The organism is Sterolibacterium denitrificans (genome assembly GCF_900174485.1).
In the GTDB taxonomy this organism is placed as follows: Bacteria; Pseudomonadota; Gammaproteobacteria; order Burkholderiales; family Rhodocyclaceae; genus Sterolibacterium; species Sterolibacterium denitrificans.
Genome location: NZ_LT837803.1, coordinates 1,557,558 through 1,613,972 on the forward strand (window position 1 = coordinate 1,557,558; position 56,415 = coordinate 1,613,972).

A 56,415-nucleotide genomic window follows, 5' to 3' on the forward strand; every position below is an offset into this window, starting at 1 on the left:
TGTGAGCCAGGTGACGGAGAACGGTGAAACCTACCCACGGTTATCGATCAGCGGTCCGGACGGCACGATCCAGGTTAACCGCTGGCAGGCTGGAGATTTGGGGATCGTGCTGGAGGGTGCGGGAGCGCCCCCGGCCAAGTCTGGCCCCAAAGAGACGTACGAGGGAAAACAAGGCACCTTGTTCGTGGGCGATGCTTCTGGCAATCAACTGGTTGGCGGTGCGAAGAGCGATCTGCTGGCCGGCGGGCGAGGTGAGGATCGTTTGCTCGGAGGAGAGGGTAACGATTTCCTGTTGGGTGACCACGAAGAATTGCCGCTTGCGGCTGGCGAGAAACAGATCGTCAATATTCCTGCCAATCAAGGATTTTGGAGGATGGCAGCATGAGGAAATTTCTGGCGTTTTTTGTATTTGCCGGTTTGGCGCTCGTATCGCTGACAGGCTGTGAAAAATACCAACTTGATGCAGAGGCTCGGCGGTTGTGTGCCATTGATGGCGGCATCAAGGTTTATGAAACCGTGGAGTTGCCACCCGAAAAATTCAACGAATGGGGGCAGCCGAATTTCTATAGGCCAGATCAGGGAGAAAATGCGCTCGGGGTAGATTACGTATTCAAGAAAAAAGTTATCTACTACCGACAGGGTAACCCTGAAATGTGGAAGACGCATATACAGGTAATTCGCCGAATCGACGAAAAAACTCTCGGTGTATCGACCAGCTATTCTCGCCGAGGTGGAGATCTTCCAGGGCCGGCACATGATTCATCTTTTGGCTGCCCTGAAGATCGTGGTGACGTTCCTCTATTAATGCGAATTTTTCAACAGACATCTGACAGGAAATGAACATGACAAATATTGCAAAATATCTCCGTTCTGCCGAATTGGCCCTCGCGGCATATGCTTCACTCTCTCAAGGCAACTCGAATACGGAGCATCTCAAAGAAGCAGGACTATCTGACAAGCAAGCCGAACTATTCGCCAGTAACTATACTGTTCTCACCCAATACACCGATAGCGGCACGAGTTTCAGCGCGACGGTATTCAAGGATGCTGGTGGAAATCTGACTCGGATGGCTGCAAATGGTGCATGGAGGGTGTCGGCATGACAAAAACCATGCGACTGCGGCGCCGATTTCACTGCGCCGCCCAATCTGGTGCGATCAAACCATGGATACTGATTGTTTTGCTCCTTGTTCTTGCTCCGCTATTGACACTGGGTTTCTATGAAGGACGCAAGGCGTATTGGGATGCGAAGGTCAGGGAAATGTGTGCGAAAGATGGCGGTATCAAGGTTTATGAAACCATGAAGTTGCCGCCAGAGAAGTTCAACGAATGGGGGCAGCCGAATTTCTACAGGCCAACCCAAGGGGAAAACGCTTTAGGGGCAGATTACGTTTTTGTCTCAGATATTTTTTATTACCGCAAGGGCAACCCCCAGATGGCGCGATATCACATTAAGGTTATTCGTCGCTTAGATGGAAAATTAATTGGCGAAAGTATTTCATATGGCCGTGGTGGTGGTGATTTACCCAGTCCATCGCATGGCACAAGTTTCCACTGCCCAAAAGATTACGGCGATATTCCTCTTCTAATGCAAGTATTTATTCGCTCAAACAAGGAGTGATCCATGAACTATATTCAAAAATATTTTACACAAGCTGAATTGGCCTTGGCCTCCTATGCCAATTTGCTTCCTGGAATTCCAAACTCCACCGTGTTACAGGATGATGGAAGAGGATTGTCCTCCACCCAAGCCACCCAATTTGCCCAAACCTATGCCGTCGTTACCCAATACAACGATAGCGGCACGAGTTTCAGCGCGACGGTATTCAAGGATGCTGGCGGCAATCTGACCTTGGCAATCCGTGGCACGGCGGAATTGACGGGAACGTCGAACGATCTGAGCACCGACAGCGATATTGCAGTGTATGGAGCAGGCTACGATCAGATCGTCGCGATGGTGAACTGGTGGCAACGAGCCACGACGCCGACGAACGAAACTGCAATTCAATACAAGATCGTCCCCGGGCCTCTCGACCCTCACGATGGATTTCAGTTTGGCATTCTGTGGCTGAAGATCGAAGCGCCGGTTGCTGGCACAGGGGAACTGGTGAGCGCCTTGGCGGGTGATCCCGACCACAGGCTCGATGTTACCGGTCACAGCCTGGGCGGCCATCTGGCCATGGCCTTCAGCACCTTGTTTCCGAGCGACGCTGGCTCGGTCACCGTTTTCAATGCTCCCGGCTTCATCGATAAAGCCACCAATCGCGCCTTCTTTGCAGCCCTGGGCGGTTCGGTGCCCACTGGCGGTGACATCACCAACGTCATTGCTGATGAAGCAGCCATCGGCAGCCCGCCGTGGAATGCCATCGCCAAACTGCACAGCCGGCCGGGGACGCCGGTGGATGTTGCCATCGAAAAGCAATTCAATTCTGACGAACCCACTTTCCAGGCTGCCTTCAACCACAGCCAGCAGACCCTCACCGACAGTCTCGCCGTCTATGCGCTGCTGGCCGTTCTCGATCCTGCGCTTTCCACCAATGCCTACAAGAGCATCCTCAATGCCGCGGTGAGTGGCACCGCCGCCAGCCTGGAGGGGATTGTCGATGCCATCGAACGGGTGCTCGGTCTCGGCGACTCCCCTCTGCCCATCGGCAACGACAACCGGGATGCACTCTATCAAGCCATTGCTGCGATCAACGCAACAACCGAGCAACGCAATCTGGCTGGCACGCTGAAAATCATTCCCATCGCCGGTATGGCCGCTACGCTTGCCGCTGCCGCAACCACCAATCCCGACGCCTTGGCTACCCGCTACGCGCTCAAGGAGCTCAACCCCTTCGCCGTTCTCGGACTCGACTACAGCCAGCACAATCAAGCCGGTGAGCTTGACCTCTACGACCCGGTGACCGGCAGCGGGCAGCTCACCGAATCATGGCTTGCCGATCGTGCCGCGCTGCTCGTTGCGTTCAACCAGGCGAGGACGGCGGATCTGGTTGCCACGGGCGGGGTTTTCCAGGTCGATTCGACGGGCAACGACGGCGTGCGCTACACCGATGTTGGTAGTGGCCTTGCCGTGAAGGTTGGTCAGACCACGCTCGACCCGCAGCGCATCGTTTTCGGGGGCGAAGGCAGCGACACCATTACGGGCGGTAGCCAAGGCGACCATTTGTATGGCGGTGCCGGCAACGACACGCTGAACGGTGGTGATGGGCGTGATTACCTGGAAGGCGGCTTTGGCGATGACACCTTGGAGGGTGGCAAGGGCAACGACATTCTGAAAGGCGGCGCGGGCAATGACATTTATGTTTTCAACAGTGGCGATGGTGTGGACATCATTGAGGATTCGGCAGGCCAGGATCGCATTTTCTACGCCGGAATCCAGTTGACAGGGGGCGGAGCGATTGTTGAATCCGGGTCGGTCTGGCAGCAGAAATCGGGCGAAATGATCTTTACCTACACTGTGAGCCAGGTTACGGAGAACGGTGAAACCTACCAATGTTTATTGATCAGTTGTCCGGACGGCACGATACAGGTTAACCGCTGGCAGTCTGGGCATTTGGGGATCACGCTGGAGGGGGCGGAAGCGCCCCCGGCCAAGTCTGGCCCCAAAGAGACGTACGAGAGTGAACAAGGCACCTTGTTCGTGGGCGATGATTTTGATAACCAACTGGTTGGTGGTGCGAAAAACGACTTGCTGGCCGGTGGGCGCGGCGAGGATCGTTTGCTCGGAGGAGAGGGTAACGATTTCCTGTTGGGGGGCTACGAGGAATTGCCGCTTGTGGCTGGCGAGAAACAGATCGTCAATCTGAGCGATAAATCCATTGTGATTTCCGCCAATCAGGAATTTTGGAGGATGGCGGCATGAGGAAATTTCTAGCTTCTTTTGTATTTTCAGGTTTGGCACTTGTGTCGCTGACCGGTTGTGAAAAATACCGCCTTGATGCAGAGGTGCGGGAACTATGTGCTAAGGATGGAGGCATTAAAGTTTATGAAAAAGTGACGTTGCCTCCTGAGAAATTTGATCAGTACGGGAACATAAGAATTCCGACAAAGAAAGATGCGAAACCATCCGACGAGTATTACTACGATGACGAGGATACCTATTTCAGAAAAGGCGATCCGTACGACGGCCCAAATATGTGGCGGAGCCATACCAAGGTGGTTCGCCGCAGTGACGGAAAAGTATTGGGGGAATCAATCAGATATACGAGGGTTGGCGGCGATATTCCTGGTCCTTGGCATCCTTCTCATTTTTCGTGTTATGACATGGATATCCCTATGGATTTGGAAAAATCGATTTTTACAGAAAGGAGTGAAAAGTGACTGCAATCAGCGATTTTGCTAATCAGGCCGATTTGGCTCTTGCTGCATATGCAAGCCTCACAAGCGGAATATCAGGCAAGGTTTACACTGATGCTCTTCAAGTTATTGGGATGTCCTCCACGCAAGCAACCGAGTTCTCGCAACGTTGGGTTGTCATTGACAGCATTGAATTTTCAAACGGAGCGGCGGCGACGGTATTTGAAGAAATCGGGAAGCCGGGCATTCGCTATCTGGCTGTGAGGGGTACAGAACTGGGGGCAGCCGATATTTTGGCGGATGCCATACTTGCGTCGGGTTTTCCTTCATTTGTCAATCCGCAGTTTGTTGCGCTGCAAAGTCAGATTCAGACGTGGCTGGATTCGGGAACGCTGTCCGCGAATTTTACGGTCGCAGGACACAGCCTGGGCGGCTATCTGGCGGCGGCGATCGGTTCATGGTTTCGCAACGGCTCGGTCTATATGTACAACGCACCGGGTGTCGGCGGTGCCGTTGGCAATGCTTTCGATGCGCTTAAAACGGCGCTGGGGCTGGAGCACGTGGCCTTGGTCAGCGACATCCACAATTTCCGTAGCAGCGAGGGGTTTTCCCTCATCACGGGACTCGGTGCGCAATTGGCACCGCCGAAGATGATCCACATCGAGGCCGCGCCCGGCGGTGTAGTGGGGCCAGGGAACCACAGCGTTGTCAGGCTGGCCGATGCTTTTGCGGTGTATGCCCTTTATTCCAGCCTGAATCCGGCACTTGGTCTGGATCAGATTTCCGGCTTGCTCACCGCGGCAAGCAATCAGAGCGATCTCACACTGGAAAGCGCGCTTGACGCGTTGCGCCTGATTTTGCTGGGTCAGGGTGCGCCCCGCACCCCCGAGGGTGATCGAGACAAGCTCTACGGCAATCTTCGCGATTTGCAGGCCAGCAATGCCTACCAATCCCTCGTTGGTCAATCCGGAGTCGTACCCTTCACTGCCTTGGCACCTGAAAGCCTTATTGCTCTGGCAAAGAGTAGCCCGGACGCGCTCGCCTACCGCTACGCCCTGAAATTCGGCAATCCCTTCGTCTTTCTTGGTGCCGACTACAGCCAGCACAACCAGGCCGGTGAACTTGACCTCTACGACCCCGCCACTGGCGGCGGCCAGATCACCGACGAATGGCTTGCCGACCGCGCCCGTTTCCTGTCCTGGGTAATGAAAGCCAATACTCAGGACACGACGGCCATTTCGGATGCAGGGGGCGAGCAGTGGGTTGCCGAGGACAGGACGCTCAGGGGCGCGACCGGATTTCTCCCTTACTCACTGGACATCAACAGCGGCCTGTTCGGTCTGACGGGCGATGCCCGCAAAATGATCTTCGGCAAGGAAACGGACGATGGCGTGCTGCTGGGTGGCGACAAGGGAGATCGAATCTATGGCGGAGGCGGCAAAGACACACTGCGCGGTCTTGGCGGTAACGATTATCTGGAAGGCGGCTTTGGCGATGACACCTTGGAGGGTGGCAAGGGCAACGACATTCTGAAAGGCGGCGCGGGCAATGACATTTATGTTTTCAACAGTGGCGATGGTGTGGACATCATTGAGGATTCGGCAGGCCAGGATCGCATTTTCTACGCCGGAATCCAGTTGACGGGGGGTGGAGCGGTTGTTGAATCCGGGTCGGTCTGGCAACAGAAATCGGGCGAAATGATCTTTACCTACACTGTGAGCCAGGTTACGGAGAACGGTGAAACCTACCAATGTTTATTGATCAGTTGTCCGGACGGCACGATACAGGTTAACCGCTGGCAGTCTGGGCATTTGGGGATCACGCTGGAGGGGGCGGAAGCGCCTCCGGTCAAGTCGGACCCCAAGGTAACGTACGAGGGAAAACAAGGCACCTTGTTTGTGGGCGATGGTTCCGATAATCAACTGACCGGCGGCGCGAAGAGCGATCTGCTGGCTGGCGGGCGAGGCAAGGATCGTTTGTTCGGGGGAGAGGGCAACGATTTCCTGTTTGGTGACTTGACGGTGACCTGGGTAAAAGAGTGGGATGAGTCCGAGCCGGATCGCCCGAGTTGGTGGCTGAATGGCCCCTACTACACGGCACAAGGCGAAATATATTATTCGGGCAATTTCAACTACAACACGACAGATGGTGTTGTCATTGTTAATAGGGGAATTGGGCCGGATGGGTCTGATTTATATGACTGGGGGGCGGGGAAAGCAGGAGGAAACGATTATCTCGATGGCGGGGCCGGGCAAGACATTCTTTGGGGGAATGGGGGGAATGACACCTTGCTGGGTGGCGCTGGTGCTGATCTCCTGCGTGGCGGTTATGGTGACGATGTGCTGTTCGGTGGCGATGGCCGGGATGACGAGGGTGACGAAGCGGACATTCTTTTTGGTGGTGCAGGCAACGATGTCCTGTTCGGCGGCCGAGGCAACGATACCCTGGATGGGGATGATGATGACGTGACAAGTACGCCGTTGAGGGATCACGGCAACGATGTGCTCTATGGGGGCAGTGGCAATGATGTGCTCTACGGCGGGGGTGGCCATGACGAATTGCACGGCGGAGACGACGATGATGTGCTCTTCGGTGATCACTTCGTGGATATTCTCGGCGGGCAGTACCACGGCAAGGACACGCTGTATGGTGGTGCCGGCAATGACACTCTGATGGGCCAGGGGAATGATGATGTGCTGTACGGCGGGAGCGGCGACGACCTGCTGTATGGCGATGCGGGTACGGCGATCTCACTCAACAAGGCTTTCCACGGCGACGATGAACTTTATGGCGGGGACGGCGATGATTTCCTCTGGGGGAATGGTGGCGACGACTTTCTGGACGGTGGTTCCGGCAATGATCATCTGGAAGGTGGCGAAGGACGAGACACGCTCTATGGCGGTACGGGTGAAGATGAACTGTTGGGTGAAGAAGGGGATGATCTGCTGGATGGTGGTTCCGGCAACGACAAGTTAGCGGGCGGAGAGGGGAATGATGTCCTTTACGGCGGCGAAGGTAGCGACAACTTGTGGGGCGATGGCGGCGATGATGTTCTGGTCGGTGGGGCGGGAACGGATTACTTGAATGGCGGGGCGGGCAACGACACCTACATCATCCATGCCGACGAAGCACCGGTCACGAACCATCTGGAAGCGATTGATGACAACCTGGGGACGAATCGACTGGTGCTTTCGGTGTCGGTTGGTGAGATTGGTCTGATAAAGCGTGGCAATGAGTTGATTTTGTCTTGGAACCAGGAAACGCAGGCCGTCAGCGTGGCTCATGGCATGTTGGGAGGGATCAGCACTTACCAGTTTGCCGACCAGACACTGAGCTGGTCGGATTTGATCAACCGGTATCTCAAGACACCCAGCGGGCAGATGAGTACGACGCCGGGCAGCCAGTTGGTCGGTGGGGCGGGGAACGACCATTTAATCGGTCTGGGCGGCGGTAGCTGGTTTGCGGGCGGGCTGGGCGATGACACGCTAGCCGGTGACGGCGGTGGCAACACCTATGTTTACCGGCGCGGTGATGGTCATGACCGGATTGTTGAACAAAGCGCTCAAACCAGTCATGGCGGAGCGTTGCCCAGCAGCCTTGAATTTGGGGCTGGCATTACGCTCGATATGCTGACGCTGACGTACGACAAAGACAGCAAAACGCTGCGCCTTCAGATCAGTGAGGACGAAAGCGTCGAGATTGCGGGAGTGAATCTGACGTCAACACAACCCAGTTTGCCGATTGAACGCTTCGTGTTTGCCGACGGCAGCGTGGTGGATTTCAAGGCCTTGCTGGCCAGTCGGCCAGTTGCCGGATTGGGTGGTTCGGAGGCCGGCAGCCCATCGGCGGATGGCGGGCTCTCGCTGCACGGCAAAGGGGTGGAAATCAAAGGGAAGACCGGCTTCAACCAGCCGGGACAAGCCCTGGCGCTTGATGCGAGCATTACACCGCAGGACGTTACTGTGCGTATGACGGTACTTGGCGATCTGCTTATTGGTCTGAGCGGTGGGGATTACTTTGTCGTTCGGGGCCAAATGCTAAATTACTGGTCAGGGATTGATGCACTGCACTTTGCCAATGGCACGGTCTGGGATCGCGCTGAACTGGCCCAACGCACTTATACAGGTAGTGCGGGGGATGATGTGATCGTTGGTTGGTTCAACGGTGTGATTGATGGCGGGGCCGGCAACGACTACATCAAAATGATGCCTCAGAGTACTTACCGTTTTGGTGTCGGCGATGGTCACGACACGATTGATCTCGGAGATGCATCCGGTGCTCGCTTTCAGTTCAAGGCAGGGGTGACGCAGAACGGTGTCCGGTTCGCTCGTGAAGGGAATGATCTGGTCGTCAAGCTCATTGCGTCCGGCGATACGGTTCGCCTGAAGAATTGGGTTGATGCCCAGTGGCGACTCGAGCCTTTTGAGTTTGCCGATGGCTCGACGTTGTCTGCTGGTGCGGTTTGGAATCAGGTGATGGGTATCGAGGCCGGGCGCGAAGATGAAATTTATTACACGACACTGGGCGATGGGAACGATCTCTGGAAAAGTACCAAGAGAACAAGCCAGGCCTTGAGTCATGGCGGCAATGACACCCTGATCGGCAATGCGGGTGAAGATTTACTGCACGGTGGGGGCGGGAATGATGTGCTCTATGGCGGCGCGGGCAACGATCGACTGTATGGTGAGTACGGTTATGTCATCGTAAATGGCAAGCCGTTTCAGTGGGCGTTGCAAGGGGTGGCTGGTAATGATTATCTGGATGGTGGTGACGGAAATGATCTTCTGGATGGTGGTGCAGGCAATGACTACCTGAATGGAGGGGCGGGAGATGACTGGCTGGTCAGTGGTGGTGGCAGGGATACACTGATTGGTGGTGATGGAAATGATTTGTTGTTTGGTGGCGTGGGCGGCGACGTCATATTTGGTTGGGTAAGCGGCCAGATTCAGGCTGATGACGGTGACCTGCTGATGATTGGAGGTGCTGGCGACGATTATCTTTATGGCTCTGCTGGTAACGATACACTTGATGGTGGCCAGGGAGATGATGAGTTATTCGGCGGCGGTGGGAGAAATACCTTTCATTTCGAGCGGGGTTCGGGCGTTGACAGGATCGTCATTTTGAACCGAAGCGATGCCGAGGATACGGTGGTTTTTGGCGCCGGGATTCGGCCAGAAGACATCACCGTACAGTTGGGCACCCCTGCCGAAGGGTATGAACTTCTCGCGATCGGTACAGGCCATGGCGATGCGTTGATCGTGACTGTCAACGGACGATATCTTTCCTTGGAGAAGTGGGATAGAGACTTGGACTGGACCTGGAGCGATCTCTATCAAGGCTCTCTTCAGCATTTCCGGTTTGCCGATGGTACGGTCTGGACGCTGGACGATCTTCTGGCGCGAGCGGATGCCGGCAAACTGGGCCATCAGACCCGCTTGACAGGCCCGGCAATGACCTGGCTCGGCAGCGAGATTGGCGAAGGGTTCCATGATTACACTTGTATGCCAATAAACGTGCAGGCACGCGGTGGTCAGGATGAAATTTGGCTTGCTGCGGGTGATGACCTCGTGGCGGGGGGATGGGGTGACGACGGGATTTCTACGGGTGCCGGTGACGACACGATCGCTTTCAACTATGGCGAAGGCAATGACACGCTGAACGCGGGCGAAGGCCTGGACACCCTGTCTTTTGGAAGCTCGATCCGACCGGAGATGTTGAGCGTCGTTCTTAGTCGAAGCGACATCACTCTGCTGGTTGACGGTGGGAAGGGCGGTTCCGTCCGGCTGGAGGGAGAATATGAGGATGGGTTGTCGATCGATCTGGAACGTCTCCAGTTCATCGATAGTGATGGCCGGGTCAGGGTGTTCGATTTTATTGGTTGGCTAGAGGCGCATCGCATGCCGCTTTTGACCAACCTTCTGCAGACGCCGCTTGTCTTTGATGGCACAGGTTTCGAGCTGACCGGCAAGGCCACCCCGGCGGGGGGATTGGAGGCCATTGCTTATGCGCAGTCGGGCGATGTTTTTGCGGTGCCGAATCTGGCTCACAATGCGCCGACCAGTGGCGATGACGTGCTCTATGGCACGGCGGCGGGCGATATGCTGGATGCTGGCGCGGGTAACGACATCGTGCTGGGTCTAGGGGGTGATGACGCCATTTTCGGCAGTGACGGTAACGACCTAATCGATGGCGGCGAGGGTGATGATGTGCTCGACGGCGGCACGGGTGATGACGTCATCTACGGCGGTTGGGGGGCGGATACCCTGATGGGTGGCACGGGGCAGGATGCGCTTTATGGCAAACAGGGCGGAGACACCTATGTTTATCAGGCGGGTGACGGCGTGACCATCATCGACGATGATCACCTCATGCTGAGCCGCCCAGGGGAAGTAGGGGAGGATGCTGGATATGGTGGCTGGGGCGGCGATGGAGGCGGTGGTTATTACGTTCTTGACGATGCGCCCAACGCTCTGAACTTCGGGCCGGGCATCCGTCCCGAAGATTTGCGCTATTCGGAAGAAAACGGCGATCTGGTAATCAAGTTTGCCAACCGTCCGGGCGACAAGGTCATCCTGCGCGGTTACATGCCGGGGCGTGCCACGAAAACCCGTTCGGTGGATGTCATTCGCTTTACCGACGGCACTGAAATCGTGGCGGGTACCATCGAGCCGACCGGCAAGACCGAAACGGTGGGTGATGAAGGTGGTTGGCTGCATGGCACGCCGTTCGCCGATACTTTGATCGGCGGCGCGGGTGACGACGTGATTTACGGTGAGGGCGGTTCGGATTTCCTGGCGGGTGGCCTTGGTTCGGATACCTACAGCATCCACAAGGAGTGGGGATCGGGGCCGGCTCAGACGACTATCGTCGAAACCTGGCGGGCGCAGGACGTCAACCGCCTTGAATTGACGGGGGAGATCAATCCCGATGCCCTGTATCTGGCCTTCGATGGCCGCGATCTGGTGCTGCATCTGAATGAAGAGGGCGATTCGATCCGCTTTGCCGGCTTCGATCCGCGCGCACCGGGCATGCAGGCGCCGGTTGCAGAAATCAGCCTGCCTTGGGAAGACATCACGCTGTCCTTCGATGAGTTGCTGGCACGCGGCGTGCGCTACGGCGATCATGCGCAAAATATTTACGTCGTCAACATCGGGGATGGCGAGATTTTTATCGACGATATTGCCGTGCCCGATGCCGGCAACGTCCTGCGCTTCGGCCCCGGCATCGATCCCAACGCGATGCGCAACAACCTGCGCTTCGAGGCAGATGGCAACGGTGGCCACATGCTGCTCATCCCCTACGGCGATGCGGGCGACGTCGTGCGGCTGACCGGATTCGATCCGCGGGATGTGCTGGGCAATCACGCCATCGAGCACTTCGAGTTCGCCGATGGCACGGTGGTGGATTACGCCACCCTGGTGTCCTGGACTTTTGTGGTCGAGGGCGACAACGCGGGTAACGTGCTGGCAGGCACCAACGTCGGCGACCGTCTCTACGGCTACGACGGCGACGATGTCATGGAGTCCGGCGACGGCGAAGACGTGCTTACCGGCGGCTTGGGCAACGATGTGTTGCGCGGCGGCGCCCAGCGTGACGCCTACGTGGTCAATCTGGGCGATGGCGAGGACGTCATCGAGGATGACCTCGATGCGGGTATCGGCAACATGCTCACCTTCGGCGCGGGCATCGCCCGCGAGGACGTGCAAGTGGCGTTGGACGGTGACGATTTGCTCGTTCGCTACGGTGCCGATGGCGACATGGTGCGCGTGAGGAACTACGCTCCGGATGGCGCGAGCGCTGGCACGGTGATCGACACCTTCGAGTTCGCCGACGGCACCGCCGTCACACTGCGCGAGTTCATGAACCGCGCGCCGGAAGTGGCCAATCCCATCGACGATCAGGTTGCCCTGGAAGACGCGGCCTTCAGTCTGCGTTTGCCCGACGACCTGTTCATCGATGCCAATGGCGACGACATCCTGACCCGGGTGACGGTATCGGGTTACGAGACGCAGCCGGACTGGCTGCAGTACGAGGCCGCCACGCGTACCCTGTTTGGCACGCCGGACAACGACGACGTGGGCGAGTTCGACGTCATCGTGCAAGGCATGGACACGCTGGGCGCATCGAGCCTGCACAGCTTCCACGTCACGGTGCAGAACACCAACGACACCCCGGAAACCGGCACGCTCATTGCCGCCCAGCAAGCGACCGAAGACACGCCGTTTGCCTTCACCGTGCCGCAGGATGCTTTCCACGATGTCGATGCAGGCGACGTGTTAACCCTCTCGGCCACCCAGGCCGACGGCTTGGCGCTGCCGTCGTGGCTCCAGTTCGATGCGGCGATGCGCAGCTTCAGCGGCACCCCGGCCAATGGCGACGTGGGCAGCGTCTCCGTGCGCTTGACGGCCGCTGACGTGGCCGGCGCACAGGCGAGCCAGACTTTCGCCATCGGCGTGGCCAACGTCAACGATGCTCCCGAAGTCGGCACGCCGCTGGCGAACCAGAGCGGACGTGCGGGCACGGCGCTGAGCTGGCAACTGCCCGGTACGGCTTTCGTCGATGTCGATGCGGGGGACGTGCTGGCCTACTCGGCCACCCTGTCCGACGGCAGCACGCTGCCCGGTTGGCTCGCCTTCGACGCAGCCACCGGCACCTTCAGCGGCACCCCGTCCTCGGCAGGCAACCATGTCCTGCGGGTTACCGCCACCGACCTGGCGGGCGCGCAGGCCAGCCAGACCTTTACCCTGGCCGTCGAATCCGGCGGCGGCAACCAGGCGCCGATCACCACCACGGATACCGCCAGCCTGATCGAGGACCGCAAGCTGCTGACCTGGGGCAATGTGCTCGACAACGACCGCGACCCGGAAGGCGGGCATCTGCATGTGGCCGACCCCGGCATCCGCTGTGGCGAATACGGCCTGCTGACCTTGCTGCCCAACGGCGCCTACGCCTATGTGCTCGACAACTTCTCCGCCAAGGTGCAGGGGCTGGGCGCAGGCGAGACGCTCACGGAAACCTTCGGCTACCTGGCCAGCGACGGCAGCCAGCGCAGCAACGGCGCATTGACGGTGACCGTGCAGGGCACGAACGATGCGCCCGAACTGGCGCGCTGCCTCGCCGACGTACAACTCGCCAGGGGCAAAGCCTTCTCGTGGCAGATGCCCGCGGGCAGCTTCAAGGACGCCGACCGCAACGACACGCTGAGCTACACGGCAACGCTATCCAACGGCAAGGCGCTGCCGGCCTGGCTCAAGTTCGACGCCGCGACGCAGACCTTCAGCGGCACCGCCCCGGCCATTACCTTGGGCAGCATCGACGTGCGCATCACCGCCAGCGATGGTCAGGGTGCGCAATCAAATGCCTCGGATGTATTCAAGATCAGCTTTGGCAGCAAGACCGTGGTGCCGGCCGCCGCCCAGGGCAACGAAAGCGTGGACAACGGCAACGTTGTCGATGCGCTACTCGCCGGCGTGGGCAGCTTGCTGGGGCAGCTTGGCCAACCGAACCAACCGAACCTCAAGCAAGGATCGGAACGTGACGATGATCCATTGGCGCGATTCCTCGACAGCTTCAAGCGCGATGACCTGTCCGCCCAGTCGATTCGTTCGGCCCTGCCTGTGCTCGATCCCCGCTGGATCGAGGAATGGAGCGGGCAATGGGATGAGCAAACCGGTCATGGCCAGGCCATCGACGATGTGGCAGGCCAGTGGGCCGCGCTGACCCAGGCCTTGAACCGCCTCGATGCCGAACGCCAGGACGCGCCGGCCTGGGAGCACGTCAACCAAGGGGCGCCGACCTCTCCGGTCTGGCGGGCTGGATGCAAAGCAGCCTCCAGAGCGCGCGCGGCGGCATCGATGCCGTCTCGCTGAGCGGCGGCGCAGGTACCCTTCTCAAGGGCCTCAGCGGCATCAAGGAAGGGCTGAGCAAGCTGTCATGGTAAGCCGTCAGGCCCATGGGATGCGCAAGTATCGATGATGCGCATCCCATGGGCAGGCAGCGGATGCGGTGCCTGCGGCTGGAAGACAAGACTGATCCCGGCCGATATTGGCTTGGGATTGAAGGGGCCGATCTTCGCCATGCAGATTGTTCTGCATCTCGTAGAAACGAATATTTTCGAGAAAATTACGTTGGATCAATGCAAATGCCGCGCCGAACAAAGAAAATCAGTCCGTCGGCAACCAATTGATCCTGTTATGAAATCCAGCGGACGGTAGCGCTTGGTCACTTGACAGATTCTTCAGGGCTGGATCAATATCCAGCCCTGCCGTATCTCACGATCCAAACCCTGACTCGGCCTGTTGATGTGTGCGAATGCGATTCGCACTTGGGGAGAAATGCATGAAAAGCGATTCAGGATGGTGGGGCAATCTGGGCATGCAGGCGAAGTTTCTGATCCTGATCCAGGTATTCCTGTTTGTACTGCTTGGGATATCCCTGGCGTGGGTTTCCATGCAGATGGAGAAGCTTGCCACCGATACCGCCGAAGAGCGCGCACGGGTGATCGCGGATGGAGCCATCAATGGCTTGAATACATTGATGGTGACGAAGATTGGCAAGGAGGACGTCATCAGCGACCGACAGGCGCGCGGACTTTTCATCGAAAAGCTGGGTACCTCGGAAAACGTCACTGAAGTGCGGATTATTCGGAGCGAGCAACTCGATACCGAGTTTCCCGAGGGCCTGCCGCAGGAATATCCGGTCGATGACATGGATCGCAGCGTTCTCGCCAACGGCAAACCTGAATACAAGATCGACTGGAATCCGGAAGGCGTATCCACGCTGAGAGCCGTGGTTCCCTTCATCGCCATGGAAAACTTTCGCGGCACCCGGTGTCTCATGTGTCATGGGGTCGACGAGGGCGCCGTGCTGGGCGCCGCGAGCGTGACGTTGGATATCTCGAATGTCGTTGCCTCGGTCAGGCGCGGCAATATCTGGATATGGGGCAGCTTTGTGGCCATCCAGGTTCTACTGTTCATTACCATCACCCTGATTACCCGGCACTCCATCATCAAACCGCTGCGGATCATGCGTGACGGTATTGCCCTGATCGAGAAGGAGCATGACCTGACACGGCGCCTGCCCTCGACCACTAGCGACGAGATCGGGCAGACCACGAAGGCATTCAACAACATGCTGGAGCAGATCCAGAACTCCTTCAGGGATATCCATCTGACGGTTTCCCGCCTGCGGCAGGCTTCCGACAACGTCGCCTCCGCTTCGCGGAAGGTGGTCGACGGGTCTTCGAATCAGAGTGATTCAAGCGGGGCAATGGCTGCCGCCATCGAAGAAATGTCGGTCAGCATCAGTCACGTGTCGGACAATGCCGAGAGCGCGCTGGCGATCTCCCGTACCTCGCAGGCGGTTTCCGATCTGGGTGGCCAGATCATCAACGAAACGGTTGCCGGAATGGGACAGATATCGAATTCGGTCCGTGAAGCTTTCGATGCCATGGAAGCGTTGGGCATGCAGTCGCGCGAGATTGACTCGGTGGTGCAGGTTATCCGGGAAGTCGCCGACCAAACCAACTTGCTGGCGTTGAATGCGGCCATCGAGGCGGCGCGGGCCGGCGAATCAGGGCGCGGTTTTGCCGTGGTCGCGGATGAAGTGCGCAAACTGGCCGAGCGCACATCCAAATCCACCATGGAAATCTCCACGATGATCGGCAACATCCAGTCCCGCACCGATGATGCTCTCCGCGAGATCAAGGATGTCGTGGAAAATGTCGCGGATGGTCAGAAACTCGCGGGGCTGGCTGGAGAAAAGATCGCCGAAATCCGTCAGCAATCCGCCAGGGTTGCGGAATCCTTTGGCGATATCTCCCACGCCTTGCGCGAGCAAAACACCGCATCCCAGGAGATCGCGCGAAACGTCGAGCAGATTGCCGGTGTCACGGATGAGAACCTCGATGTTGCGCAATCAATGGCAAAAGATGTCGAGCATCTGCACAATATTGCCAAGCAGGTTGACGATGCGGTCACGGTTTTCAAGGTCTGACCAAACGTAGCGAAGGACATATCCTCACGCCGTTCCGCCGGCAACCAACTGATTCGGTCATGAAATCCACCGGATAGTAGTAGCAGTGAAGTAAAGCAGTGGTCGCCCATTTTTGTTTCGCATTCATTTCCCAGGAAAGCAAACTCCAATGAAATCCACATTCAACACCCTGCTTGGCGCCGCCGTCAGCGTCATTTTCATGGTCTCGTCCGCTCACGCTTTCGACGAAAACGCCGCCAGGGCGCTGGCCAAGAAGAACGACTGCTTCAAGTGCCACGCCGTCGACAAAACCAAGAGAGGCCCCTCGTACAAGAAGGTCGCCGAGAAATACAAGGGGCGTGCCGATGCGGAGGAAAAAATCGTCCTGCACATTACCACCGGCCCGAAAGTGAAGCTTGAAGACGGTTCCGAAGAAGACCACAAGATCATCGAAACCAAGGACAAGGCCGAAATGAAGAATCTGATCGACTGGATTCTTTCGCTTTAAGTACTAGGAGTACCAGCACCGACTGCAGCAGCAGACAACGGGGGCGTAGCCACCGGCCGTCGCTCCCAACCGAACACATAGGGTTGTGGGGATGATGAAGTCTCCGAGACACTTGCTGGCGCCGTCTTTGCCGCCGACGCGGACGGCGCCAGGGAAACGCCCAAGGATCTGATTCTGAAGTGAGCTTCCCTCGGTTTGTCTGCCAGTCCGCTGCTGCAGCATTGGCCTCAGAGCAGGGCTTCGATGGCTGCGGCGAGGTCTTCCGGTTTGGTGGCTGGGGCGTAGCGTTCGACGACGTTGCCGTTGCGGTCGATGAGGAACTTGGTGAAGTTCCACTTGATGCCTTCGGTATTGAACACGCCGGGCCTGGCGGCCTTCAGGTGCCGGTAGAGCGGATGGGCGTTGGGGCCATTCACGTCGATCTTGGCGAACATCGGAAAGGCGATGTTGAAGCGCGTCTCGCAGAATTCGGCGATCTGTTGTTCGCTGCCGGGTTCCTGCGCGCCGAACTGGTTGCAGGGGAAGCCGAGCACGACGAAGCCGCGCTCGCGGTATTTTTCGTAGAGCGCTTCGAGGCCGTCGTATTGCGGCGTGAAGCCGCATTTGCTGGCGGTGTTCACCACCAGCACGACCTTGCCGGCATAGTCGGCAAGGTTGACGTCCCGGCCGTCGATGGCTTTGACGCTGATGTCGTGAAACTTTTCCATGGCATCTCTCCTGGGCTGGACGATAGACCGGCGGGGCTGGATTATTGCGGCTTGCTGAGGATGCGCTTGAGCCAAGCTTCCAGGTCGTCGAGATAAGTGTAGATCACCGGTACGACGACCAGGGTCAGGATGGAGGAGGTGATCACGCCGCCCATGACCGTCTGCCCCATCGGCATGCGCAGTTCGGCGCCCTCGCTGGTACTGCCGAAGGCCAGCGGTAGCATGCCGAAGACCATTGCCATGGAGGTCATGATGATCGGACGGAAGCGCACGCGCGCGGCTTCGATCAGCGCGGCTTCGCGCGGCATGCCCTCGGCGCGGGCGCGGATGGCGAAGTCGATGAGCAGGATGGCGTTCTTGGTGACCAGGCCCATCAGCAGGATGAAGCCGATGATCGAGAAGACGTTGAGCGTGCTGCCGAAGATCAGCAGCGAGAGCACCACGCCGATCAGCGTCAGCGGCAGCGAGGCCATGATGGAGAGTGGCTGGATGAAGCTGTTGAATTGCGCGGCGAGGATCATGTAGATGAACAGGATCGCCAGCATCAGCGCCTGTGAAGAATAGTGGAAGGCTTCTTCCATGTCGCGCGTCGAGCCGCCGATCTTGTAGCGGTAGCCGGGCGGCCAGTCGAGCTTGTCGAGCGCAGCCTTGATTTCGCTGCTGATTTCGCCGACCGAGCGGCCGTGGGCGTTGGCGTTGAATTCGACTTCGCGCGTCAGGTCGCGTCGGTTGATTTGCTGCACGCCCGTGCTGCTGCTGATGCGGGCGACCTGGCTGAGCGGCACCATCTTGGGCGAGCCGTCGGGATTGACGCGGGCGGTCTGCAGCATGATGCGTTCGAGATCGGCCGGTGAGACGCGGTCTTCCGGCGCCAGACGTACCTTGATGTCATAGTTCTGGTTGTCCGGCGCGAGCCAGCTGCCGGCTTCTTCGCCGGCGAGGAAAGGGCGCAGGGCCATGCCCAGTTGCGTTACGTCGATGCCGAGGTCGGCCGCGACATCGCGGCGGATATCGAGTCCGACGGTCGGCTTCGAGGGCTTGAGGCTGGTGTCGAGGTCGACGATGCCGGGAATTTCGTCCAGCCGCTTCCGGGCATCGGCCGCAAGGCGGGTCAGTACCTGCATGTCCGGCCCCTGCAGGCTGAATACCAGTTGCTTGCCCTGCATCACCGGATTGACCGTGCCGACGTGGGTGACGGTGATGCCGGCGATTTGCTGCAGGCGTTCGCGGATCGGCTGGGTCAGCTCCGCCTGGCTGCGCGTGCGCTGTTTGCGCGGCGTCAGTTTGACGTACAGCGCGGCGCTGTTCTTGCCGTTGGCATTACCGGTGTTGATGGCCGTGTAGGTATATTCGACGTCGGGAAATTCGCGCAGCGCCGCATCGACCTGCTTGGCCTTGGTTTCGGTGAGTTCGAGCGAGGAGCCTTCCGGCGTGGTGAAATTGACCAGGGTTTCGGCGAAGTCGGCGTTGGGCAGCATTTCGGTGCCGACGTAGGGCAGCAGGAAAAAGCTGGCAACCATCGAGCCGATGGCGAGGATCAGGGTATTCACGCGATGGCGCAGCGACCAGCCCAGCATCGAGCCGTAGGTGTGGGTGGTCCATTCCATGCGCCGCTCGAACCAGCGCATCGGCCTGGCCAGCAGCAGCATCAGGCGATCGAGGATGTTCGGACGCTTGATTTCTTCCGGCTTGGGATCGTCCCAGACGGATGAAAGCATCGGGTCGAGCGTGAAGGCGACGAACATGGAAATCAGCACGGCGGCAACGACGGTCAGGCCGAACTGATGGAAGAAGCGGCCGATGATGCCGCCCATGAAGCCGATCGGCGCGAACACGGCAACGATGGTCATGGTGGTGGCAAACACGGCCATGCCGATTTCGTCGGTGCCGTCGAGCGATGCCTTGTGGTGGTCGGCGCCCAGATCGACGTGGCGGACGATGTTTTCACGCACCACGATGGCATCGTCGATCAGCAGGCCGACGCACAGCGACAACGCCACCAGCGTCAACATGTTGACGGTGAAGCCGAACATGTAGATGAACATGAAAGTGCCGATCATCGAGATCGGCAATGTCAGGCCGGTGATTACCGTGCTGCGCCAGGAGTTCAGGAACAGGAAGACGATCAGCACCGTCAGTATGGCGCCTTCGAGCATGGTCATTTCGACATCGCTGACGCTCGCGCGGATGGCCAGCGCGGCATCCTTGGCCACGGTCAGTTGCACGTCGGGCGGCAGGTCGGCCTTCAATTCTTCGACATTGCGCTGGATGTCGTTGATGACCTCGATGGTGTTCGTTCCCTGCGCCTTGAGGACGTCGAGCGCCAGCGTGCGTTTGCCATCGATCAGCGCCAGACTGTCCTGCTCCTCGGCGCCATCGACGACGCTGGCCACCTGATGCAGATAGACCGGCTGGCCGCCGCGCCGGCCGACGACGACGTGGTTGAAGCTGTCGATGCTGGTCAGCTTGCCCTTGATCTGTACCGTGCGCTCCTGGTTCTCTGAACGCAGCGCGCCGGTCGGCACTTCCTGATTGGCGCTGCGCACGGCATTCAGCACCTGATCGGCGCTCAGCTCATAGGCTTCGAGCGCGGCCGGCTTGAGGTAGACGTGTATCTCGCGCATGACGCCGCCAATCAGGTTGACGGCGCCGACGCCATGCACGTTCTCGATGCGTTTCTTGATGACCTGGTCGGCCAGAGTGGTCAGCTCACGCAGGCTGCGCTTGTCGCCGAGCGAGGTGATGGCGTAGGAAATCACCGGCCGGTCGGCCGGGTCGAAGCGCGAAATCTTCGGCTCCTTTACCTCGCGGCGCAATTTGGCGCGGATGCCGGAAACTTTCTCGCGCACGTCCTGGGCGGCCTGCGCCGGATCGACCGTCAGCTCGAACTCGATGATGATGACCGAGTAGCCTTCATACGAGCGTGAGTGGATCTGCTTGACGCCGTTGATGGTGTTGACGGTTTCCTCGATCTTGCGGGTGACGTCGTTTTCCACCGACTCGGGGGCGGCTCCCGGGTATTCGGTGTTGACCACGACCACCGGGATTTCGACGTCGGGAAACTGGTCGACGGGTACGCGGCTGTAGGAGAACACGCCCATGACCACCAGCGCGAACATCAGCATGGCCGCCATGACCGGATTGCGGATGCTGACGCGGGTGAGCCACATGCTCAGCGTCCTGCCGGGGTGGAGGCGGTGCCGGTATCGTGGGTTGCCGGCGCGTTTGCGCCACTGGTCGAAACGACCCTGATCCCGGCGCCTTCCTTCAAGGGGCCGAGGTTGGCGGCAACGATGCGGGTGCCGGCATTCAGCCCGTCAAGGATTTCGGCAAGTCCGGCGGCTTCGCTGCGCATGCCGATTTTTACCGGCGTGCGGCGGATCCGGCCGTCGATCACGGCGTAGACGAAGTCGACGCCGGCGGCGCTGTGCAGGGCGGTCAGCGGCACCAGGGCGGCGGCCGTGCTGCCGCCCAGACTCAAGGTTCCCGCAGCGAACAGGCCGGCCCTGATGGCGGCATCCGGATTGGGGATTTCGATGTAAATGGTGACGGCTCGACTGCCCGGTTGCGCCTGGGCGCCGATGCGCGAGACGCGTCCCTTGAACTGCCTGTCGGCATAGCCTTCGACGCTGGCCGTGAAGGGCTGTCCGATGGCGACGCGCGCCACTTCGTTGGCGGCTACCTGTGCTTCGAGTTCGAGGCGGGAAAGGTCGACGATGGTAAACAGCTTGCCATCCGGCGAAACCTTGTCGCCGCGCTGCACGGCACGCTCGGCGATCCAGCCGCTGATCGGCGCGTGCACCACGGTGTCCTGCAAGGCTTTTTCCGCCAGCGTCAGTTGCGCTTGCAGTGACTGCACCTGGGCGCTGGCGATGCTGGCAGCCGATTTGGCATTGTCGTAGGCAAGCTCGGAGAGGAAGTTTTTCTGCCGCAATTCCTCGTTCTTGCGGCGCGTCGATTCGGCGAGTGCCGCCTGGGCGCGGCCGGCTTCCAGGGCGGCTTGGCGGTCATCGAGGCGGGCCCGGTATTCGAGATCGTCGATGCGCGCGAGCTCCTGGCCGGCGCCGATGCGCTCGCCTTCGCGCACCGCGACGGAAAGGATTTCTCCGGCAACCTTGGCTCTCACCACGGTTTCCTGCCGGGCATGCAGGGTGCCGTTGGCGCGCAGGGTTTGCTCGATTTCCCCGGCCTGGACGGTGAGCAGATCGCTTTCGGCCAGTTCGATGAGTGTCTCGGCCGGCGCTGCCGCGGTGCCCGATGTGTTCGTTGCGTTCGTCGCCTGCGTGGGGGCGGCCTTGCCGGCCGAATCACCAGCGTCCCCTGAGCCACAGGCGGCAAGCAGAAGCGCACAGCTCAGGCAGGCAAGCGCTGCCGCAAACCGGGCAGTATTCCGGGGCGGGGTGGTCGTCATCAGCGGGTGGGTTGGGTGGCTTGTGGGAGTGTTTTCGTTATATTTTTTTGCGACAAGCGGCTGATTCTAATGCAAGACGGATGTGGCCGCCCTCATGCGCAGGGCAGGCAGGGCGGCCAGCCGGTTCAGGCGGCTTGTACGGGAATCTTGCTGCTTTGCTTCATGATGCGGTTGCGGGCATCGACATACACCAGATCGGGCTGGAAGCTGGACAGTTCGACTTCGTTGTAGCTGGCATAGGTGGCGATGATCAGCAGATCGCCGGCCGCGGCCTTGCGCGCAGCGGCGCCATTCACGGAGATGATGCCGCTGCCGCGTTCGGCGACGATGGCGTAGGTGCTGAAGCGTTCGCCATTGGTCACGTTGTAGATTTCGATCTGCTGGTATTCGCGGATGTCGGCAGCATCGAGCAGCGTCTGATCGATGGCGCAGGAGCCTTCATAGTGCAGTTCGGAGTGCGTCACCGTCACGCGGTGCAGCTTGGATTTGAGCATGGTGCGTTGCATGGCGCCGGGTTCCTTTCTCATGCAAAGGGAGTACGGTCAATCTTCCATTACCTTCCATTTCCCGCTTCTGGCGACTGCCGGCATGAGCGCATCGCAGTGGCCTAGACTTCCAGATTGTCGATCAGGCGCGTGCTCCCAAGGAGTGCTGCAGCCAGAATCACCAGTCCGGATTCGTGAGCGGGTGGCAATTGTAATCCAAGCTTTTCCCGCACTGCAACATAGTCGGGGCGCCAGCCGCGCGCAGCGAGTTCATCCATGGCGGCGCGTTCGAGACGGCCGTAATCCTGCTCGCCGCGCAGGATGGCGCTGCGGATTTCGTTCAGGATGCGGTACAGATTGGGCGCCTCGGCGCGCTCGGCCGCGGAAAGGTAGCCGTTGCGCGAGGACAACGCCAGACCGTCTTCCGCGCGCACGGTGTCGCCGGCGATGATTTCCACGGGCAGCGCCAGATCGCGCACCATGCTGCGGATCACCATCAGTTGCTGGAAATCCTTGCGGCCGAACAGGGCGGCTTGCGGCTGGACGATGTTGAACAGCTTGGCCACCACCGTGGCCACGCCGCGAAAATGGCCGGGACGGCATGCGCCTTCGAGGATGGCATCGTGTTCCGCTGGCGGTTCGACGTGGTACTGCTGCGGCGCCGGATACATCTCGCTTTCGGCGGGGAAGAACAGGACATCGACGCCGGCTTCGGTCAGGCGCTGGCAGTCGGCGGCGAAGGTGCGCGGGTACTTGTCGAAATCCTCGCCGGGGCGGAACTGCAGGCGATTGACGAAGATGCTCGCCACCACGCAGTCGCCGTGCTGGCGTGCCTGGCGCATCAAGGCGATATGGCCGTCATGCAGGTTGCCCATGGTGGGGACGAAGGCCACGCGGCCGGCGTCCTTGAGCATGGCGCGCAGCGCGGCGATGGTTTCGCAGATTTTCATGGGATTCAGTAGGTGTGCTCGGGTGCCGGGAAGCTGCCGTCCTTGACGGCGCCGACATAGGCGCGCACGGCGGCATCGATGCTTTCGGCACCCTGCAGGAAGTTGCGCACGAAACGGGCGGTCTTGCCCGGGTAGATGCCGAGCATGTCGTGCAGCACCAGCACCTGGCCGGAACAGCCGGGGCCTGCGCCGATGCCGATGGTGGGGATTTTCAGCAGTTGGGTGAGCTCGGCGCCCAGCGTGGCCGGAATCATTTCGATCAGCAGCATGGCGGCGCCGGCCTGCTGCAGGCTGAGCGCGTCGTCCTTCATGCGCCGCGCGGCATCCTCGCCCTTGCCCTGCACGCGGTAGCCGCCCAGCGCATGCACCGATTGCGGCGTCAGGCCGATGTGGGCCCAGACCGGGATGCCGCGTTCGCTGAGAAAACGCACGGTCTCGGCCATCACCGCGCCGCCTTCCAGCTTGACCATCTGCGCGCCGGCGGCCATCAGGCGGCTGGCATTGCGCAGCGCCTGCGCGGGGCTTTCCTGGTAGGAGGCCCAGGGCATGTCGGCCGCGACGAAGGCGCGCTTGCTGCCGCGCGCCACCGACTCGGTGTGATAGATCATGTGCTCCATGGTGACCGGCAGCGTGGTGCCGTGGCCCTGCAGCACGTTGCCGAGCGAGTCGCCGACCAGGATCACGTCGATGCCGCAGCGGTCGAGCAGGGCGGCAAAGCTGGCGTCGTAGGCGGTCAGGGTGGCGATCTTTTCACCGGCGGCGTAGCGGGTGCCGAGTTCGTGCAGGGTGACGGGCTTGTCCGAGACGAGATAGCTCATGGGGCGGAATCCTTTTGACGGCCGGCGTTGCGTATTGGATTGGACGTGGCGTGCGTCGACCAAGGGAAGGCGATCAGCGAAAGATGAAATATACCGCAGCAAGAATGCACAGCGCGGCCCACAGGTAATCGAGCTTGAGCGGCTGCTGCATGTAGAAGAGCACGAAGGGAACGAATACCGCCAGGGTGATGGCTTCCTGGAGTATTTTCAGTTGCGCCAGATCCAGTTCCTGATGGCCGATGCGATTGGCCGGTACCTGCAAGAGGTATTCGAACAGCGCAATGCCCCAGGAGACCAGCGCGGCGATCCACCATGGCTTGCCGTTGAGATTCTTCAGATGCGCGTACCAGGCGAAAGTCATGAAGACATTCGAGGCGGCGAGCAGCAGCGCCGTTTGCAGCACGATGGGAAGATGCGGCAGCGGCGGCATGTCAGCAGGGCAGGTTCAGTTTTTCGATGGTCTGGTCGCGGCAGGCTGCCAGCAGCGTCGTTGCCGCGCCATGGCCGGGAATCATGCAATCCGGCGCGATTTCAAGCAGCGGCGCGAGCACGAAGGCGCGCTGGTGCATGCGCGGATGCGGCAGCATCAACTGCGGCGTGTGCAAGCGTTCCTCGCCGTACAGCAGCAGATCGAGATCCAGCGTGCGCGCGGCGTTGGGCACGCTGCGCTGGCGGCCGAAGCGCTCTTCGATGGCGAAGAGCGCGGCAAGGAGCGCTTGCGGCGGCAGCAGCCTGCGGTCGGGAATGTCCAGGCAGGCAACGGCATTGATGAAATCCGGCTGCTGCTTGAGGCCGACCGGCGCCGTGCGATACAGCGAGGAGCGCGCTCTCAGGCGTGCTGCCGGCAGGCCGGCGAGTTCGGTCAGCGCCGCCTTGAGCGTGTCGATGGGGCGGCCAAGATTCGCGCCGAGCGCGACGTAGGCAATGCAGCCTGTCGCCGCATTGCCGGGATCGGCGGTTGTCACTCGGGCGACTCCGTACCGCCGTTGGTGTCGTTCGCGCCGTCTGAACGGCTGCGGCTGCGGCCGCGGCTGCGCCGCCGGCGTTTTTTCGTGCTGCCGTCGGGCATCAGCATGCTTAGACGCTGCCCGGTATCGACTTCCTGGAAGCGCGTCCACCAGTCGGCCAGTTCCATCGGCACTTCGCCGCTTTGCGCGCGCAGCAGGAGAAAATCGTAGCCGGCGCGAAAGCGCGGCTGTTCGATCAGACGCAGCGGCGTCTTGCCGCTGCGCTTGTCGAAGCGCGGTTGCAGGGCCCAGATTTCCTTGATGTCGCCACTGATGCGGCGGGTGATGGCAAGTTTGTCGGCTTGCTGTTCCAGCACGCCGTCCATCGCCGCGTAGAGCGCGGGAATCGGTACTTCACCGCGCGCCTTGCGCTGTTCCCAGTCGGCCAGCACTTCGTGCCAGAGCAGGGTGGCGAAAAGAAAGCCGGGCGAGGTCGGTTTGCCCTGGCGGATGCGCTGGTCGGTATTTTCCAGGGCCAGGATGACGAACTTCTCACCGCGCGGCTGCTCGAGAATGACGTCGAGCAAGGGCAGCAGGCCGTGGTGGAGTCCTTCTGCACGCAGGCGCCGCAGGCATTCGAAGGCATGGCCGGAAAACAGCAGCTTGAGCATTTCGTCGAAGACGCGCGCGGCCGGCACGTTTTCCATCAGGCTGGCCATCTCGCGGATCGGCTGGCGCGCCGCCGGGTCGATGCTCAATCCCAGCTTGGCCGACAGGCGCACGGCGCGCAGCATGCGTACCGGATCTTCGCGGTAGCGCGTGCGCGGATCGCCGATGATGCGCAGGGTTTTTTGCTGGATGTCGGCCACGCCATGGTGGTAGTCCAGCACGGTTTCACTGGCCGGATCGTAATACAGGGCATTGATCGTGAAGTCCCGCCGGGCGGCATCCTCGGCCTGGCTGCCCCAGGCGTTGTCGCGCAGCACGCGGCCGTGTTCGTCCTTTTGCGTGTCGGCATCGTGGGTTGCGCGGAAGGTGGAGACTTCCAGGGTTTCGCCGCCCTGCATCACATGGACGATCTGGAAGCGCCGGCCGATGATGCGCGAGCGGCGGAACAGGGCGCGCACTTGCTCGGGCGTGGCATCGGTGGCGATGTCGAAGTCCTTGGGATTGAGGCCGGCAATCAGGTCGCGCACTGCACCACCGACCACATAGGCCGCGAAGCCGGCGCGTTGCAGGGTGTCGCAGGTGCGTAGGGCGCCCGGCGAAATGCCGTCGCGGCGGATGCCGTGACGCTGCTGCGGAATGACCGCCGGCGCGTTTCGGGATTGGAGCGTAGGGTTGGGGCGCCAGAATGCCTTGGCGGCGCGATGCAACAGCTTGCGGATCATGGGCGATGATTTGGAATGGGCCGGCCCGAACGGCGGGCGGGAAGGGCAGCAATGATACAGGAAGCCGAAGCTGCAATCTCAGCGCAGGCTGATGATTGGCCAACCCTGCTGCCCTGCGTGCGCTTCCAGGGTCGCGTCGGGGTCGACGGCGACGGGATGGCTGACCAGCGACAGCAAGGGCAGATCGTTGTGCGAGTCGCTGTAGAAGTAGCTTTGCGGAAAGCTGCCCCACCAGGTGCCGATGGATTCCAGCCAGGCTTCGACGCGATCGATCTTGCCCGCGCGGAAGGCCGGCAGGCCGGTCGGCTTGCCGGTATGGCGGCCGCTGCGGCAGTCCTGGGCGGGGATGGTGGCGATCAGATGGGAAATGCCGAATTCGCGGGCGATGGGGCCGGTGACGAAGCTGTTGGTCGCGGTGACGATGGCCAGCAGATCGCCGGCCGCGCGGTGGCGTTCCACCAGGTCACGGGCCTGCCGGGTGATGTTCGGGCGGATGCGGCGCGTCATGAATTCCGCATGCCAGGCGTCCAGTTGCCGGCGGTCGTGACGCGACAGCGGCTGCAACTGGAAGTCGAGGAAAGCGTCGATGTCCAGCGTGCCTGCCTGGTATTGCGCGTAAAACTCGATGTTCTTGGCTTCCTGCACTTCGCGGTCGAGCACGCCTTGTCCGATGAGGAATTGCGCCCATTCGAAATCGCTGTCGGTGGCCAGCAGGGTGTTGTCGAGGTCAAACAGCGCCAGGTTCATGCTCTCGTTCTTTCTCTTTCATCGGTACGGCAGGTTGCAGTTCGGGCGTTCGTTGCCGATTGCGCGCCAGCACGTCGCGCAGCAGCGGCAGGGTCAGGGGGCGTTTGAGTTCGAGCGAGGCCTGATCGGCTTCGTTGAGCATCCACAATAACGAAGGCAGGTCGCGGCGGCCATGATGCAGAAGGTAGTCGATCAGCGCATCGTCGATGCGCATGCCGCGCGTCGTTGCGTGGTGCCGCAGCGCCGCGGCTTTTTCGATGTCGCCCAGCGGGTGGATTTCGTAAATCAGCGCGGCGCCGATGCGGGTGCGCAGGTCTTCGCGCAGTTCCAGCCGCAATGGCGGCCTGTCGCCGGCCAGCAGCAGCGCCAGGCCGACCAGGCGGGCGGCATTGAAGGTGCGGAACAGGGTGATCTGGGCGGTTTCGTCGAGCGTATCGACGTCGTCGATGATGATCAGGCTGCCGGGCGGGGCGTTCAGTTCGCCGCCCAGGTCGCTGCCGCGCATGAAGCAGACGTTGCGTCCGGCAGCCAGGGCGGCTTCCCGGGCGCCGGCAAGCAGGTGGCTGCGGCCGCAACCGGGTTCGCCCCACAGATAGATCTGGTCGAAAGCGCCCGGATCGCCCAGCGCCCTGATGCGCGCCATGGGCTCGTGGTTGTCGCCGACGATGAAATTGTCCAGCGTCGGCGGGGCGGCCTCGGGGCCGAGGCCGAGCAGCAGTTGCTGTTGCCGGCGCGGATTCATGTGCATCATGGAGGCAGCTCTTTGTCTTCGCTTTCAGCTTCGCCGCGATAGAGACGGCTGTCGAGATAGCTTGCGCTGACGTGGCGCAGACCCACCAGCAGAACCGCCGAGGCCGGCAGCGCCAGCAGGATGCCGAAGAAGCCGAAAATCTGGCCGAAGGCGAGCAGGGCGAAGATCACCGCCAGCGGATGCAGCCCGATGCGTTGCCCAACCAGCCAGGGGGTGAGGACGAAGCTTTCCAGAACCTGGCCGAGGCTATAGACGATGGCCACGCCGATCAGCGGGCCGATGCCTTCGAATTGCAGCAGGGCGACCAGGATGGCCAGGCCGAGACCGAGGGCAAAGCCGGCATAGGGCACGAAAATCAGCAGGCCGGTGAGCACGCCGACCGGCAGGGCAAAGTTCACGCCGGCCAGCCACAGTCCCAGGCTGTAATACACCGCCAAGGAGAGCATGACCGACATCTGGCCATGGAGAAACTCACCCAGCACGGCATCGATTTCGCGGGCGATCCGGCGCGTCTGGGCATGCCAGGGGCGAGGGACGAAGCCGTCGAGACGTTCGAGCAGGTGATGCCAATCCACCAGCAGATAGAACATCACGATCGGCAGCAGTATCAGCGTGGTGAACATGCCGATCATCGCCATGCCGCCGATTTTCAGGGACTGCAGCAGTGAGTGCAGGATGTTCTGCACGCTGTCGCGGTTTTCGCTGAGCAGCCGTTTCATGGCGGCGGCATCCATGGCATGCGGCTGGATGCCGAAATGCTGCTGCAGCCAGGGCATGGCCCGTTCGTTCCACAGCGCAACGAGTGCGGGCAGGCGATCCATCATCTGCTGGCCTTCTTCGCGGATCAGCGGCAGCAGGATCAATCCCAGCAGCATCAGGAGCGTAGCCAGCAGCAGGATCACCAGCAGGGCGCCCGCCGTGCGCGGGATGCGATGGCGCGCCAGGCGATCGACCAGCGGCGCGCAGATATAGGCGAAGATGCCCGCCAGCAGGAATGGCGTCAGGATGGGACTGAGCAGATACAGCAGCCACAGCAGGGCCAGTCCGCAGGCACTCCAGAGCAGGGTCTGCAGACGGTCGGCGTGGTTGTCGGGGCGTATTTCCATGCGGTCCATGCGGATGGCGATTATGAAAGTACTCGTTCCGTTCGGGTGCAGGGCACGCCCTGAACATTTCCGGTAAAATTTGCGGCTCGATTTTTGGCTTGTGGCAAGCGCACCAGGATCAGGCCATTACCATCAAGCATCAAGCCGCTACTTTAGCCGCCAGCCCGCAGGAACTCAACTTGAGCATGACAAATTCCCCCTCTTCCTCTTCTCTGACCTATCGCGATGCGGGCGTCGATATCGACGCCGGCGATGCGCTCGTCGAACGCATCAAGCCGTTTGCCAAACGCACCATGCGGCCGGAAGTGCTCGGCGGCATCGGCGGCTTTGGCGCCTTGTTCGAAATGTCGAAGAAATACCGCGAGCCGGTGCTGGTTTCCGGCACGGATGGCGTCGGTACCAAGCTCAAGCTTGCCTTCCAGTTGAACCGTCACGACACCGTCGGTCAGGATCTGGTGGCGATGAGCGTCAATGACATCCTGGTGCTGGGCGCCGAGCCGCTGTTCTTCCTCGATTACTTCGCCTGTGGCCGGCTGGATGTGGATGTCGCCGCCAGTGTCATTCAAGGCATTGCCAAGGGCTGCGAGCTCGCCGGTTGCGCGCTGATCGGCGGCGAAACTGCCGAAATGCCGAGCATGTATCCGGACGGTGAATACGACCTCGCCGGCTTCGCCGTTGGCGCCGTCGAGAAGTCGCAGATCATCGACGGCAAGCGCATCGTGCCGGGCGACATGGTGCTGGGCCTGGCTTCCAGCGGTGCGCATTCCAACGGCTATTCGTTGATCCGCAGGATCATCGAACGCGCGCAGCCCGACATGGCCGCCGATTTCCACGGTCGTCCGTTCGGCGATGCGGTCATGGCGCCGACGCGCATCTACGTGAAGCCGTTGCTGGCGCTGATGCAGCAGTTCGGCGAGGGCGGCGTGAAGGGCATGGCGCACATCACCGGCGGCGGTTTGACCGAGAACGTGCCGCGCATCCTCGGCGATCATCTCACCGCGACGCTCGACCGCAACGGCTGGCCGTTGCCGCCGCTGTTCCAGTGGCTGCAGCGCGAAGGCCAGGTCGCCGACGCCGAGATGCACCGCGTCTTCAATTGCGGCATCGGCATGGCCGTCATCGTTGCCGCCGAACACCGGCAACGCGCCAGCGAGATTCTCCAGGCGCAGGGCGAAACGGTCTACACCATCGGCCGCATCGAAGCGCGCCAGCCGGGTCAGGCGCAGACGACGGTCGTTTGAGGCTGAGACTGAAGCGTTCAGTTATTCCGTCATTCAGCCGCTTCGGCTCCGCGCTTCAGTAGATGAAGGGAATCAGCCGCCAGGTGCGCTGCGCATAGGTGGCGTAGGCCGCGCCCAATCCGGCATGCAGCGCCCGTTCTTCGACGGTGATGCGCCAGAGCAGGACGGCGGTTGAAGGCAGCAGGATGATCAGCAGCCCAACCCAGTTGGCCAGACACAGGCCCAGCCCCAGACTGATCAGCAGCACGCCGGTGTAGGAAGGATGCCTCAGCCAGCGGTAGGGGCCGCTATCGACCACCCGGTGATCATCGGCGATGGCAACGTTGACGGTAAAGAAACGGCCCAGATGCACGATCGCATGAATCCGCAGCAGGATGCCGGCGAGCAGCACGGCGATGCCGATGCCGTGGTGTGCCTGGAAGAAAGCCATGTTGGCAAAATCCAGACGCCGCTCCAGCAGGAGCGCGATGCCGATCGAAATCGAATTGATCAGCCAGATCAGGCGCAGCGTGCCTTGATCCGCACTGACCGTCTCGTGGCCGGCCCGCCGCTTGAGCGCCAATGCCAGTTCGGCTGTGCCATACAGCAGGACGACCAGATAGGCGTGATAGGTGATGTGGAAGGGCATGGGGCATCCTTTGGTCGGGTGGCAAAAATTATGGCGTCATTCTACGAGGCAGCGAGGCAGGACGGGCGGTATGTTGAATGTGCTGTGTTCTGAATGCGGCAGCGCTCGTCATGCCGGATAAACCGGCCTGTCGCGTTAAAATGTCGGGATGAGCGCGATCTGGAAACCCCATGTCACCGTAGCCGCCGTGATCGAGCGCGACGGCCGTTTTTTGCTGGTCGAGGAAGAGGTCGGCGACGGCGCGGGCGGCGTGGTGGTTCGCTACAACCAGCCGGCCGGTCATCTGGATACCGGCGAGTCCCTGCTGCAGGCCTGCGCGCGTGAGACGCTGGAAGAGACGGCCTGGCATTTTCGGCCGCAAGCGCTGGTGGGCATCTATCAATGGCCGTCCGCGCAGCGCGATCTGACCTATCTGCGTTTCGCCTATTGCGGCGAACTGGGAACGGAAGAAGCCGGGCGGCCTCTCGATGCGGGCATATTGCGCGCGCTCTGGCTGACGCTGGAGGAAATCCAGGCGTTGGCCGCGCAACACCGCAGCCCGCTGATACTGCAATGTATCCGCGATTATCTTGCGGGGAATCGTTATCCACTCGATCTGGTGAAGCATTATGACTAAGCGCAGCGTCATCGTCGGTATGTCCGGCGGCGTCGATTCTTCCGTGGCCGCCTTGCTGCTCAAGCAGCAGGGCTGGCAGGTGACCGGCCTGTTCATGAAGAATTGGGAGGATGATGACGATGAGGAATACTGCTCGTCGCGTCAGGATCTGGTCGATGCGGCATCCGTCTGCGACGTCATCGGTATCGATCTGGAAGTGGTGAATTTCTCCGCCGAATACAAGGAGCGGGTGTTTGCCGAATTCCTGCGCGAGTACCAGGCCGGACGCACGCCCAATCCGGACGTGCTGTGCAATGCCGAAATCAAGTTCAAGGCTTTTCTCGACCATGCCGTGAAACTCGGCGCCGAGCGGATTGCCACCGGCCACTACGCCCAGGTGCGTCATTTCCTGGGCGACTGGCAGCTTCTCAAGGGCGAGGATGGCACCAAGGATCAAAGCTACTTTCTGCATCGCCTGAACCAGCAGCAACTGGAAAAGACGCTGTTTCCCATCGGCCACCTCTACAAGCGCGAAGTGCGCAAGATGGCCGAGGAAGCCGGGCTGCACAATTTTGCCAGGAAGGATTCCACCGGCATCTGCTTCATCGGCGAGCGGCCGTTCCGCGAATTCCTCGGCCGTTACCTGCTCGGTCAACCCGGCGAGATCCGCACGCTGGAAGACGACAAGGTGATCGGCCGCCATGAGGGCCTGATCTATCACACCATCGGCCAGCGCAAGGGGCTGCACATCGGTGGCCTCAAGGGCAATGCCGACGAGGCGGGGGATCACGAGGCCTGGTACGTCGCCGCCAAGGACATGGCGCGCAATGTGCTGCTGGTGGTGCAGGGGCGCGATCATCCGGCCTTGCTCAAGGACCGCCTGGTGGCGCGCGATCTGTCCTGGGTCAGCGGGCGTCTGCCGCACACTCACTGGGTATATACGGCGAAGACCCGCTACCGTCAGCCGGATGCGCCGTGCGAGGTCGATGCGGTCGATGCCGAGTCCTGCGAAATCGCTTTTGCCGCGCCGCAATGGGCGGTGACGCCGGGGCAGAGCGTGGTGCTCTACGAATCGAAGGTATGCCTGGGCGGCGGCGTGATCGCCTGAGGCTCAATCGTGCGGCACGCTCTCGGCGAAGGAGGGCCGCTGCATCAGCCGGTCGTAGTGTCTGGCAAGCGCGCCGTGCTTGCCGCGCCAGTCGATGTCGGGGTGGCGGAAACTGATGTAGCCCAGCGCACTGCCGGCGGCGACGTCGGCCAGGCTGAGGCCGTTGCCGTGGCACCAGGCGTTTTCGCCGAGATCATCGTCCATGACCTGCAGACCGGCGATCATTTTGCTGCGCTGGCGTTCGATCCATGCGGGGCTGCGCTCGCCGTCGGGACGGCGCGACTCCAGCAGGGCATTCGCTGCCGCATCGGCAATGCCGTCGGCGAGCGCTTCCCAGCGCTTGACGCTGATTCGTTCGCGTCCGCCGGAGGGAATCAGACGCTTGTTCGGCGAAAGCGTGTCGAGATATTCGACGATGACGCGCGAGTCGTAGAGCGTGCTTTCATCGTCCAGGAGGAGCACCGGCACCTTGCCCAGCGGGTTGTGGTCTGCAATGCTGTTGCCCTCAATCCAGGGTGAATCGACGACGAACTCGCACTCGATCTTTTTTTCGGCGAGCACGATGCGTACCTTGCGAACGTAGGGACTGGTCAGGGAACCAAGCAGTTTCATGTGGCGCAATCAACAATCAAACGATAAAAACGATCAGCATCTGCGGGCGTGGATCATGGGCGGCTGATTATCGCCCATCGTCCGATCGCCTTCAAGGAAGGCAGGTGAATGTTAAAATGCCCGGCTGTTTGCTTGCGCCAATCGGCCAGGCGATTTTCATTGACTGATCCCCGACATGCTGACGACACTGACCGCTCTTTCGCCGCTCGACGGCCGCTATGCCCAGAAACTCGAAGCCCTGCGCGAATATTTTTCCGAATATGGCTTGATCAAGCGCCGTGTTCAGGTCGAAGTCAAATGGCTGAAGGCGCTTGCCGGTGCGCCGCAGCTTGATGAAATCCAGCCTTTCAAGGCGGCCACGATCGCCGAGCTTGACGAGGTGGTGAGCAATTTCAGCGTGGCCGACGGCGAGGCGATCAAGGCAATCGAGGCCCGCACCAATCATGACGTCAAGGCGATGGAGTACTGGCTCAAGGAGCGCCTGGCGGGCAATGCCGAAGTCATGGCGGCGGCCGAATTCATCCACTTCGGCTGCACTTCCGAAGACATCAACAACCTCTCGCATGCCCTGATGCTGCAGGAAGCGCGCAGCGCCGTGCTGTTGCCGACCCTGCAAGCCCTGGTGCTGCGCTTTCGCGAACTGGCCCACGCCCATGCGGCGTTGCCGCTGCTTTCGCGCACGCATGGACAGCCCGCCACGCCGAGCACGCTGGGCAAGGAAATGGCCAACATCTGCGCCCGTCTCGAACGCGCCACCCAGCGCATCGCCGCGGTGTCGCTGACCGCCAAGTTCAATGGCGCGGTCGGCAATTACAACGCGCATCTGGCGGCTTATCCCGAGTTCGACTGGGAGAGTTTCAACCGCGGCTTCATCGAATCCTTCGCCCTGGAGTTCAACCCATATACCATCCAGATCGAACCGCACGATGCGATGGCCGAGCTGTTCGACGCGATTGCGCGCGCCAATACGATATTGATCGATGCCGATCGCGACATCTGGCAGTACATTTCCCTCGGCTATTTCAAGCAGAAGCCCAAGGCCGGCGAGATCGGTTCGTCGACCATGCCGCACAAGGTCAATCCCATCGATTTCGAGAATTCCGAAGGCAACCTGGGGCTGGCAAATGCCGTCCTGCGCCACTTGGCTGAAAAGCTGCCGATTTCGCGGCTGCAGCGCGATCTGACCGATTCCACGGTGTTGCGCAACATGGGCGTGGCGTTTGGCTATTCAGTGCTGGCCTATGATTCCACCTTGCGTGGTCTGGGCAAGCTGGAAGCCGATGCCCAGCGCATGTCCGACGATCTCGATGCCTGCTGGGAAGTGCTGGCCGAGCCGGTGCAGACGGTGATGCGGCGTTTTGCGGTGGAGAATCCCTACGAGAAACTGAAGGATCTGACGCGCGGCAAGGGCATCACGCGGGAGGGCCTGCATGAATTCATCCGCACGCTGGACATTCCCGAAACCGAAAAGACGCGCCTGCTGGCGATGACCCCGGCAAGCTATCTCGGCAAGGCCGTCGAGCTGGCCAAGCGCATCTGAAGGAAGCTGAATGAGCTTCGCCAACAATCTCAAGCAATTGCCGAAGGTTTCCCATCTTGCTGCGTTGCAACTGGTGGATGCAGAGGGCAGCGTCGTGGCCACCATCGAAAACAAGCCCGGCCAGGCCGGCTCGCTGGCGGTTTATAACCACCTGGGGCAGTTGTTCGGCGCGATCACTGCCGATGCGGCGAGAAAGGGGCTGGAATTGTATGCCGAGCACGTCGAGGAGGCGCGCGCGCATCCGGGCAGGCATCCGCATATCGACCGTCTACTCAAGCTGGTCGAGGCGCCGCAGCCGCAAACCCTGCGGGTGAAGCATCAATTTGCGCTGGATGAATGAGCGAGGCTGGCAGACCGCGCCGTCAGGAAAAGGGTAATACGGAAACGAAAAAAACCGCACCTGGGTGCGGTTTTTTTCAGAACGGATACCGGCTTGTGCTTACTTCAGCTTGGTTTCCTTGTAGGCGACATGCTTGCGAGCCTTGGGATCGAATTTCATGATCTCCATCTTTTCGGGCATGTTGCGCTTGTTCTTGGTGGTCGTGTAGAAATGGCCGGTGCCGGCCGTGGATTCGAGCTTGATTTTTTCGCGGGCGCCTTTGGCCATGATCTTCTCCGGTCAGTATCTTGGTGACGTGTTCAGCGCTCAGGCGGTTTCGCCACGGCTGCGCAAATTGGCAAGGACGGCCTCGATGCCGTTCTTGTCGATGGTGCGCAGGCCGGCGTTCGAGACGCGCAGACGCACCCAGCGGTTTTCGCTCTCGACCCAGAACTTGCGGTACTGCAGGTTCGGCAGGAAACGGCGCTTGGTTTTGTTGTTGGCGTGGGAAACGTGGTTTCCGACCATCGGGGCCTTGCCCGTTACTTGGCATACGCGGGACATTTGTTTGCTCCAGGGTTCTGTGTTCTGCAAAGCACGCCATTATACCGGAGCCTTGAGGAAATGTTCAAGAAAATAATGGGTAAGGCGTGAGGCGTGAGACGAAGGGGCGAACTGGCGTTACAGCAAGCCTTTTTCGGCGAATGACAGGGGGGCGGCATTGCCGGCGACGATGAAATGGTCGAGCAGCCTGACGTCGATGAGCCCCAGGGCCTGTTTCAGCGTCGAGGTCAGCATTTCATCGGCGCGCGAGGGCTCGGTGATGCCCGAAGGGTGGTTGTGGGCAAAAATCACGGCAGCGGCATTGTGGCGCAGGGCTTGATTGACGACTTCGCGCGGATAGACGCTGGTCTGGGTGAGGGTGCCGCGAAACAGCTCTTCATTGGCGATGAGCTGGTTCTGCGCGTCGAGCCAGATGGCGACGAAGCATTCATGACGCAGGTGCGCCAGATGCAGGCGCAGCCAGTCGCGTACGGCGCCGGGTGTGGAAAGCAGGTCGCCATGCTGGAGTTCCTCGCGCAGCGCGCGGCGCGCCATTTCGAGAACGGCCTGGAGTTGCGCGTACTTTGCCGTGCCCATGCCGGGGATGCTGGCAAATTCGCTGACCGAGGCATTGCCCAGGCGGGTGAGGGAGCCGAAGTGGGCGAGCAGATCGCGCGCCAGGTCGACAGCGCTTTTGCCGCGTACGCCGATGCGCAAGAAGATGGCCAGCAGTTCAGCATCGGAGAGGGCGGCCGTGCCGTTCTGCAGCAAACGTTCACGGGGGCGCTCATGTTCAGGCCAGTCGGTAATCGCCATAAGTTAGAATGGTCCGCTATTCATCTCTGTTTATTCGTTTGGGATTTTACACGGCATGAATGAATTGTCCGGCAAAACCATACTGCTCGGCGTTACGGGGGGCGTTGCAGCCTACAAGGCCGCCGAGCTGGCGCGTCTTCTGGTCAAGGCCGGGGCCCAGGTTGACGTCGTGTTGACCGAAGCCGGGGCGCGCTTCGTCGGCGCGACCACCTTCCAGGCCCTGACCGGCCGCCCGGTCTGGAGCGATCTGTGGGATGCGCGGCAGCAGCGCGGCATGGGGCATATCGACCTGACGCGCGGCGCCGATGCGATCCTGCTTGCGCCGGCGAGCGCAGATTTCCTGGCCAAGCTTGTCCAGGGGCGTGCCGACGATTTGCTGTCCACGCTCTGTCTGGCGCGTGATTGCCCCTTATTGGCCGCGCCGGCGATGAATCGCCAGATGTGGGAGAATCCGGCCACCCGGCGCAACGTCAGGCAATTGCTTGACGATGGCGTGCGACTGCTCGGCCCGGCTTGCGGCGAGCAGGCCTGTGGCGAAGTCGGTCTCGGCCGCATGCTGGAGCCGCAGGAATTGTTTGACGAACTGACGGCTTTTTTCCAGCCGAAATTGCTGGCAGGACGCCGCGTGCTGCTGACGGCAGGACCGACCTTCGAGCCGCTCGATCCGGTGCGCGGGCTGACCAATTCGAGTTCGGGCAAGATGGGCTTTGCCCTGGCGCGCGCTTGTGCCGAAGCCGGCGCCGAGGTGACGCTGGTGGCCGGTCCGGTCAGCTTGCCGACGCCAGCCGCCGTAACGCGCATCGACGTACAAACTGCGCTGGAAATGCGTGCGGCGGTGCTGAAGTCGGTTGCCGCAGCGGATATTTTTATCGGGGTTGCCGCCGTGGCCGATTACCGTCCGGTGCAGGCGTCCGAACACAAAATCAAGAAGACGGCTGTCGGCAGTGCATTGACCATCGAAGTGACGGCGAATCCCGATATCCTGGCCGAGGTTGCAAGCTTGCCGGCCGCGCCTTTCTGTGTCGGTTTTGCCGCCGAGAGTCAGAATCTCGCCGACTATGCCGAAAGCAAGCGGCTGGCAAAAAAGCTGCCGCTGGTGGTCGGCAATCTGGTGCAGGATGGCCTGGGGAGCGACGGCAATTCCGTGATCCTGTTCGATGATGCCGGCCAACACAAGCTGACACCGGGCCCGAAAATGGAAATTGCGCGCGGTATCGTCGCCCATATTGCCAACATGCTGGAGCAGGACTGATGCATACCATCGATATCAAGATACTCGATCCCCGGCTCAAGAATGCCGCTGGCGAGGCCGGCGAATTCGCTCCGCAATATGCCACTCCTGGCGCGGCCGGCCTGGATCTGCGCGCCTGCATCGACGCGCCGCTGGTGATTCAGCCCGGCACGACGCACCTTGTGCCGTCGGGTATCGCCATTCACCTGGCCGATCCCGGCCTGGCCGCCATGATCCTGCCGCGCTCGGGGCTGGGTCACAAGCATGGCATCGTGCTGGGCAATCTGGTCGGCTTGATCGATTCCGATTATCAAGGGCAGATCTTCGTTTCCACCTGGAATCGCGGCAAGGAAGCCTTCACGCTGAATCCACTCGAACGCCTGGCGCAACTGGTAGTTGTGCCGGTGCTGCAGGTGGGATTCAACGTCGTCGAAGATTTTGAGGCCAGCCAGCGCGGTGCTGGTGGCTTTGGCAGTACCGGCAAGGGATGATCTGCATCCAAACGCTACACCTCTGAATTCAGAGAGAGCACGGAGAACCGCATATGGCTTGGAACAGTGGCTTGATTCAACGCATCCTGGATTTCGATGCGCGCAATTTCCTTCTGGATAGCCTGCCAAAAAATGCAACAGGCATGGAAATCGGCGTGCATAAGGGGGATTTCACCAAGCGCATTCTCGAACGCACGAGTCCGGAACTGCTCTATCTCGTCGATCCCTGGAAATACGAATCCTCAAGCAAGTACAAAAACTCCTGGTACGGTGGTTGGCTCGGCGGCAGCCAGGAACGCATGGACAGGCGTTGCGATGCGGTAAAGCAGCGTTTTGCCGCAGCCATTTCCCGCGGCAAGGTGAAGGTGCTGCGTGCTTATTCCTCGGACGCCTTTGCCAGCCTGCCCGACGCCCATCTCGACTGGGTGTATATCGATGGCAATCACCTCTACGAGTTCGTCAAGTCCGATCTGGAGCAAGCCTGTCGTTGCGTCAAACCCGGCGGCTTGATTACCGGCGATGACTACGGAGAAGGCGGCTGGTGGGAAGGCGGCGTCAAGCGGGCGGTCGATGAATTCGTGGCGACGCGGGATGACGTCGAACTGGTCTGCATCAAGAAGTGCCAGTTCATCCTGAAAAAACGCTGAATGCTTGATGCCGGAAAGACGAAAGGCGCCGAGTGTCCGCTCGGCGCCTTTTGTTCTGGGGACAGTTTGCCGAAGCTAGATCACGGCTTCTTCCTTGACCTTTTTCGGCTGCACGAACTGTTCGCGTGAAGCGCCGAGCCACATGACCAGCGGCGAGGCGACCAGCACCGAAGAGTAAATTCCGAAGAGGATGCCGATGGTCAGGGCCAAAGCGAAGTAGTGCAGGGCCGTGCCGCCGAAAATCAGCATCGAGGTGACCATCATTTGCGTCGAGCCGTGGGTGATGACGGTACGGGACATGTTGACGGTGATGGAGTGGTCGAGGACTTCTGCCGTGGTCATGCCACGCTTTTTCCGGAAGATTTCACGCACGCGGTCGAAGACCACGACCGATTCATTCACCGAATAGCCCAGCACGGCCAGCACCGCAGCCAGCACCGGGAGCGAGAATTCCCACTGAAAGAACGCGAAGCAGCCAAGGATGATCACCACGTCATGGAGGTTGGCGATGATGGTCGCGATGGCGAAACGCCATTCGAAGCGGAATGCCAGATAGATGACGATGCCGAAGACCACCAGCAGCAGCGCCATGGCGCCATCGGAGGCGAGCTCCTTGCCGACCTGCGGGCCGACGAACTCGATGCGCTTGAGGGCCACCGGCTCGGCACCGCTGGCATCGTGGCAGACGGTTTTTTTGATGTCCTCGCCTTGTTCGGTGGTGTAGTCGAGTTTTTGCGGCTGGCCCTGGACCATGGCACAGAGCGAAGTGAAGATGCGTTCGCTTTCCTTGCTGGTAGCGCCTTCCTCGGCCGTCTTCAGCGGCAGGCGGATCAGCAGATCGCGCGAACTGCCGAAATTCTGCACTTGCGGGTCAAGAAATCCGTCCTGCAGCAGGCGCTTGCGCACATTGTCCACATCGGGCGGATGGCTGTAGCTGACTTCCATCAGGGTACCGCCGGTGAACTCGATGGACAGATGCAAGCCCTTGGTGGCGAGGAAAAAAACGGCAAGCAGGAAGGTGATCAACGAAATGATGTTGAACACCAGCGCATAGCGCATGAAGGGGATGTCCTTCTTGATACGGAAAAATTCCATGAGGCGGGACCTTGGGTATCTGTGTATGCGGGAACGGCGGCGGCAGTCGGTTGGATTGGCCGAATGATTGGATCGCGGTTATTTGGTTCCTGCCGGATCCGGTTTCCAGACCTGGCCGATGGACAGCCTGTCGATCTTGCGCCGCGAGCCATAGATCAGGTTGATGAGGGCGCGCGAAACCACGACCGAGCTGAAGATCGAAGTCAGGATGCCCAGACAATGCACCACGGCAAAGCCGCGGATGGGACCGGAACCGAAGATCAGCAGTGCAATGCCGGCAATCATCGTCGTGACGTTGGAGTCGAGAATCGTCGCCCAGGCGCGCTCATAGCCTTTGAAGATGGCGGATTGCGGTGAATCGCCATTGCGCAATTCTTCGCGGATGCGCTCATTGATCAGCACGTTGGCATCGATGGCCATGCCCAGCGTCAGGGCAATGGCGGCAATCCCCGGCAGTGTCAGCGTTGCCTGCAGCAGCGAGAGCAGGGCGAACAGGAACATCACGTTGGAGGTCAGCGCGACGACCGAGACCAAGCCGAATACGACGTAGTACACCGTCATGAAAATGGCAATGGCGATGAAGCCGCCGACGGTCGAGTTGAATCCCTTTTCGATGTTGTCCTTGCCCAGGCTGGGGCCGATGGTGCGCTCTTCGATGATGTCCATCGGCGCTGCCAGCGAGCCGGCGCGCAGCAGCAGGGCGATGTCGTTGGATTCGACGGTACTCATGCGGCCACTGATCTGCACGCGGCCGCCGCCGATTTCGCTGCGGATCACCGGCGCGGTAACGACTTCGCCTTTGCCCTTCTCGATCAGCAGGATGGCCATGCGTTTGCCGACGTTGTCGCGGGTGACTTCCTTGAAAATGCGCGCGCCGGCCGAATCCAGCGTCAGATGAACGGCCGGTTCGTGTGTATCGCCCGAGAAACCGGGCTGGGCATCGGTCAGCCGTTCGCCGGTCAGCACGACCTGTTTTTTGACCAGCAGGGCGCGGCCTTCGCGCTCGGTGTAGTACTCGGTGCCGATGGGCGGCTGTCCGCGCGCGGCCTGCTCCATGACGGCAGGATTGGCGCTGTTCTCGTCATCGACCATGCGGATTTCCAGGGTGGCCGTGCGCCCGAGGATGTCCTTGGCCTTGGCGGTGTCCTGTACGCCGGGCAGTTGGACGACGATGCGGTCGGCGCCTTGCTGCTGGATGACGGGCTCGGCGACACCCAGTTCATTGATGCGGTTGCGCAGTGTAGAGATGTTCTGCTTGATGGCAAATTCCTGAATCTTCTTTTCTGCTTCCGGCTTGAGTCTGCCGATGAGCTTGTAGTCATCGCCGCGGGTGGTTTCACTGAAGGCCAGATCGGGCTGCGCATTGGTCAGGATGGAACGAGCCTTGTTGCGGGTTTCGGCATCGCGAAAGAGTACGGCCAGATTCATGCCTTCGCGGCTGATGCCGCTATGGCGTATCGTCTTTTCCCGCAGCAGGCTGCGGAGGTCGGCCGTGGTGGCATCCAGGCGTTTGGTCAGTGCGCCCTTCATGTCCACCTGCAGGAGAAAATGCACGCCGCCACGCAAATCCAGACCCAGATACATCGGCAGGGCATGCAGGTTGGTCAGCCACTGCGGCGAAGCGGAAAGCAGGTTGAGGGCGATGCTGTAGGCGGGATCGTCGGCATCGGGGTTGAGGGCCTTGGCGATGACGTCCTTGGCCTTCATTTGCGTATCGGTATCCTTGAAGCGGATGCGGATGCTGTTGTTGTCGACGAATATGCCGTCATCCGCAAGATTGGCCGCCTTGATCGCCTCTGCGGCATTTGCCTGAACCTTCTCGTCTACCTTGACGGTGGCCTTGACGCTGGAAATCTGTACTGCCGGCGATTCGCCATAGAAGTTCGGCAGGGTATAGAGAGCGCCGAGCAACAGGGTCACGGCGACCAGAATGTTCTTCCAGAGGGGATAACGATTCATGTGCGAGGAGCGAGGTGCGAGAGATTGGGAGTGAGAAGTGGCTTGCGAAGAGCTGGGAGAGGGATGGCGTGCTGAAACCTGAAACCGCGGTACGGGCCGAAGAACGAAGAGCCGGCTGAGAAGGCTTTACTCCTCAGCCCTCATGGCCAAGGCGGGCCTCGGCGGGAGGCCTCACAGACTCTTCAGCGTTCCCTTCGGCAGCAGGTTGGCGACGGCATTCTTCTGAATGAAGATTTCGACGGATTGGTCCTTGATCGTGCCGACTTCGACGGTCAGGTAGTTTTCGCCGATCTTGACGATGCGTCCGGCCATGCCGCCCTGGGTCACGATCTCGTCACCCTTGGCCAGCGCGTCGACCATGTTCTTGTGTTCCTTGGCTTTCTTCATCTGTGGGCGGATCATCAGGAACCACAGCACCACGAACATCAGCATGATCGGCAGCAACTGCACCAGACCACCCATGCCATCGGGAGCGGCCCCTGCAGCCTGGGCGTAAGCGTTGGAAATCAGCACGACGGACTCCTGTGAATTTTATTCAAGCCGCGGATTATATCAGCCGCCAGCGCGATCACGCCGGAAGCGGGCGGCGAACTCGTTGAAGCTGCCGGCGGCGATGGCCTCGCGCATTTCGCGCATCAGCGTCTGGTAGTAGTAGAGGTTGTGCAGCGTGTTGAGGCGCGCGCCGAGGATCTCGCCGGTACGGTGCAAATGGTGCAGGTAGGCGCGGGTGAAATGGCGGCAGGTGGCGCAGTCACAGCTTTCATCGAGCGGACGCAGGTCGGCCTTGTACTGGGCGTTCTTGATCTTGACGTCGCCGTGGCGGGTGAACAGCCAGCCGTTGCGCGCGTTGCGCGTCGGCATCACGCAGTCGAACATGTCGATACCGTGGCCAACGGCGAACACCAGATCTTCCGGTGTGCCCACGCCCATCAGATAGCGCGGTTTGTGCACCGGCAGGCGCGGCGCGGTGTGGGCGAGGATGCGCGCCATGTCTTCCTTGGGTTCGCCGACCGAGAGGCCGCCGATGGCGTAGCCGTCGAAATCCATTTCGTTCAGCGCCGCCAGGGAGATGTCGCGCAGGTCTTCGTACATGCCGCCCTGGACGATGCCGAACAGCGCGTTGGAATTTTCCAGGCGCCGGTGCTCGTCGCGCGAGCGCTGTGCCCAGCGCAGCGAGAGGCGCATCGACTCCTCGGCCTGGCGCCGCTCGGCCGGGTAGGGTGTGCATTCGTCGAAGATCATGACGATGTCTGAGTTCAGCGCATGCTGGATGCGCATCGACTCCTCGGGCGTCAGGAACAGGCGGTCGCCGTTGATCGGCGAGGCGAACCTGACGCCCTCCTCGGAGATCTTGCGCAGCGCGCCGAGCGAGAACACCTGGAAGCCACCCGAGTCGGTGAGGATGGGGCCGTTCCAGCCCATGAAGCGGTGCAGCCCGCCGTGCGCGGCGATGATCTTGGTGCCGGGGCGCAGCCAGAGGTGGAAGGTGTTGCCGAGCACGATCTGCGCGCCGAGGTCGCGCACTTCATCGGGGGCCATGGCCTTGACCGTGCCGTAGGTGCCGACCGGCATGAAGGCCGGCGTGTCGACCTGGCCGTGCGCCAGCGTGATCCGGCCGCGGCGCGCGGTGCCGTCCTGGTTAAGGAGTTCAAAATTCATGGCGCAGATTCATCGTTGGTGCGCGTCAGCAGCATGGCGTCACCGTAGCTGAAGAAACGGTAGCCTTGTGCGATGGCGTGGGCGTAAGCAGTGCGGATGCGCTCGATGCCGGCGAAGGCCGAGACCAGCATCAGCAGAGTGGATTTTGGCAGATGGAAATTTGTCAGCAGCGCATCGACGATGCGGAAACGGAAGCCCGGCAGAATGAACAGTCCGGTTTCACCGGCGCCGGCCTGCAGTTGTCCATTGCCGGCAATGGCGGCGGATTCCAGCGTGCGCAGCGTGGTGGTGCCGACGGCGACGATGCGTCCTCCCTTGCGCCGCGTTTCTGCAATGGCTTGCGCCGTGGCTTCGGGCAGGATGTAGCGCTCACGGTGCATCCGGTGTTCGGCGAGGTTTTCGCTGCGCACCGGCTGGAAGGTGCCGGCGCCGACATGCAGCGTGACGTAGGCGATGCGGCAGCCCCGTTTCTCTACGGCAGCGAGCAGCGCGTCATCGAAATGCAGTCCGGCAGTCGGCGCGGCCACCGAACCATGCGTGCGTGCGAACACCGTCTGGTAGCGCGCTTCGTCGGCATCCGCCGCATTGCGTTCGATGTACGGCGGCAAGGGCAGGCGGCCGTGGCGTTCGAGCAGGTCGATGACATTTTCCGTATCCGGAAAACGCAGATGGTAGAACTCGCCCGCGCGCGCCAGCACTTTTGCTTCCAGCGCGCCCTCCAGATGCAGTACGCAGCCTGGCTTCGGCGGCTTGCTGGCACGAATCTGCGCCAGCGCCTCGTGCTCGCCGGTGATGCGCTCGACCAGCACTTCGATCCTGCCGCCGCTGTCTTTTATGCCGTACAGACGCGCATGCAGCACGCGGGTGTCGTTCATCACCAGCAGGTCGCCAGGTTGCAGCAGTTCGGCCAGATCTGCAATGTTGCGGTCCTCGATCGGCGCGTCGTTGCCATCGACGACCAGCAAGCGGCTGGCGCTGCGTTCCGCCAGCGGTTGCTGGGCAATCAGCTCGGGCGGCAATGCGTAGTCGAAGTCGCTGAGGCGCAATTGCGCGGACGAGTCGCTCAGTGCTGCGCTGGCAGCGCCTGTCGTTGAATTATTTGCTGACATGGGAGTTGAAGCACAACGGGGAATCGCGGATAATGCGCCCCTTTCGTTCCTCTTCATCTTCTTCAACCGAGATGAAGGAGCGAAGACAGCGCAGCCGCGCATTTTATGCGAGCTGCGGCAGTTCCAGGCTACTCTGTGGATGAAAAACGTGGTGGCTTGCGAGTGCGTGGCGTGTGTAGTGTGTGTGATTAAGCCCAGGTGGCGGAATAGGTAGACGCGACGGTCTCAAACACCGTTGCCGCAAGGCGTGCCGGTTCGATTCCGGCCCTGGGCACCAGTGGATTCAGGGAAGTTTGCAGTACTGAAACTTCGCCTCCACGATCCACCGTTATTCAATACGAATGTGCTTGATCCCGCTTTTTTGGCTGGTGGGCCGTGTCTATTCGGACAGATCCGGTTTGAGTCTGGCGGGGAGTTCGGCGCGGGCGCGCTCGCGCAGTTCCGCGAGCAGTTGCTCGCTCAATCCGTTCATGGTGTTGGCGAGCATCTGGGGAAGCACTTCTTCCAGCCAGCTTTCCAGCGTCTTGCAGATTTTCTGCTGGTGAATCTGCCGCATGGCTGCGGCAGTTGCGTCCGACGCCGTTGCAGGGGAAGCCGTCACCTCGGCTTCGATGACTTCGGTCAATACCGGTACGTCCTGGCTGTCGAGGGAGAGTGTTTCTTCTTCGGCAGGCGTGCCCGCAGGCTGTGCGGACTTTGCCTCGGCCAGATCGAGGCTGGAGACGAAGTTGCGGCGTCGCATCAGGGCGTCGGCCTGGTCAAGCAGCATGTCGCTCCTGTCGCTCGTTCCATTGCTCTCGTTCATGTTGCTCACAGCGGCGCCTTTTGCAGGTCGAGATACTGGATGTCATGCCCCTGATCGCGGTAGTAGCGCGCGCGTTCGCGTGCCGGTAGCCGAATGTTTTCTTCCCGGCTGATGATTTCGATGAGTTGCGTGAAACGCTCGAATTCCGGGGGTAGTTCATTGCCAAGGTTGAGCAGGCTGTTCCGGCTGGTCTGCGCATTGCTTGCATTGCCGCCGAGTTCACTGGCCGTAGTGGCGATGAGTATGGGCGTTTCCGGCGCGAGGTGCGAGCGCGCGCTGCAATGCGGCAGAAAGCCGGTCGGCGGCGTGGTCCATAGCATGTGATCCAGGCGTTCGGCAATCTGGCGGTCCGGGGCGTAGATTATGTATCTGTCGTTTGCGTCGGCATCCCTGCTTGCCTGAGTCAGCCAGGTGACGGCGGCCTGCAGGCGATCCGCTGCGTTGTGACAGAACAAAACCTGAGTCATGTGCGCTGGTGTGTGTGAGATCGTGGCTTATTCGCCCCGGCTGCGCGCGCGGGCCATGAGGAAGTGGGTCAGCAATGGCACGGGGCGGCCGGTAGCGCCTTTTTTCTCGCCGGACTTCCAGGCGGTGCCGGCAATGTCCAGATGCGCCCAGTGGAATTTCTTGGTGAAGCGGGCGAGGAAGCTGGCGGCGGTGATGGTGCCGGCGGCGCGGCCGCCGATGTTGGCCATGTCGGCGAACGGACTCTTCAACTGTTCCTGGTAGTCTTCCCAGAGCGGCAGTTGCCAGGCGCGATCGTAGGCGTTCTGTCCGGCATTCAGCAGATCGCGGGCAAGCGTGTCGTCATTGGCGAGCAGGCCGCTGGCGACATGGCCGAGGGCGATGACGCAAGCGCCGGTCAGGGTGGCAATGTCAATGACGCAGGCCGGCTCGAAGCGCTCGGCATAGGTGAGCGCATCGCAGAGTATCAGACGGCCTTCGGCATCCGTATTGAGGATTTCGATGGTTTGTCCGGACATCGAGGTCACGATGTCGCCTGGCCGTGTGGCATTGCCGCCAGGCATGTTCTCGGTGGTGGGGATGATGCCGACGACGTTGAGCTTGAGACCCATCTGGGCGATGGCCTTCATGGTGCCGAGGACGCTGGCTGCGCCGCACATGTCGTACTTCATCTCGTCCATTTCGGCGCCGGGTTTCAGCGAAATGCCGCCGGTATCGAAGGTGATGCCCTTGCCGACCAGTACTACCGGCTTGGCCGTATTCTTACCGCCGTCATGTCTGAGAATGATGAATTTTGGCGGCTGGTGGCTGCCGCGAGCGACCGAAAGCAGCGAGCCCATGCCGAGCTTTTCCATATCCTCGCGTTCGAGGATTTCAGCCTTGAGCGGATAGGTTTTGGCGAGCTCGAGCGCTTGCTCGGCCAGATAGCCTGGGGTGCAGACATTGCCAGGCAGGTTGCCGAGATCCTTGCAGAGATTCATGCCCAGGACGATGGCCTGGCCTTCCTCCAGCGCCTTTTCGGCAGCGGCAAGATCGGTGCGGCTTTCCACGGCCAGCGTCAGTTTGCGCAGCGGGCGGCGGACTTCGTCTTTCTTCGATTTGTAATGATCGAAGCGGTAGAGCGTTTCGGCCGCGATCAGCACGGTTTGACGGATGCGCCAGGGCAGGTCGCATTTCTTCACCGCCAGTTCGGTCAGCGTGATGGTGGCGTCGAAGGCGCCGATTTCATTGAGGGTGCGGATGGTGGTGGCGATGGCGGTACGGAATTCCTTTTCACGGAACTCCTTTTCCTTGCCCAGGCCGACCAGCAGGATGCGGTCGCACAGCGTGCCGGGAACGTTGTGCAGGAGCAGCGTCGTGCCGGATTTGCCTTCCAGGTCGCCGCGCCGCAGCAGGTCGGAAATGTACTGGTTGCTGGCCTTGTTGAGAATTTCGCCCGGGACGGTCAGCTTGCGTGGTTCGAAGACGCCAACCACGACACAGGCACTGCGCTGTTTTTCGGGACTGCCGCTTTTTATGCTAAATTCCATCGCTCTGTTGCTCCTTGTATGACGCTTACTCGCACAGCGTTCCGGTTGCGTCCGTGAATCATTTCAACCATTTTCCCTGCTGTGGTGTGCGCCGCGATTTTGGTGAAAATCGATAGACTTTTTGATTATCACTAACTTTTTCAGCAAAAGTCAAAATCAAAATGATTTATCAGCGTGCGGCTCTGCGTGAGTTTGCCAATACTTCCATCGCGGTTTTCGTTGCCCTGCTTGCCGTCATGCTGACAACCCAGCTGATCCGGCTGCTGGCCGAGGCGGCGGGGGGAAAGCTGGCCTCGGAGGCCGTACTGGCGCTGATGGGCTTCGCTGCCATCAATTATCTTCCGACCCTGTTGTCGCTCTCCTTGTTCATCGCGGTGCTGTTGTCGCTGGCGCGCGCCTATCGCGATTCCGAAATGGTGGTCTGGTTTTCCAGCGGTTTGTCGCTGACTGCCTGGATTCGCCCGGTGCTGGCGTTCGCGCTGCCGATCGTGCTCATCATTGCCGTGCTGTCGATTTTTCTGTCGCCCTGGGCGATATCGAAAAGCCTGGAGTTTCGCCAGAAGATGAAGGAGCGCGACGATGTCTCCCAGGTCGCGCCGGGCAGCTTCAAGGAGTCGTCGATGGCGGATCGCGTATTCTTTGTCGAAGCGGTGGCCGGGGACGAAAGGCTGGTCAAGAACGTGTTCATCAGCTCGATGCAGCACGGCAAGCTGGGCGTCATGGCAGCCGCAAGAGGCTATCAGCAGCTCATGGCCAACGGCGATCGTTTTCTGGTGCTGGAAAACGGGCGCCGCTATGAGGGGGTGCCGGGACAGGCCGATTATCGCGTCATGGAATTCGAACGCTACGCGGTGCGCGTCGAAACGCGCGAATCGCAAGGCTTCGTCGAGACGCCGAAGAGCCTGCCGCTGCAGAAGCTGCTGGAAAATCCGACGCCACCCAATCTGGGCCAGATACTCTGGCGTGTGGGCGTGCCATTGGCGGCGTTCATTCTGGCCTTGCTGGCGATTCCCTTGTCCTTCGTCAATCCGCGTGCCGGGCGCGCCAACAATCTGATTTTTGCCATTCTCATCTACATGATCTACAGCAATCTGATCAGCATCAGCCAGGCTTGGGTGTCGCAAGGACGGTTGAGTTTCGGCATGGGCGTCTGGATCGTCCATGCGGCAGTGCTGGTGTTGCTGCTGCTGCTGTTTTTCCGCCGCTTGACGGTGTTTTCCTGGGGGCGGTTGTGGCGCTGAAGGTGTATGAGCGCTATCTGGCGCGGGAAATCTATATCGGCACGGCGCTGGTGTTGACCGCTTTCTTGCTGCTCTTCGCTTTTTTCGATCTGATCCATGAGCTTGAAGATGTCGGCAAGGATGGCTACAGGTTGCAGCATGCGCTCGGTTTTGTGTTGCTGACGTTGCCGGGACGAATCTATGAGTTGTCTCCAATCGCCGTGCTGATTGGTTCGTTGTATGCATTGACCATGCTTGCCCGGCATTCGGAGATCACCATACTGCGGACTTCCGGGTTGTCGACGCGTACCTTGCTGGTGACGCTGAGCAAGCTGGGCGTGGGGTTCGTGGTGGCCATTTTCCTGATCGGTGAATTTGTGGCCCCTCCGGCCGAGCATCTGGCGCAGCAACTGCACCTGAAGACCCGGAGCTCGGTGGTTGGGCAGGAGTTTCGCTCCGGTTTGTGGGTCAAGGACGAGCGTAATTTCGTCAATGTGCGCGACATGCTGCCCGATACCACCTTGCGCGGCCTGCGGATTTTCGAGTTCGATGGGAATCATCAGTTGCGTTCGGTCAGCGAGGCGAAGGAAGCCAGGTACGTCGCGTCGGACGGTTGGCGTCTGGAGGGTGTCGTGCAGACCCGCTTTTCCAATGACCGCACCGAAGTGCTGCAGTTTCCGACGCTGATCTGGAAGTCGGCGCTGAACCCGGATATTTTGTCGGTGTTGATGGTGGTGCCGGAGCGCATGTCTTTCGTCAGGCTTTGGCAGTACATTCGCCACCTCGAGGACAATCAGCAGAAGGCGCAGCGCTATCAGATCGCGCTGTGGAAAAAGGTGTTTTATCCCCTGGCCGTGCTGGTGATGATGGCGCTGGCGCTGCCGTTCGCCTATTTGCAGGATCGCATGGGGGCTGTGAGCATCAAGATCTTCGCCGGCGTCATGCTGGGCATTGCCTTTCACATGCTCAACGGCCTGTTTTCCAGTCTGGGGGCTATCAACAACTGGTGGCCGTTCTGGTCGGCAATCACGCCAAGCGCGATTTTCCTGTTTGCTGCGGGCGGGATGCTGTGGTGGGCGGAGCGGCGCTGACGAGGATCAGGCACGTGCCGGCAAGGCGGTCATGGAGAAATTGGCCGTCGCGATCAACGAGTGCCCAGAGCAGTCCGACACCGGCCAGGGCGAGTGATGGCCAGCACAGAAGATGTCGCAGCAGCGCTTGCCGCAGACTGATGCCTGAACTACCGTCGTGACGGTCCTGGGCGGGGACCAGGCGGATTTTCCAGGTTTTCATGGCCAGGGTTTGCCCGCCGTGGCGCCAGAACCAGATGAAATAGGCCGCGAGCACCAGCTCGAGATGCAGCCACATCAGCCAGGGAGCGGCTGTCCGGCTGGCGTGTTCGGCATAGATCGTTTCCGGCAGCAGAACCAGTACGGCGATCACGCCGATGAGCAGCAAAGCCTCATAGAGCATGCCGGCAAGGCGTCTGGGCAGGGCGGGTGTTTCAGTTGGAGGCATGGAAAGTCAAATGCAGCGTGGGCAGGCAAGCGCGGGTGAAGAGTGGAGCCAAGAGCCGCGGCAGTTGCCGCGCTGGCCGCTTGCTATGGTCCGGTCTTTGCCGGTGCGGCAGGGAGGAGGGGTTGCGCCGCAGGCTTGGCCGCATCGGCAGTGGCAGGTGCGGGCTGAGGTGCCTGGCGTGGTTTGCGTGCCCGCTGCCGCAGGTGTTCTTTTTCGGCATCCGGCAGTTGTTTGTATTCCGTCCACTTTTGTTTGATGGTGGCACGCTGTTCAGGCGTGGTGCTGCGCAGGGCCTTGTAGCGTTCGCGCGCTTTTTGCCGTTCCTCCGGCGTCAGCCGGCTCCAGTTTGTCATGCGCTGAGTGATACGCTGCCGTTCTTCCGGGGACATCTGTGGGTAACGTTGGGCAATACTCAGCCAGCGCTTGCGCTGCGAGGCATTGAGCCGATCCCATTCGTTCGAGAGCGGCTGCAGGACTTCACGTTGTTGTGGCGTCAGTTTTGCCCAGCCAGGCTGGGCGGAGACCGTCTCGGCGGCATTGACCGTCGCCGGCACGGCCATGCCGCCGATAGCCAATGCCAGATACAGGCCGGCAACCAGGTTGACAATCAGGCCCGCAAATGCCGGGGAGGCTGTGGTGGCCGAGGCAGGAGTCGGAGCCCGGCGGTGCCTCATGCTTATGGCTGTTCTAACCATGCTTGAAACCCATGATCCAGGTAGGCGTGGATTGGCAGATCGTCGGATAGTAACGCAGCATCGATATCTTCGCCTTCATCTGCCTGCGGGTGGCCGCTCCAGTAATGGACGCCGGCCATGCCGATGACGAGTGCCGCCAGGGCTGAAAGCATCCGCGCCCTGGGGGACAGAATTTCGTTGAAGACGGAGGCGAGGCCTGCCAGACCCAGTCCGGCGACCTGGGTCTGTTGATGCGCCAGGGCGAGTTGCCGGGCAGTCATGAGCCTGTCGAGTATCGGGTTGCCGAGATGGTCGGCGCCATGATCGAGGTGGCGCTTGATTCTGTTGGTGAATTCCTGTTCTTCCGGCGGATGAATATTCATGGCGTGATCCCTTTCGATCTGAGTGCGGCCGCCAGGGTGTGCGTCGCGCGCGAACAATGTGTTTTCACACTGCCTTCGGTGCAACCCATGACCGTGGCTGTTTCGGCGATATCCATGCCTTCCCAGTAACGCATGAGGAAGGCTTCGCGTTGACGCGGGGGCAGCTTCGCAATTTCCGTCTCGATGGCGGCAAGGACTTGCGTTTGTTCCAGGGCCATGACGGGGGAGGGGATGGCCGCATCGTCGATCACCAGCGTTTCCAGCGGGTCGTAGTCTTCGTCCTCGCCGGTATTGGCTGGCGTCAGCGCCGAGAGCAGGATGCTCCAGGTCGAGCGGATTTTCTGGCGCCGATAGAAATCGCGGATGGTGTTTTGCAGTATGCGCTGGAACAGCAGCGGCAGTTCCGCGAGTGGACGTCCGCCGTATTTTTCCGCGAGTTTGAGCATCGCATCCTGCACGATGTCGAGTGCCTGTTCCTCGTTGTGTACGGCGAACATGGCTTGCTTGAAGGCGCGGCGTTCGGCGTTGGCGAGAAAGTCCGAGAGTTCAGTGCGTGTCGCCAGAAAAGTCTCCGAATGCCCGAAACGGGAAAAATCACCAGATTAACGCGTTTATGGCCGGCTTGTCAGCCCTTCACGGTACCGTCTGCAGTCTTTGCATTCGCGCAATGCCTTGACCAAATTCGCTGCAACCAGTAATGTGGCGCGTTTCGCGTTTTTTAATGTACTTGAGGAACGGGATGTTCGTGGGCAATGAAAAAACCATGGAAACCGGGACAAGTACGCGCAGGAAGAAAACATTTGGGGAAAAGAGATGCTCTTGACTGGTGCCGAGATCGTGATCAAGTGCTTGCAGGAGGAAAAGGTCGACCATGTGTTCGGCTATCCGGGCGGCGCTGTGCTGTTTATCTATGATGAGCTGTTCAAACAGGACCAGATCAAGCATATTCTCGTTCGGCATGAACAGGCCGCCGTCCACGCGGCTGATGCCTATTCGCGGTCGTCGCAGAAGATCGGCGTCTGCATGGTGACTTCCGGTCCGGGGGTCACCAATGCGGTGACCGGCATCGCCACGGCGCACATGGATTCGATTCCGATGGTGATCATCACCGGCCAGGTGCCGACCCATTACATCGGCCAGGATGCCTTTCAGGAGGCCGATACCGTTGGCATCACGCGTCCCTGCGTGAAGCACAATTTCCTGGTCAAGGATGTCAGGGATATCGCCGAGACCATCAAGAAGGCGTTTTATATCGCCAAGACCGGGCGTCCCGGTCCGGTTCTGGTGGATATTCCAAAGGATCTCACCGCCCAGAAGTGCGAGTTCTCCTATCCGAAAACGGTATCCATGCGTTCCTACAATCCGGTGACCAAAGGTCATGCGGGGCAGATCAAGAAGGCGCTGCAGTTGCTCATGTCGGCCAAGCGGCCGATGGTCTATGCCGGTGGCGGCGTGATTCTTTCCGATGCGGCGGACAAGCTGACGAATCTGGTGCGGACGCTGGGCCTGCCCGTGACCAATACCCTGATGGGGCTGGGCGGCTATCCGGCCACCGATCGGCAGTTCCTTGGCATGCTGGGCATGCACGGTACCGTCGAGGCCAACATGGCGATGCAGAACTGCGACGTACTGCTGGCCATCGGCGCGCGGTTCGATGACCGCGTGATCGGCAATCCGGAGCATTTCAACCAGGTGCAGCGCAAGATCATTCATGTCGACATCGACCCTTCGTCGATTTCGAAGCGCGTCAAGGTGGATATTCCCATCGTCGGCCATCTTTCCGACGTGCTTGCCGAGATGCTGAAACAGATCAACGCAAGCGAAGCACGTCCGGATGCCAAGGCGCTGGCCGCCTGGTGGAAGGAAATCGAAGGCTGGCGTGGCAAGAAGTGCATGAAGTACAAGCAGGGCAGCAAGCTGATCATGCCCCAGTACGTCATCGAGAAGCTCTATGAGGTGACGGGCGGCGATGCCATCGTGACCTCCGATGTCGGCCAGCACCAGATGTGGGCGGCGCAGTACTACAAGTTCGACAAGCCGCGCCGCTGGTTGAACTCCGGCGGTCTGGGCACCATGGGCTTCGGCCTGCCGGCGGCGATGGGCGCGCGTTTCGCCAATCCCAAGGCGACGGTGGCCTGCGTGACCGGCGAGGCGTCGATCCAGATGAACATCCAGGAACTGTCGACCTGCAAGCAGTTCCGTCTGCCGATCAAGATCATCAACCTCAACAACCGTTATCTGGGGATGGTGCGCCAGTGGCAGGAAATGTTCCACGGCAACCGCTATTCCGAGTCCTATGTCGATGCGCTGCCCGATTTCGTCAAGCTGGCCGAGTCCTATGGCCATGTCGGCATGCACATCGAGAAGCCCGATGATGTCGAGCCGGCCTTGCGCGAAGCCTTCACCACGCACAAGAACGATCTGGTGTTCCTGAATTTCTACACCGATCAGACCGCCAACGTCTTTCCCATGGTGGCGGCCGGCAAGGGACTGTCGGAAATGATCCTGGCTGAAGAACTGTAAGAACCACGAAACAGAGCAACCATCATGCGACACATCATTTCGATTCTGCTGGAAAACGAATCCGGTGCGCTGTCACGCGTTTCCGGCCTGTTCTCGGCGCGTGCCTACAACATCGAGTCGCTGACCGTGGCGCCGACCGAGGATATCTCCCTGTCGCGCATGACCATCGTCAGCGTCGGCTCTGACGAGGTCATCGAGCAGATCACCAAGCAGTTGAACAAGCTGATCGATGTCGTCAAGGTGGTCGATCTGTCGGAGGCGCCGCATGTCGAGCGCGAACTGATGCTGGTGAAGGTACGCGCCACCGGCAAGGATCGCGAGGAGATGAAGCGCATGTCCGACATCTTCCGCGGCCACATCATCGATGTCACCGATTCGAGCTACGTCATCGAGCTGACCGGGGACGAAGTCAAGCTGGATGCCTTCCTGAAGGCCATCGATCCGGCGTTGATACTCGAAACCGTGCGCACCGGCGTCTGCGGCATCGGTCGCGGCGACCGCATACTCAAGGTTTAGTGCGGAGTCCAGGCCGGGATGCAGCCTTGCCCGGCAACTCCTCAATCCTCACCCAGTACTTATCACTCCTCACGAATTTGAAAGGAAAACAATGAAGGTCTATTACGACAAGGATGCCGATCTGTCTCTCATCAAAGGCAAGCAGGTCACCATCGTCGGCTACGGTTCGCAAGGCCACGCGCATGCGCTGAACCTCAAGGAGTCGGGCGTCAACGTCACTGTCGGTCTGCGCAGGAATGGCGCCTCCTGGAAAAAGGCCGAAGCGGCCGGACTGAAGGTCGAGGAAGTCGCCGCCTCGGTGAAGAGTGCCGACGTCGTCATGATCCTGCTGCCGGACGAGAACATCCCGCAGGTCTACAACGAGGAAATCGCCGCCAACATGAAGAAGGGTGCTGCGCTGGCTTTCGCGCACGGCTTCAACGTGCATTACAACCAGGTCGTGCCGCGCGACGATGTCGACGTCATCATGGTCGCGCCGAAGGGCCCCGGCCATACCGTGCGTTCCGAATACCTCAAGGGCGGCGGCGTGCCGACCCTGATCGCCGTGTATCAGGACAAGTCCGGCAAGGCCAAGGACATCGCCCTGTCGTATGCGGCGGCCAACGGTGGCACCAAGGGCGGCGTCATCGAGACCAATTTCCGCGAAGAAACCGAGACCGACCTGTTCGGCGAGCAGGCCGTGCTGTGCGGCGGCGCCGTGGAGCTGGTCAAGGCCGGTTTCGAGACGCTGGTCGAAGCCGGCTACGCGCCGGAAATGGCTTACTTCGAGTGCCTGCACGAGCTCAAGCTGATCGTCGATCTGATGTATGAAGGCGGTATCGCCAACATGAACTACTCGATCTCCAACAACGCCGAGTACGGTGAGTATGTGACGGGTCCGCAGGTCATCAACAGCCAGGCGCGTGAAGCCATGCGCGAATGCCTGAAGAACATCCAGAATGGATCGTATGCCAAGCAGTTCATCCTCGAAGGGCGTACCAACTATCCGGAGATGACCGCACGTCGCCGTCTGAATGCCGAGCATCCGATCGAAGTCGTCGGCGGCAAGCTGCGCGACATGATGCCGTGGATCAAGAAGAACAAGCTGGTCGATCAATCGAAGAACTGATCCGGAACCTGAATTCCGGATTTCCGATCTCTGGTTACTGACCACTGACCAGAAGGCAGCAGGGTAGGATGACCGGGAGAACTTCTACCGCCTACCCTGATTCAACTTATCGCATCCTCATGGCATCTTCTTATCCTCATCCCTTGATTGCGCGCGAAGGCTGGCCTTTCATCGGTGCCACGCTGCTGTTGGCACTGCTGGTCAATTGGCAGGCTGGCTGGGCCTGGGCGGTACTGCCTTGGCTGGCTTTCATTTTCTGCGTGCAGTTCTTTCGTGATCCGCCACGATCGATTCCGGGAAATGCGCGGAGCGTGCTGTCGCCGGCGGATGGCCGCATCGTTGCCATCGAGCCGGTGCGCGATCCCTGGCTCGATCGCGAAGCGCTGAAGGTCAGCGTCTTCATGAACGTCTTCAATGTACATTCAAACCGCAGCCCGGTAGATGGCGAGGTCAGGCAGCGCTGGTATCACCCCGGCAAGTTCGTCAACGCCGATCTCGACAAGGCTTCGACGGAAAACGAACGCAATGCCCTGTGGCTGCATACCGTTGGCGGGCATGATGTCACCTGCGTGCAGGTGGCCGGGCTGATTGCGCGGCGCATTCTCTGCTACGTCGATGCGGGTACGCCGCTGGCGCGCGGCCAGCGTTATGGCTTCATCCGCTTCGGTTCGCGGGTCGATTTGTATTTGCCGCTGGATACGCGCGTCAAGGTGGCCATTGGCGACAAGGTACGTGCTTCGGCTACCGTGCTTGCCGAACTTGCCTGAGATTCGCCATATGCCCGCGCCCAGGCTGTCTCATCGCAAATCAGTGATGAATCCCGAATTGCGTCGGCGCGGCATCTACCTGCTGCCGAACCTGTTCACCACCGGCGCATTGTTTGCAGGCTTCTACGCCATCGTGCAGGCGATGAACGGGCGCTATGAATATTCGGCAATCGCCATTTTTGTCGCCATGGTGCTCGACGGGCTTGATGGGCGCGTGGCGC

54 protein-coding genes and 1 tRNA gene (2 of these 55 running past the window's edge) are annotated in these 56,415 nt (G+C 60.5%); 26 read left to right on the top strand and 29 right to left on the bottom strand.

The window, feature by feature from the left end:
- From SDENCHOL_RS07190 to SDENCHOL_RS07235, 10 genes are all read left to right on the top strand, one after another.
- Nucleotides 1-385, top strand: partial view of a calcium-binding protein gene (locus SDENCHOL_RS07190; RefSeq protein ID WP_154716608.1) — the 3' portion only. Its footprint begins 3,548 nt before the window's first position; only the last 385 of its 3,933 coding nucleotides appear in the window; its start codon lies beyond the left edge, outside the window; the stop codon is at nt 383-385.
- Complete coding sequence (locus SDENCHOL_RS07195) at nt 382-840, top strand: hypothetical protein (RefSeq protein WP_154716609.1); 459 nt, start codon at nt 382-384, stop codon at nt 838-840. The genes SDENCHOL_RS07190 and SDENCHOL_RS07195 overlap by 4 nt, the downstream gene beginning before the upstream one ends.
- A 2-nt stretch (nt 841-842) precedes the next feature.
- Nucleotides 843-1,103, top strand: coding sequence for a hypothetical protein (locus tag SDENCHOL_RS07200; protein WP_154716610.1), 261 nt, complete (start codon nt 843-845; stop codon nt 1,101-1,103).
- Nucleotides 1,100-1,621 (top strand): hypothetical protein, encoded by a 522-nt coding sequence (locus SDENCHOL_RS07205; protein ID WP_154716611.1) that lies wholly within the window; start codon nt 1,100-1,102, stop codon nt 1,619-1,621. Before SDENCHOL_RS07200 ends, SDENCHOL_RS07205 begins: the two co-directional genes overlap by 4 nt.
- A gap of 3 nt (nt 1,622-1,624) precedes the next feature.
- Nucleotides 1,625-3,865, top strand: a complete 2,241-nt coding sequence (locus SDENCHOL_RS14630; protein ID WP_154716612.1) for a hypothetical protein — start codon at nt 1,625-1,627, stop codon at nt 3,863-3,865.
- On the top strand, nt 3,862-4,323 hold the full coding sequence (locus tag SDENCHOL_RS07215) for a hypothetical protein (protein WP_154716613.1): 462 nt from the start codon (nt 3,862-3,864) through the stop codon (nt 4,321-4,323). The genes SDENCHOL_RS14630 and SDENCHOL_RS07215 overlap by 4 nt, the downstream gene beginning before the upstream one ends.
- A complete protein-coding gene (locus tag SDENCHOL_RS14470) occupies nt 4,320-14,168 on the top strand; it encodes a putative Ig domain-containing protein (protein ID WP_154716614.1) in 9,849 nt (3,282 codons plus the stop codon). The genes SDENCHOL_RS07215 and SDENCHOL_RS14470 overlap by 4 nt, the downstream gene beginning before the upstream one ends.
- A gap of 102 nt (nt 14,169-14,270) precedes the next feature.
- Entirely contained in the window at nt 14,271-14,513 is a 243-nt protein-coding gene (locus tag SDENCHOL_RS07225) for a hypothetical protein (RefSeq protein ID WP_154716615.1), read from the top strand.
- Between the two features lie 124 nt (nt 14,514-14,637).
- Nucleotides 14,638-16,293, top strand: a complete 1,656-nt coding sequence (locus SDENCHOL_RS07230; protein WP_172955023.1) for a methyl-accepting chemotaxis protein — start codon at nt 14,638-14,640, stop codon at nt 16,291-16,293.
- A gap of 148 nt (nt 16,294-16,441) precedes the next feature.
- Complete coding sequence (locus SDENCHOL_RS07235; protein ID WP_154716617.1) at nt 16,442-16,780, top strand: c-type cytochrome; 339 nt, start codon at nt 16,442-16,444, stop codon at nt 16,778-16,780.
- 227 nt (nt 16,781-17,007) lie between these two features.
- On the opposite strand, the gene SDENCHOL_RS07240 is transcribed toward SDENCHOL_RS07235, so the two are convergent.
- The 12 genes from SDENCHOL_RS07240 to SDENCHOL_RS07295 form a co-directional block, all read right to left on the bottom strand.
- A complete protein-coding gene (locus SDENCHOL_RS07240) occupies nt 17,008-17,487 on the bottom strand; it encodes a glutathione peroxidase (RefSeq protein ID WP_154716618.1) in 480 nt (159 codons plus the stop codon).
- 41 nt (nt 17,488-17,528) lie between these two features.
- On the bottom strand, nt 17,529-20,657 hold the full coding sequence (locus SDENCHOL_RS07245) for an efflux RND transporter permease subunit (protein WP_154716619.1): 3,129 nt from the start codon (nt 20,655-20,657) through the stop codon (nt 17,529-17,531).
- A 2-nt stretch (nt 20,658-20,659) separates the two neighbouring features.
- The gene (locus tag SDENCHOL_RS07250; RefSeq protein ID WP_154716620.1) at nt 20,660-21,898 is read right to left on the bottom strand and encodes an efflux RND transporter periplasmic adaptor subunit; all 1,239 of its coding nucleotides are present in this window, start codon (nt 21,896-21,898) and stop codon (nt 20,660-20,662) included.
- Nucleotides 21,899-22,023: 125 nt separating this feature from the next.
- On the bottom strand, nt 22,024-22,404 hold the full coding sequence (gene panD, locus SDENCHOL_RS07255) for an aspartate 1-decarboxylase (RefSeq protein ID WP_154716621.1): 381 nt from the start codon (nt 22,402-22,404) through the stop codon (nt 22,024-22,026).
- Nucleotides 22,405-22,505: 101 nt separating this feature from the next.
- Nucleotides 22,506-23,333 (bottom strand): pantoate--beta-alanine ligase, encoded by an 828-nt coding sequence (panC, locus tag SDENCHOL_RS07260; RefSeq protein ID WP_154716622.1) that lies wholly within the window; start codon nt 23,331-23,333, stop codon nt 22,506-22,508.
- A gap of 5 nt (nt 23,334-23,338) precedes the next feature.
- Complete coding sequence (panB, locus tag SDENCHOL_RS07265) at nt 23,339-24,151, bottom strand: 3-methyl-2-oxobutanoate hydroxymethyltransferase (RefSeq protein ID WP_154716623.1); 813 nt, start codon at nt 24,149-24,151, stop codon at nt 23,339-23,341.
- A 73-nt stretch (nt 24,152-24,224) separates the two neighbouring features.
- Nucleotides 24,225-24,581, bottom strand: a complete 357-nt coding sequence (locus SDENCHOL_RS07270) for a DMT family protein (RefSeq protein ID WP_154716624.1) — start codon at nt 24,579-24,581, stop codon at nt 24,225-24,227.
- 1 nt (nt 24,582) lies between these two features.
- The gene (folK, locus tag SDENCHOL_RS07275) at nt 24,583-25,116 is read right to left on the bottom strand and encodes a 2-amino-4-hydroxy-6-hydroxymethyldihydropteridine diphosphokinase (RefSeq protein WP_154716625.1); all 534 of its coding nucleotides are present in this window, start codon (nt 25,114-25,116) and stop codon (nt 24,583-24,585) included.
- Entirely contained in the window at nt 25,113-26,489 is a 1,377-nt protein-coding gene (pcnB, locus tag SDENCHOL_RS07280) for a polynucleotide adenylyltransferase PcnB (protein ID WP_154716626.1), read from the bottom strand. The genes folK and pcnB overlap by 4 nt, the downstream gene beginning before the upstream one ends.
- Nucleotides 26,490-26,567: 78 nt before the next feature.
- Nucleotides 26,568-27,236: an HAD family hydrolase gene (locus SDENCHOL_RS07285; protein WP_154716627.1), complete on the bottom strand. Its 669-nt coding sequence runs from the start codon at nt 27,234-27,236 to the stop codon at nt 26,568-26,570.
- Nucleotides 27,217-27,987, bottom strand: coding sequence for a DnaA regulatory inactivator Hda (gene hda, locus SDENCHOL_RS07290; RefSeq protein ID WP_197706872.1), 771 nt, complete (start codon nt 27,985-27,987; stop codon nt 27,217-27,219). The genes SDENCHOL_RS07285 and hda overlap by 20 nt, the downstream gene beginning before the upstream one ends.
- Nucleotides 27,984-29,093 (bottom strand): AI-2E family transporter, encoded by a 1,110-nt coding sequence (locus SDENCHOL_RS07295; protein WP_154716628.1) that lies wholly within the window; start codon nt 29,091-29,093, stop codon nt 27,984-27,986. Before SDENCHOL_RS07295 ends, hda begins: the two co-directional genes overlap by 4 nt.
- A gap of 185 nt (nt 29,094-29,278) precedes the next feature.
- On the opposite strand from SDENCHOL_RS07295, the gene purM reads away from it, so the two are divergent.
- On the top strand, nt 29,279-30,334 hold the full coding sequence (gene purM, locus SDENCHOL_RS07300; protein ID WP_154716629.1) for a phosphoribosylformylglycinamidine cyclo-ligase: 1,056 nt from the start codon (nt 29,279-29,281) through the stop codon (nt 30,332-30,334).
- Nucleotides 30,335-30,389: 55 nt separating this feature from the next.
- On the opposite strand, the gene SDENCHOL_RS07305 is transcribed toward purM, so the two are convergent.
- On the bottom strand, nt 30,390-30,962 hold the full coding sequence (locus SDENCHOL_RS07305; RefSeq protein ID WP_154716630.1) for a methyltransferase family protein: 573 nt from the start codon (nt 30,960-30,962) through the stop codon (nt 30,390-30,392).
- A 148-nt stretch (nt 30,963-31,110) separates the two neighbouring features.
- Between SDENCHOL_RS07305 and SDENCHOL_RS07310 the strand changes: the two genes are divergently transcribed.
- Together SDENCHOL_RS07310 and mnmA are read left to right on the top strand one after the other, a co-directional pair.
- Nucleotides 31,111-31,578: an NUDIX hydrolase gene (locus SDENCHOL_RS07310; protein WP_154716631.1), complete on the top strand. Its 468-nt coding sequence runs from the start codon at nt 31,111-31,113 to the stop codon at nt 31,576-31,578.
- Entirely contained in the window at nt 31,571-32,665 is a 1,095-nt protein-coding gene (gene mnmA, locus SDENCHOL_RS07315; RefSeq protein ID WP_154716632.1) for a tRNA 2-thiouridine(34) synthase MnmA, read from the top strand. Before SDENCHOL_RS07310 ends, mnmA begins: the two co-directional genes overlap by 8 nt.
- A gap of 3 nt (nt 32,666-32,668) precedes the next feature.
- Here mnmA and SDENCHOL_RS07320 read toward each other — a convergent pair whose 3' ends face one another.
- Entirely contained in the window at nt 32,669-33,277 is a 609-nt protein-coding gene (locus tag SDENCHOL_RS07320; protein WP_154716633.1) for a glutathione S-transferase N-terminal domain-containing protein, read from the bottom strand.
- 175 nt (nt 33,278-33,452) lie between these two features.
- On the opposite strand from SDENCHOL_RS07320, the gene purB reads away from it, so the two are divergent.
- Together purB and SDENCHOL_RS07330 are read left to right on the top strand one after the other, a co-directional pair.
- Nucleotides 33,453-34,817: an adenylosuccinate lyase gene (gene purB, locus SDENCHOL_RS07325; RefSeq protein WP_154716634.1), complete on the top strand. Its 1,365-nt coding sequence runs from the start codon at nt 33,453-33,455 to the stop codon at nt 34,815-34,817.
- Between the two features lie 10 nt (nt 34,818-34,827).
- Nucleotides 34,828-35,157, top strand: coding sequence for a DUF2322 family protein (locus tag SDENCHOL_RS07330; RefSeq protein WP_154716635.1), 330 nt, complete (start codon nt 34,828-34,830; stop codon nt 35,155-35,157).
- A gap of 99 nt (nt 35,158-35,256) precedes the next feature.
- Here SDENCHOL_RS07330 and rpmG read toward each other — a convergent pair whose 3' ends face one another.
- From rpmG to radC, 3 genes are all read right to left on the bottom strand, one after another.
- Nucleotides 35,257-35,424 carry a 50S ribosomal protein L33 gene (gene rpmG, locus SDENCHOL_RS07335; protein ID WP_154716636.1) on the bottom strand — a complete coding sequence of 56 codons (168 nt, stop codon included), beginning with the start codon at nt 35,422-35,424 and terminating at the stop codon, nt 35,257-35,259.
- A gap of 39 nt (nt 35,425-35,463) precedes the next feature.
- Nucleotides 35,464-35,700, bottom strand: coding sequence for a 50S ribosomal protein L28 (rpmB, locus tag SDENCHOL_RS07340; RefSeq protein WP_154716637.1), 237 nt, complete (start codon nt 35,698-35,700; stop codon nt 35,464-35,466).
- Between the two features lie 117 nt (nt 35,701-35,817).
- Nucleotides 35,818-36,495 carry a RadC family protein gene (gene radC, locus SDENCHOL_RS07345; RefSeq protein ID WP_154716638.1) on the bottom strand — a complete coding sequence of 226 codons (678 nt, stop codon included), beginning with the start codon at nt 36,493-36,495 and terminating at the stop codon, nt 35,818-35,820.
- 55 nt (nt 36,496-36,550) lie between these two features.
- Here radC and coaBC point away from each other — a divergent pair, with 55 nt between their 5' ends.
- From coaBC to SDENCHOL_RS07360, 3 genes are all read left to right on the top strand, one after another.
- Entirely contained in the window at nt 36,551-37,747 is a 1,197-nt protein-coding gene (gene coaBC, locus SDENCHOL_RS07350; RefSeq protein ID WP_154716639.1) for a bifunctional phosphopantothenoylcysteine decarboxylase/phosphopantothenate--cysteine ligase CoaBC, read from the top strand.
- Nucleotides 37,747-38,217: a dUTP diphosphatase gene (gene dut, locus SDENCHOL_RS07355; protein ID WP_154716640.1), complete on the top strand. Its 471-nt coding sequence runs from the start codon at nt 37,747-37,749 to the stop codon at nt 38,215-38,217. The genes coaBC and dut overlap by 1 nt, the downstream gene beginning before the upstream one ends.
- Before the next feature lie 71 nt (nt 38,218-38,288).
- Nucleotides 38,289-38,864, top strand: a complete 576-nt coding sequence (locus tag SDENCHOL_RS07360; protein ID WP_172955024.1) for a class I SAM-dependent methyltransferase — start codon at nt 38,289-38,291, stop codon at nt 38,862-38,864.
- Nucleotides 38,865-38,939: 75 nt separating this feature from the next.
- Here the strand turns inward: SDENCHOL_RS07360 and secF are convergent, their stop codons facing one another.
- From secF to queA, 5 genes are all read right to left on the bottom strand, one after another.
- The gene (secF, locus tag SDENCHOL_RS07365) at nt 38,940-39,959 is read right to left on the bottom strand and encodes a protein translocase subunit SecF (protein WP_154716642.1); all 1,020 of its coding nucleotides are present in this window, start codon (nt 39,957-39,959) and stop codon (nt 38,940-38,942) included.
- A gap of 78 nt (nt 39,960-40,037) precedes the next feature.
- On the bottom strand, nt 40,038-41,918 hold the full coding sequence (gene secD / locus SDENCHOL_RS07370) for a protein translocase subunit SecD (protein ID WP_154716643.1): 1,881 nt from the start codon (nt 41,916-41,918) through the stop codon (nt 40,038-40,040).
- A 171-nt stretch (nt 41,919-42,089) separates the two neighbouring features.
- Nucleotides 42,090-42,431 carry a preprotein translocase subunit YajC gene (yajC, locus tag SDENCHOL_RS07375; RefSeq protein WP_154716644.1) on the bottom strand — a complete coding sequence of 114 codons (342 nt, stop codon included), beginning with the start codon at nt 42,429-42,431 and terminating at the stop codon, nt 42,090-42,092.
- 39 nt (nt 42,432-42,470) lie between these two features.
- Entirely contained in the window at nt 42,471-43,577 is a 1,107-nt protein-coding gene (tgt, locus tag SDENCHOL_RS07380; RefSeq protein ID WP_154716645.1) for a tRNA guanosine(34) transglycosylase Tgt, read from the bottom strand.
- Nucleotides 43,574-44,623 (bottom strand): tRNA preQ1(34) S-adenosylmethionine ribosyltransferase-isomerase QueA, encoded by a 1,050-nt coding sequence (gene queA, locus SDENCHOL_RS07385; protein ID WP_231913021.1) that lies wholly within the window; start codon nt 44,621-44,623, stop codon nt 43,574-43,576. Before queA ends, tgt begins: the two co-directional genes overlap by 4 nt.
- 255 nt (nt 44,624-44,878) lie before the next feature.
- Here queA and SDENCHOL_RS07390 point away from each other — a divergent pair.
- Nucleotides 44,879-44,963 (top strand) — tRNA-Leu (locus tag SDENCHOL_RS07390).
- Between the two features lie 102 nt (nt 44,964-45,065).
- Here SDENCHOL_RS07390 and SDENCHOL_RS07395 read toward each other — a convergent pair.
- Genes SDENCHOL_RS07395 through SDENCHOL_RS07405 form a run of 3 tightly spaced genes read right to left on the bottom strand, consistent with a single transcriptional unit; the run spans nt 45,066 to nt 47,485 of the window.
- Complete coding sequence (locus SDENCHOL_RS07395) at nt 45,066-45,500, bottom strand: hypothetical protein (RefSeq protein ID WP_154716647.1); 435 nt, start codon at nt 45,498-45,500, stop codon at nt 45,066-45,068.
- Nucleotides 45,497-45,958: a DNA polymerase III subunit chi gene (locus tag SDENCHOL_RS07400; RefSeq protein WP_154716648.1), complete on the bottom strand. Its 462-nt coding sequence runs from the start codon at nt 45,956-45,958 to the stop codon at nt 45,497-45,499. Before SDENCHOL_RS07400 ends, SDENCHOL_RS07395 begins: the two co-directional genes overlap by 4 nt.
- Before the next feature lie 27 nt (nt 45,959-45,985).
- Nucleotides 45,986-47,485 (bottom strand): leucyl aminopeptidase, encoded by a 1,500-nt coding sequence (locus SDENCHOL_RS07405; RefSeq protein ID WP_154716649.1) that lies wholly within the window; start codon nt 47,483-47,485, stop codon nt 45,986-45,988.
- A gap of 161 nt (nt 47,486-47,646) precedes the next feature.
- Here SDENCHOL_RS07405 and lptF point away from each other — a divergent pair, with 161 nt between their 5' ends.
- Nucleotides 47,647-48,726, top strand: coding sequence for an LPS export ABC transporter permease LptF (lptF, locus tag SDENCHOL_RS07410; protein WP_154716650.1), 1,080 nt, complete (start codon nt 47,647-47,649; stop codon nt 48,724-48,726).
- Between the two features lie 50 nt (nt 48,727-48,776).
- Nucleotides 48,777-49,796 carry an LPS export ABC transporter permease LptG gene (gene lptG, locus SDENCHOL_RS07415; protein ID WP_231913022.1) on the top strand — a complete coding sequence of 340 codons (1,020 nt, stop codon included), beginning with the start codon at nt 48,777-48,779 and terminating at the stop codon, nt 49,794-49,796.
- On the opposite strand, the gene SDENCHOL_RS07420 is transcribed toward lptG, so the two are convergent.
- The 4 genes from SDENCHOL_RS07420 to SDENCHOL_RS07435 form a co-directional block, all read right to left on the bottom strand.
- The gene (locus SDENCHOL_RS07420) at nt 49,732-50,223 is read right to left on the bottom strand and encodes an RDD family protein (protein ID WP_154716651.1); all 492 of its coding nucleotides are present in this window, start codon (nt 50,221-50,223) and stop codon (nt 49,732-49,734) included. The two genes, lptG and SDENCHOL_RS07420, sit on opposite strands and share 65 nt — an antisense overlap.
- Before the next feature lie 83 nt (nt 50,224-50,306).
- A complete protein-coding gene (locus SDENCHOL_RS07425; protein ID WP_231912934.1) occupies nt 50,307-50,897 on the bottom strand; it encodes a DUF3106 domain-containing protein in 591 nt (196 codons plus the stop codon).
- A gap of 2 nt (nt 50,898-50,899) precedes the next feature.
- Nucleotides 50,900-51,280: a DUF3619 family protein gene (locus SDENCHOL_RS07430; protein WP_154716652.1), complete on the bottom strand. Its 381-nt coding sequence runs from the start codon at nt 51,278-51,280 to the stop codon at nt 50,900-50,902.
- The gene (locus tag SDENCHOL_RS07435; RefSeq protein WP_154716653.1) at nt 51,277-51,843 is read right to left on the bottom strand and encodes an RNA polymerase sigma factor; all 567 of its coding nucleotides are present in this window, start codon (nt 51,841-51,843) and stop codon (nt 51,277-51,279) included. Before SDENCHOL_RS07435 ends, SDENCHOL_RS07430 begins: the two co-directional genes overlap by 4 nt.
- Before the next feature lie 250 nt (nt 51,844-52,093).
- On the opposite strand from SDENCHOL_RS07435, the gene SDENCHOL_RS07440 reads away from it, so the two are divergent.
- From SDENCHOL_RS07440 to pssA, 5 genes are all read left to right on the top strand, one after another.
- Complete coding sequence (locus tag SDENCHOL_RS07440) at nt 52,094-53,803, top strand: acetolactate synthase 3 catalytic subunit (RefSeq protein ID WP_154716654.1); 1,710 nt, start codon at nt 52,094-52,096, stop codon at nt 53,801-53,803.
- 24 nt (nt 53,804-53,827) lie between these two features.
- On the top strand, nt 53,828-54,319 hold the full coding sequence (gene ilvN, locus SDENCHOL_RS07445) for an acetolactate synthase small subunit (protein ID WP_154716655.1): 492 nt from the start codon (nt 53,828-53,830) through the stop codon (nt 54,317-54,319).
- 91 nt (nt 54,320-54,410) lie between these two features.
- Complete coding sequence (gene ilvC / locus SDENCHOL_RS07450) at nt 54,411-55,427, top strand: ketol-acid reductoisomerase (protein WP_154716656.1); 1,017 nt, start codon at nt 54,411-54,413, stop codon at nt 55,425-55,427.
- A 119-nt stretch (nt 55,428-55,546) separates the two neighbouring features.
- Complete coding sequence (locus tag SDENCHOL_RS07455) at nt 55,547-56,194, top strand: phosphatidylserine decarboxylase (RefSeq protein ID WP_154716657.1); 648 nt, start codon at nt 55,547-55,549, stop codon at nt 56,192-56,194.
- Nucleotides 56,195-56,240: 46 nt separating this feature from the next.
- Nucleotides 56,241-56,415, top strand: the 5' end (the start) of a protein-coding gene (gene pssA, locus SDENCHOL_RS07460) for a CDP-diacylglycerol--serine O-phosphatidyltransferase (RefSeq protein ID WP_231912935.1). 578 nt of this gene lie beyond the right edge of the window; 175 of the gene's 753 nt are visible here — the first part of the coding sequence; the start codon lies at nt 56,241-56,243; its stop codon lies off the right edge, out of view.

Coding starts and splice junctions, on each gene's coding strand:
- SDENCHOL_RS07230 (WP_172955023.1), top strand. CDS start 14,638: ATGAAAAGCGATTCAGGATGGTGGGGCAATCTGGGCATGCAGGCGAAG.
- pcnB (WP_154716626.1), bottom strand. CDS start 26,489: ATGATCCGCAAGCTGTTGCATCGCGCCGCCAAGGCATTCTGGCGCCCC.
- panB (WP_154716623.1), bottom strand. CDS start 24,151: ATGAGCTATCTCGTCTCGGACAAGCCCGTCACCCTGCACGAACTCGGC.
- SDENCHOL_RS07420 (WP_154716651.1), bottom strand. CDS start 50,223: ATGCCTCCAACTGAAACACCCGCCCTGCCCAGACGCCTTGCCGGCATG.
- SDENCHOL_RS07270 (WP_154716624.1), bottom strand. CDS start 24,581: ATGCCGCCGCTGCCGCATCTTCCCATCGTGCTGCAAACGGCGCTGCTG.
- SDENCHOL_RS07405 (WP_154716649.1), bottom strand. CDS start 47,485: ATGGAATTTAGCATAAAAAGCGGCAGTCCCGAAAAACAGCGCAGTGCC.
- SDENCHOL_RS07235 (WP_154716617.1), top strand. CDS start 16,442: ATGAAATCCACATTCAACACCCTGCTTGGCGCCGCCGTCAGCGTCATT.
- SDENCHOL_RS07440 (WP_154716654.1), top strand. CDS start 52,094: ATGCTCTTGACTGGTGCCGAGATCGTGATCAAGTGCTTGCAGGAGGAA.
- SDENCHOL_RS07250 (WP_154716620.1), bottom strand. CDS start 21,898: ATGACGACCACCCCGCCCCGGAATACTGCCCGGTTTGCGGCAGCGCTT.
- SDENCHOL_RS07285 (WP_154716627.1), bottom strand. CDS start 27,236: ATGAACCTGGCGCTGTTTGACCTCGACAACACCCTGCTGGCCACCGAC.
- purM (WP_154716629.1), top strand. CDS start 29,279: ATGACAAATTCCCCCTCTTCCTCTTCTCTGACCTATCGCGATGCGGGC.
- SDENCHOL_RS07215 (WP_154716613.1), top strand. CDS start 3,862: ATGAGGAAATTTCTAGCTTCTTTTGTATTTTCAGGTTTGGCACTTGTG.
- lptF (WP_154716650.1), top strand. CDS start 47,647: ATGATTTATCAGCGTGCGGCTCTGCGTGAGTTTGCCAATACTTCCATC.
- SDENCHOL_RS07240 (WP_154716618.1), bottom strand. CDS start 17,487: ATGGAAAAGTTTCACGACATCAGCGTCAAAGCCATCGACGGCCGGGAC.
- SDENCHOL_RS07205 (WP_154716611.1), top strand. CDS start 1,100: ATGACAAAAACCATGCGACTGCGGCGCCGATTTCACTGCGCCGCCCAA.
- radC (WP_154716638.1), bottom strand. CDS start 36,495: ATGGCGATTACCGACTGGCCTGAACATGAGCGCCCCCGTGAACGTTTG.
- mnmA (WP_154716632.1), top strand. CDS start 31,571: ATGACTAAGCGCAGCGTCATCGTCGGTATGTCCGGCGGCGTCGATTCT.
- SDENCHOL_RS07455 (WP_154716657.1), top strand. CDS start 55,547: ATGGCATCTTCTTATCCTCATCCCTTGATTGCGCGCGAAGGCTGGCCT.
- SDENCHOL_RS14630 (WP_154716612.1), top strand. CDS start 1,625: ATGAACTATATTCAAAAATATTTTACACAAGCTGAATTGGCCTTGGCC.
- SDENCHOL_RS07305 (WP_154716630.1), bottom strand. CDS start 30,962: ATGCCCTTCCACATCACCTATCACGCCTATCTGGTCGTCCTGCTGTAT.
- SDENCHOL_RS07330 (WP_154716635.1), top strand. CDS start 34,828: ATGAGCTTCGCCAACAATCTCAAGCAATTGCCGAAGGTTTCCCATCTT.
- SDENCHOL_RS07225 (WP_154716615.1), top strand. CDS start 14,271: ATGATGCGCATCCCATGGGCAGGCAGCGGATGCGGTGCCTGCGGCTGG.
- SDENCHOL_RS07200 (WP_154716610.1), top strand. CDS start 843: ATGACAAATATTGCAAAATATCTCCGTTCTGCCGAATTGGCCCTCGCG.
- SDENCHOL_RS07245 (WP_154716619.1), bottom strand. CDS start 20,657: ATGTGGCTCACCCGCGTCAGCATCCGCAATCCGGTCATGGCGGCCATG.
- tgt (WP_154716645.1), bottom strand. CDS start 43,577: ATGAATTTTGAACTCCTTAACCAGGACGGCACCGCGCGCCGCGGCCGG.
- coaBC (WP_154716639.1), top strand. CDS start 36,551: ATGAATGAATTGTCCGGCAAAACCATACTGCTCGGCGTTACGGGGGGC.
- hda (WP_197706872.1), bottom strand. CDS start 27,987: ATGATGCACATGAATCCGCGCCGGCAACAGCAACTGCTGCTCGGCCTC.
- rpmB (WP_154716637.1), bottom strand. CDS start 35,700: ATGTCCCGCGTATGCCAAGTAACGGGCAAGGCCCCGATGGTCGGAAAC.
- secF (WP_154716642.1), bottom strand. CDS start 39,959: ATGGAATTTTTCCGTATCAAGAAGGACATCCCCTTCATGCGCTATGCG.
- SDENCHOL_RS07295 (WP_154716628.1), bottom strand. CDS start 29,093: ATGGAAATACGCCCCGACAACCACGCCGACCGTCTGCAGACCCTGCTC.
- SDENCHOL_RS07310 (WP_154716631.1), top strand. CDS start 31,111: ATGAGCGCGATCTGGAAACCCCATGTCACCGTAGCCGCCGTGATCGAG.
- ilvN (WP_154716655.1), top strand. CDS start 53,828: ATGCGACACATCATTTCGATTCTGCTGGAAAACGAATCCGGTGCGCTG.
- purB (WP_154716634.1), top strand. CDS start 33,453: ATGCTGACGACACTGACCGCTCTTTCGCCGCTCGACGGCCGCTATGCC.
- ilvC (WP_154716656.1), top strand. CDS start 54,411: ATGAAGGTCTATTACGACAAGGATGCCGATCTGTCTCTCATCAAAGGC.
- SDENCHOL_RS07430 (WP_154716652.1), bottom strand. CDS start 51,280: ATGAATATTCATCCGCCGGAAGAACAGGAATTCACCAACAGAATCAAG.
- rpmG (WP_154716636.1), bottom strand. CDS start 35,424: ATGGCCAAAGGCGCCCGCGAAAAAATCAAGCTCGAATCCACGGCCGGC.
- SDENCHOL_RS07195 (WP_154716609.1), top strand. CDS start 382: ATGAGGAAATTTCTGGCGTTTTTTGTATTTGCCGGTTTGGCGCTCGTA.
- SDENCHOL_RS07320 (WP_154716633.1), bottom strand. CDS start 33,277: ATGAAACTGCTTGGTTCCCTGACCAGTCCCTACGTTCGCAAGGTACGC.
- dut (WP_154716640.1), top strand. CDS start 37,747: ATGCATACCATCGATATCAAGATACTCGATCCCCGGCTCAAGAATGCC.
- panC (WP_154716622.1), bottom strand. CDS start 23,333: ATGAAAATCTGCGAAACCATCGCCGCGCTGCGCGCCATGCTCAAGGAC.
- SDENCHOL_RS07400 (WP_154716648.1), bottom strand. CDS start 45,958: ATGACTCAGGTTTTGTTCTGTCACAACGCAGCGGATCGCCTGCAGGCC.
- panD (WP_154716621.1), bottom strand. CDS start 22,404: ATGCAACGCACCATGCTCAAATCCAAGCTGCACCGCGTGACGGTGACG.
- secD (WP_154716643.1), bottom strand. CDS start 41,918: ATGAATCGTTATCCCCTCTGGAAGAACATTCTGGTCGCCGTGACCCTG.
- SDENCHOL_RS07425 (WP_231912934.1), bottom strand. CDS start 50,897: ATGAGGCACCGCCGGGCTCCGACTCCTGCCTCGGCCACCACAGCCTCC.